The sequence below is a fragment of the Streptomyces sp. NPDC026515 genome, from assembly GCF_055567595.1.
Genome location: NZ_JBVHQD010000001.1, coordinates 574036 through 629390 on the forward strand (window position 1 = coordinate 574036; position 55355 = coordinate 629390).

The following is a 55355-nucleotide window of genomic DNA, read 5'->3' on the forward strand; positions in this document are numbered from 1 at the left end:
GCCCGGCCGGCCTCGCCGGAGACGTCGCGGATCGCGTCGGCGAGCTGGTTGCCGGCCCAGACCGTGACCATGATCAGCAGGGCGGGGACGGCCGGTGCCCACGGCTGGTAGTCGAGATAGCCGAGGTCGGAGGCGAGCAGACCGCCCCAGGTGGGCGCGGGCGGCTGTACGCCGATGCCGAGGAACGTCAGGCTCGACACGATGACGAAGCCGGTGCCGGTGGTCTGGGCGAGCGCGACCGCGATCGGCGGCAGCACCTTGACCCAGACGTGCCGCCGGACGATCCAGCCGGTCGAGGCACCGGAGACGATCGCCGCCTCCACGTACTGCGAGCGGGCCACGGACAGCGTCGCGGCCCGGCCCACCCGGTAGAAGAGCGGGGAGACCAGCACCCCCGTGACGAGCATCGCCTGGCTGATCCCGTTGCCGAGCAGCGCGATCACGGCGACCGCGAACAGCAGGAACGGCAGCGCGACCAGGGTGTCGGCCAGCCGCAGGGTCAGCCACTCGAAGGCCCGCCCGAGATACACCGACAGGATGCCGGGGACCGTGCCGACGACCAGGGCCACCAGGGCGACCTCCAGGGAGCCGAGCACGCTGACGCGGGAGCCGTCGAGGAGTCTGCTGAAGACGTCACGGCCCAGGTAGTCGGTGCCGAGCCAGTGGGCGCCCGAGGCCGGCGCGAGCGTGTCGGTGCTGGTGGCCAGTGGATCGTGCGGGGCGAGCAGCGGACCGAGGATCGCCAGGAGGGCGATCACGGCGAGGACGCCGAGGGCGATCCGGCCCGAGGTGAGGGAAAGGACGCGACGCACCATGGTCAGACCCCCCGCTGGGACGCGGGCGTCACACGGGCCAGCACCAGGTTGACGATCAGGTTGAAGAGGACGACGAGGACGATCGACACCACCAGCACCCCCTGCACGGCCGGTACGTCGCCGGCCTGCGCGGAGTCGTTGGCGAATCGGCCGAAGCCCTGGAGCCCGAAGATCCACTCCGTCACGACGGAGGCGCCGACCAGGGCCGGGAACTTCAGGCCGAGGGTGGCGAGCGCCGGCCCGATGCCGTTGCGCAGTACATGGGTGAGGAAGATGCGCCGTGGGCTCAGCCCGCGAACGACCGCGCCCGTCACGTAGTTCTCGCGGTAGGCCGCGACGAGACTGCCCCGGAGCTGGCGGGCCACGTCGGCGACGACGTCGAAGCTCAGCGCGATCGCCGGCAGCGTGAGGTGTGCGAGCCACGGCCCGAATCCCTGCGCCGCCGGTACGTATCCGGCGGAGGGGAACACATGGAGTCCGACCGCGAAGACCGCCACGAGCACGATCCCGACGACGAACGCCGGCATCACCGAGATCACCGTGACGAACCCGGTGATCGCCCGGTCCACCCAGGTGGTGCGCCGGAGCGCCGCGACCGTCCCGAGGACGGAACCGAGGAGTACGCCGATGACCAGGGCGAAGGTCGCGATGGAGAGGCTGACTCCGAGCCCCAGGCCGATGAGGGTGGAGATGTCGGCGCCGTTGGTCCAGCTGGTGCCGAGCTGTCCGTGCAGGACGCCGGTCAACCAGTCCCAGTACTGGACCAGGAAGGGCCGGTCCAGCCCCCACTGGGACTCGACCCGGTGGACGGCCTCGGGGGTCGCCTCCTCGCCCAGCTGGATCCGCGCCGGGCTGAGACCGCTCAGCGATCGGAGCGCGAACGTCACGAACGTCGCGACCACGAAGACGGGCACGATGATCGCGACCGTCCGGGCGAGGGTCGCCAGGACCCGGCCCAGCGTGTGCCGGGTCCTGGCCACGGCGACCCCGCGACGGCGGGCAGGCCCGGCCGGTACCGCGGTCGTCGTCGTTGTCATAGGGGTGCCCCCTTTCTGCTGGTGGAGCTGGTGGACGGGGGTCAGTTGCCGCCGGACACGGTCACGCCGGTCCAGTCGATGTGGGCCGGGTTCTTCGGCAGGCCGGAGATCGACTTGCTCTTGGCGATGAGGTTCGGCGCGGAGTAGGTGAAGATCAGCGCCTTGCTGTGCAGCCCGGCCCGGGTGGCCGCCTGGAGGACCTTGGAGTAGTCCGGCGAGTCCAGCGGCGTCCTGCGCACCTTGGCGACGGCGGCCTCGAAGCCGGCCGGCTCGTAGGGAGTGCTCAGGTTCAGCGGGCCGTTGGGGCCGAAGTGGGCGGTGAGCGTCTGCAGGGCGGAGTCCCGGCCGGTGGTCCCGTACAGCGAGAACGTCAGGTCCTTGGCGAAGAACGGGGTGGCCCAGTTCTTGTCGATCTTGATGGTGACGGTGATCCCGACCTTGGCCAGCTGCGACTGGACCAGCTCGGCCTGCGGGTCCTCGGCCGGGATGACCAGGTCGAGCTTGATGTCGCCGGCCCGGTAACCGGCCTCGGCGAGCAGCTTCTTGGACTTCGCCGGGTCGTAGGGGTAGTCGTTCGCCGACTTCGGGTCGTAGGCGACGTACCCCTTCGGGAACGGCTGGTCGGTCGCCGAGCCGTAGCCGAACGTCAGCTTGTCCACGAACTCCTGACGGTCGATCGCATAGCGGACGGCGTCCACGACCTTGTCGTTGTCGAACGGCGCCTTGTTGATGTTGAGGCTGATGTTGTTGGCGTTGAAGCCCGGCTGGGAGAAGACGTCCAGACCGGCCTTCTTGGCGGCGGCCGCCTGGCTCGGGGCGAGGTCGGCGAAGTTGTAGACGCCGGTGCGCAGACCGGATACGACCGTGGAGGCGTCGGGTGCCGAGGTCAGTTCGACGTGGTCGATGTGGATGTTCTCGGCGTCCCAGTAGTCGGGGTTCTTCCTCAGCACCGCCTTGGTGCCCGGGACCAGCTGGGTGACGATGAACGGGCCCGCGCCGACCGGGTTCCGGTCGAGTTCGGCCGGGTCCGCCGCCGCCTTGGGGCTGGCGATCTGCAGCACCCGCTCACCGAGCAACTGGGGTATCTGGTAGTCGACCTGGGTGAGGTGGAGCACCGCGTCCAGACCTTTGGCGTCGACCGACTTGATGGAGGTCAGATCGCCGAAGAGCGCCGAGTTCTTCTGCTTCTGCGCCCGCTCGACGGCCGCCTTGACGGCGGCACCGTTCACCGGCCGGCCGTCGCTGAACTTCAGGCCGGGCCGCAGGTGGAAGGTGATCTCATCACCCTTCTTGTTGTACTCCCAGCTCTTGGCGAGATCGGGCACGGCCTTGCCGGTCTCGTCGGTACGGGTCAACGAGGCGTAGGTGAGGGCGAGTTCGCGGAACTGAGCGCCACTGCCGCTGACCACCGGGTCCCAGTGGGCCGGGAAGTAGGAGGAGGTCCACTTCAGCGTGGCGCCGCTCCCCGCGGAGGCGGTGCCGGAACCGCATGCGGTGAGCGTGGGGGCGAGCAGGGCGACGAGGGCGCCGGTGACGGCTGCGGTGCGCGGGCCGGACCGGGCGGGACCGAGTCTTGGGCGGCGGGCGGTGTGGTGTGCGGGCATCTCGTTCTTCCTGTGGTCGGCCCGGTCTGGGTCGGGGCGGAGAGAGCAGGACGGAAGGCCGGCCGGACATCCGCGCGGACCGTCGACCGGGACCGGGCGGGCATGCCGGGGCGAGCGCCGGCACACGCTGGGGGCGTGCGGCGCTCAGGGCGAGGGGAGTGGGCTGCCTCGCGGGGGCGTGCCCGGAGGCGGTGAAGGAGACGACGGGGAACGCGGGCGCGAAAAACGGCGGTACGCGGTCGGGCCGGACAGCGGGCGGCCGGGCCGCGCCATGAAGGCGCGGGGGGTCAGGTGGCTGCGGGCCGGAGGCGGCGGACGGCCGGGGGCCGGGGGCGGCGGAGGGTCAGCGACAGAGTGCGCTGCAGGTGCGCCGCAGGTCCACGTAGCGGCACACCACACCGGGGTGCGTCGTGAGCATGCTGCACATCCTGGGGGCAGCCGCGACCGGCTGTCAATGGACACCAATTGGTGTCTCATGCGGCGGGACGGCCTCCGCCCGCAGTTCACAGGCTCGCCGAAATTCAGTCCGCGGTGCCTGGGCGTGCTGACGCCTCGTCAGGATGCAGCCACACCGGGCCGTTTCCGGTCTCCACCCGGACCGCCCGCGGCGGCGGCCACGCGCCTGCGGCCAGCAGCAGCCGCTCCGGTTCCGTCATGCTCCCGTAACGTTCCAGGGCGCCCGCCGCATCGAGCGGTGCCGGGATCGTCAGCGACCCGGGACAGAGCTCCTCGACGGCGGTCGCGTACTCCTCGAAGGGCCGCCAGCCGGGCACCACCCGGTGGCCTCCGGGTGCCCGCAGCAACAGGGTCGGCAGCGCGTACCGGTAGCCGCCGTCGGCGGTCTCCCTGGCCCCGCCGGGATGCGGCGAGCCGCCCGGCACCGAGCGCACCTCGGGGACCGGGCGGCGCGCCTCGGCACGGTCGGCGCGCACCCGCTCCAGGACCGCGTCGGACACGGCGTCGGCGGCCAGCCGTCCCATGTCCAGGCCCGGCGTCCCCTGGACCGCGGCCAGTGCCAGCGCGGCGGTGTCCGCCGGTTCACCGAGCACGAAGACGGTCTCCCGCAGCCGCCGCAGCGCCCGCCCGGCGACCTCGTCACCCTGGAGCTCGGCGGCCTTGGCGACCAGCGAGGCGGGCCAGGAGCTGGCCGGCATCCGGCTCAGTCGTGCCGCCCGGGGAGCCCCGGTGTGCGAGCTGATCCCCTCGACGTAGCGCGCGTACCAGGCGGTCTCCGCGGCCGGATCCGGCGGCGGGTCGTCGTCGTGGTCGAAGAGGATCGCGTACACCCGCCGCCAGCGGACCCGGCCGGCCAGCGCCGCCCGCAGCCCGCGGAAGACCGGTTCCGAACCCCAGGCCCACGGACAGAGCGGGTCGGTGTACTCCACCACCTCGGCGCAGGGCGGCAGTTCGGCCGCGCCCGTCACGCGGCGCTCGTCCGGGCCGGCCTTCCGGCCCGCTCGCCGGGCAGCAGCGACCTCAGGGTCACCCCGCCCAGGACCGCCGCGGCACCCGCCTCGACCTCACGCCACACGCCGGGCAGTCCGGCGGCGGGACCGGGGTAGTCGAGCCCGGCCAGTGACTCACCGCGCAACGTGATCAACTCGCCGTCGACGGCCCGTGTGACGTCCAGCAGAGTGATCTCGTCCGCGGGTCTGCCGAGCCAGTAACCGCCCTCGCAGCCACGCTGACTGCGCACCAGGCCCGCTCTGCGCAACTCGCCCACCACGGACTTCAGAAACCGGAACGGAATCTCCTGCGAGGAGGCGATCGCCTCACAGGTCAGCGGACGAGCCGGCTCGCGGGCGAGCTCCAGCAGCGCCCGCACGCCGTAGTCCGCCTTCGCGGAAATATGCATGCGCACATCATGCCCGAGGAGCCGGCGCGGGGAGTCGTCCCGGGCGGCTCGCCCGCTCTGTTGCGGGAACATTGCCGCAGGTGAACCGCAATGGACACCTCTTGACATCCTTTTCGGCCGGGCCCTAGCGTCCATGCCATGAGCGAGCCGCTGACGACCCCCGGTGAGGGCTTCCACCCGCACCTCCACCACCACCCGGACCACCCGGCGGCGCCGCTGAGCACCCGCCTGCACCACATCCGCGCCGGCTCCCTGGACGGCGACACCGCCCAGAGCGGCGGGATGCGCAGGTTCGCGGCCGTCAGCGGAAAGACGGTCGGTTCCGAGAAGCTGTGGATGGGCCAGACCCATGTGGCACCCGCCACCGCGTCGTCCGACCACCACCACGGCGAGTCCGAGACCGCGATCTATGTGGTCAGCGGACACCCGGAGTTCGTCTTCCTGGACGACTCGGGCCCGGAGCCGCAGGAGGTACGGCTGCGCACCTCGCCCGGCGACTACGTCTTCGTCCCGCCGTTCGTGCCGCACCGGGAGGAGAACCCGGACCCCGACGACGAGGCGGTGGTCGTCATCGCGCGCAGCACCCAGGAGGCGATCGTGGTCAACCTGCCCGGTCTGTACGCGCTCTAGTACTGCAATCACATTTGTGTGTGGCTGAGCTCGGGGTGGGTCTGGTTCAGGAGTGGGACGGGGTGCTGGCGGGGCTGCATGCCCGGTTCGCGTCGCGTTTCGTGAGGTCGGAGCCGCGGGGGCGGGCGCTTTCGTATATGCGCGGGCTGATCGCTCCGCTGGAGCGGAAGAACGGCTGGACGCTGGCGGAGCGGGCTGGTGACCGGCTGCCGATCGGGATGCAGCGCCTGCTGGGCGAGGCGGACTGGGACGCGGACAAGGTCCGTGACGACATAAGGGATTACGTTGTCGAGACGATCGGCGACAAGAATGCGGTCCTGATCGGTGACGACACCGGCTTCCTGAAGAAGGGCGTGCGCTCGGCCGGCGTCCAGCGGCAATATTCCGGAACGGCGGGACGTACGGAAAACTGCCAGGTCGGCACCTTCCTGGCCTACGCCTCAGCGAAGGGACGGGCCCTGGTCGACCGGGAACTGTACGTGCCCGTCTCATGGACGGACGACCGTGAACGGTGCCGGGACGCGGGGATCCCTGACGAGGTGCCCTTCGCGACGAACACGGAGCACTTCAAGGCCATGCTCAACCGTGCGATGGAGGCCGGCGTGCCGTTCGCGTGGGTCACCGCGGACGAGGCCTACGGGCAGTCGAAGTCCCTCAGGTGGTGGATGGAACAGCAGGCCATCAGCCACGTGATGTGCGTGAAGACCAGCGACACCGTCATCACCCGTGGCATGGGGGAACGCCGTGTCGACGAGCTGGTGGCCGGTCTCGCGCCACAGGCCTGGAAGCGTCTGTCCGCCGGGAAGGGATCCCACGGCGAGCGGATGTACCAGTGGGCCCGGATCCCCATCCGGATCTGGTGGGAGAACGGCCACGGCCACTGGGTCCTGGCCCGCCGCAGCCTCAAAGACCCGGCCGAGATCGCCTACTACGTCTGCTACGGCCCTCGCGGCACCCGCCTGAAAGACCTGGTCAAGGTGGCCGGCGCCCGCTGGGCCGTCGAAGAATGCTTCCAGACCGCCAAGGGCGACTGCGGCCTGGACCACTACCAAGTCCGCCTCTACCACGCCTGGTACCGGCACATCACCCTCGCCATGGCCGCCCTCGCCGCCCTGACCGCCGTCCGCGCCCACGAACTCTCAAAAGGGGAAACAGCGGTGGCCTGATACCGCTCTCCGTGGCAGAGATACGCCGCCTCATCGGTCACCTCCTCCACCCCGTCCACCTCACCATCCACCACCATCTGAACTGGTCACACTGGCGAAGACTCAGCCAGACACGCGCCCGCACCAGCCACTACAAACGCCGAGGCCAGACCCCATAACTGTGATTGCAGTACTAGTAGGGCGTGTTGCGAAAGTCCCGTCTGCCGTGCGACGCCGTGCACGCACTCTCGCCGCACCGGGCGAAGGCCCGAGTACACCCAGTACGAGGACTTGCGCCCGGCACGCCGGGAGCACGCACCTGACGCCGCACGGCCCGCCCTCCGGGCGAACGACGGGACTTTCGCAACACGCCCCAGGGTCAGCCGCGCGGACCGGCCTCCAGGAAGTGGTGGAGCGAGGCGGTCATGGCGGTGACGAAGGCGTCGCGCGTCCGGTCGTCTACCAGGTCGAGGGAGAGATAGGGGTTGAGGTCCTCCAGCTCGACGAGGAGAAGGTCGCCCCGCCGGGTCCGGCAGGCGTCCACCCGCTGGATGCCGTGGCCGAGCGTGTTCCAGTCGATGAAACGCCGGGCGAAGACGAGGTCGGCCGCGGAGGGTTCGTACGGTTCGAGGACCCAGCGGCGGCCGGGGTCGGGTGCGTACAGCGCGTACTGGAAGGCGTCGTCGACGTAGTAGAAGGAAACCTCGTAGCGGAAGTCGACGCGCGGCTGGACCAGGATGTCGCCGTAGGCGAGGCCCGCGAGCCGGTCCCGGTCCACGAAGGTCAGGCCTATGGAGTCCGCACCCGTCCTGGGCTTGACCGCGTACTGGTCGCTCTCGGGCAGCCGGTCCAGACGGTCCGCCCTGTCGACGGTCGGGATGACCGGGTGCCCGGCCTCGGTCAGGTCCAGCAGGTAGCCCTTGCCGGCCATGTCGGCCCGGCCGTGCAACGGGTTGTAGACCCGGGTGCCGCACGCCGTGGCCCGGTCGCGGAAGGCGTCGTACTCCTGCTGGTAGTGCAGTACCGGACCGCTGTTGCGCACCACGACCGCGTCGAAGCGGTCCATCAGGGCCGCGGCGTCCAGCGGATGGCACAGGGCGATGTCGAAGTCCGCGCGGAGCCGGGCGGTCAGGAACACGTCCTCGTCGCCGTACCGCCGCCCGCGCGCCGGGTAGGCGAGGTCGGTCACGTACAGCAGGCTCGGGCGGGCGGACATGGCGTATCTCCTCGGCAGGCGGTCACACACGCGGGCCAGCCGATGGTGACACGCCCCGTCGAGGCGCCCTGCGGCCCCCCGAACGCCCCCGGACACGGACGCCGGTCGGCCGTCGGCCCGCTTCGACCCCGCGAACCGCACTCCGCAAGCCGCGACGCGCGGACGCCGGCCCGGAGGCGGCCGCCCGGCCGGCAGAGGCACGGCAGGCCGCACCTGCGCTCGCCCGACGGCGTACGTCCTGGTGGGCGCTCGGCCGTTCCGTTGCGGCGGTCCGCGGTCCCGCGGCCCTCCGTGCACTCGGCGGTCCGTTCCGGAGCGTGCCTGGTGGCCGACCGGGGCGCGTGAGCGGCGGGCAGGAGCGGCGGTCCGGGTGCGATGCGGTGGGCGTGGCGCCGGTGGCCGCGCTCGCCCGTTCCGTTGCGGAGGGCTGGAGCGATGAGGCCGGTGAGGCCTCGGTGGGGCGGGCATCCACGCCGGGCCGTACCCGACGGCCGGCCCGGGCGCGAACCGCGGGTGGTGGGCGGCAGTCCGCAGGGGGCCGCCGGGTCCGGGGCGGCAGGCAGGGTGTTTCTGCCCGGCTGGTCCCGCATGAGGGTCGCCCGGTGGTGGCACGCATGGCCGGGAGGTCCTCCGCCCGCCGTACGGCTGGGCGGGGGCGGCGGTGCGCGGGCGTCCGCCCGGCGCCTTGCCCCGGAGGCGGGCGTCCGGGGCCGGGCCGCTGGAGCATGGGCCGGTCGGCGGGCCGTACCCGACCGGGCCCGGCGCCGGGCCCGAACCGTGAGCCGTGGGCGGTGGCGCGGCGCCCTACGGCCGGAGGCGGGCGCCCGGGCCCACCCGGGCGGTGACCTCGTCGGGGGCGAGGGTGGTGTGTTCCGCGGAGCACTGGACGACGACGTGGACCGGAGCCTCGCAGCCGGTGTGGCGCACGTCCAGCGGGGGACTCTCCCCAGGGCCGAGGGTGTATGTCTCGCCCCACTGGCTGAGTGCCAGGAGGACGGGCCACAGGTCCCAGCCCTTGCGGGTCAGCCGGTACTCGTTGCGGGCGCGGCTGCCCGGCTCCCGGTAGGGGACCGTCTTCAGGACGCCGGCCGCGATCAGCTTCCGGAGGCGGTCGCTGAGCACCGCCTCCGACAGGCCGATGTGCCGGTGGAAGTCGTCGAATCGGCGGACCCCGTTGACCGCGTCCCGCAGGATCAGCAGGGTCCATTTCTCACCGACCACGTCGAGCGTGCGCTGGACGGGGCAGTTCTCCGTGCTCGCCTCTAGCCACTCCATGACGCCATCGTAGAGGTCTGGCTTCGTCATTGACAGTCAGGGGAACGAGAAGCTAGCTTCGCTTGAAAAAGTCAGACGGAAGGGCTCAGTGCTGTGGGACGGACGCGTACGTATCAGTGGGACGATCCCGCGGTCCTGGCGGAAGCCGCCGGACGCATGACCGGTATCGACTTCCTGCGCGAACTGCAGGCGGGCGGGCTGCCGGGACCGCCGGTCAACCACACCGTCGACTTCGCCCTGGACGAGGTCGAGCCGGGGCGGGCGGTCTTCTCCCTGACCCCGGGTGAGGAGCACTACAACCCGATCGGCAGCGTGCACGGCGGCATCTTCGCCGTCCTGCTGGACTCGGCCGCGGGATGCGCCGTGCAGTCCACCCTCCCGCAGGGCATGGCGTACACCTCGCTCGACCTGACCGTGAAGTTCCTGCGCCGCATCACCGTGGAGACCGGCACTGTGCGCGCCATCGGCACGGTGATCAACAAGGGACGTCAAACCGCCCTCGCGCAGGCCCAGTTGGTCGACGGAACGGACCGGCTCCTCGCCCATGCCACCAGCAGCTGCATGCTCTTCCCGGTGCCGCCCCCGCGCTGAGCCGTCGGCGGGGCGGCGCGCCGGGCACGGACGTGCCCCGGAGTGACTCCGGGGCAGGGGTCCCGCTCCCCGGCCGCCGGTCCTCAGCGGCCGGGCGCCTCCTCGGGTCCGCTGCGCGGGCTCGGTGTCCACAGCAGGGCGCCGGAGGCCAGGCCGAGGGCGGCGAGGAGCCACCAGACCCGGTGGAAGGAGTCGACGGCGGTGGCCGCGGTGGTGGTGCCGAGGACGGCGACGAAGAGGCTGATGCCGAGGACCGCGCCGAGCTGGCGCAGGCTCGCGTTGATCGCCGAGCCGAGCGCGAACCGCCCCGGCGGCAGCGCCTGCACGGCGGCTCCGGACTGGACGGGCAGGGTGAGCCCGACGCCGAGTCCGGTGAGCAGTGCCGCGGGCAGCCAGTGGGTGGCCCAGTGCGGGGTGGCGCCCACGAAGGCCGCGGTGAGGGCGAGCCCGGCGGCCCAGGAGAGGGCGCCGAAGGACAGCACCCGGCGCGCCCCGTAGGTGTGGGAGAGACGGCTGGCGGTGCGGGCCACGGCGGTGACCACCAGCGGGCTCGGCGCGGTGGCGAGAGCGGCGCGCAGCACCGAGTAGTGCCACACCGTCTGCAGGAAGATGATGTTGCTGAGCAGCATGCCGTAGAAGGCGGCGGCGAACACCAGCGTCGACGCGTTGACCAGCCTGAACTGCCGGACCCGGAAGAGGGCGAAGTCCATCACGGGCTGCGCGGTGGAGCGGTCGCGCAGGACGAAGGCCGCGAGCAGCAGCGCGGCGAGCACGAAGGCGCCGACCACCCGCGGATCGGACCAGCCCCAGTTCGGTCCCTCGATGATGCCGAGGCTCAGCGCGGCGGGCGTCGCGGCGATCAGCAGGACACCGAGCGGGTCGGGCAGGCCGTGGGCGTGTGGGTCGCGAGCCTCGCGCAGCAGCCGCAGACCGAAGAAGGCGATCGCCGCGCAGATCGGCACGTTGACCAGGAAGATCCAGCGCCAGGAGGCGTACTGGGTCAGCAGCGCGCCCAGGGTGGGGCCGAGCGCGGCGGCCGCCGCGCCCATGGAGCCCCAGGTGCCTATCGCGACCGGCCGCCGGGCCACCGGGAACTCCGGGAGGATCAGGGACAGCGACGTCGGGGTGACCAGGGCGGCGAACGCCGCCTGCAGGGCCCGTCCCGCGATGAGTGTGCCGGCGCTGGGCGCCAGCCCGCACAGGGCGCTCGTCGCCGCGAAGCCGACGATGCCGATGAGGAAGACCCGCTTGCGCCCGTAACGGTCGGCGAGCCGGCCGGCCGGGATCAGGACGGCGGCGAAGACCAGGCTGTAGGCGTTGAGCACCCACGCCAGGTGGCCGGCCGTGGCGTGGAAACTCCGGCCGATGGTCTCGAAGGCGACATTGACGATCGTGGTGTCGAGGAACACCACGAACGCGCCGAGGCTGCTCAGTACCAGCACCCGGAGTGCGTGCCGGCGGGCGGCCGGGTCCTGGAGCGGCTCCTCCGTCGTCACCGGCCCGGCAACCGCGGTGGTGGAGGCGCCCTCGGGTACAGCCATGGTGTCCTCACAGGCGAGTTTGATTTTCCTACTTACCGAGGGGGACGTTATCCCGAGTGGGTCGTGAACCACAACCAACCGGGGGTAGCGTGGGCTCATGGACGTACAACCGCAGCAGGCCGGGGAGTCGCGGACGGACCGCACCGCAACCGTCGCCAAGCCGCTGACCTCAGTGATGGCGGGCGTACCGGCGGGCGTGCGCCCCTGCTCGATGGCCGCCGCCCTGCAGATCGTCGGTGAGCGGTGGTCGCTGCTCGCGCTGCGGGAGATGGCGTACGGCGTGCACCGCTTCGCGAAGATCGCCGGCTACACGGGCGCACCGCGCGACATCCTCGCCGACCGGCTGCGCAAGCTGGAGGCGGCGGGCGTGATCGAGCGACGGCAGTACAGCGAGCACCCGCCCCGCCACGAGTACCACCTGACGCAGGCGGGACGGGAGCTCTTCCCGGTCATGATCGGCCTGCTGCAATGGGGCGACAGATGGGCCGTGGACACCCCGGCCGTCGTCTTCCGGCACGAGTGCGGTCACCTCCTGCGGATGGAGTCCGGGTGCGGACACTGCGAGGGAGAGATCACCCCGGAGTCCCTCTCCTTGCTGGCGGCCGACCAGCACTCCTGATTTCGGCCCGGCGCGGGGGACCCGGATCAGCGGCGCAGCCCGCGCGCCTCCCGCCCGCGTAGCGCGCCCGGTTCCTCATCGATCCGCAAGAGCTGGTTGACCTCGGCGGTCCGGTCCGAGCGGGACAGCGCGCCGGTCTTGGTCCGGCCGCACGAGACCCGCGGGACCGCCCAGTCCGCCGTGGTCCTCGGGTACTGGTGGAACGTGCTGCCGCGCGAGGGCGCCGGCGGCCGTACCCCCCCGTTCCCGGTCGACGACATCCCGCGCGCGGTCACCGAGACCCTCCGGCCGGCGGCGAGCCACGCCCGCGCCCCGACACGGGAGCGGTCACCCGGCTGGAGGGGGCCCGGACCCGGACGGCCGGCACCGTCGTCACATCGAGCAGCCGGGGCACCCCCGGCAGCCGGAGCGAGGGGACCGCCCCCGTTCCGCCGCCGAGCGCCGGCCGCCTTCGACGGGCGCGGGGCCCGGGCGCCGCGCGAGGGAGCCGGGCCGGTCAACGCCCGACCACGGACGACTTGGGTCACGCAGTCGCGAGGGACACCTCGGTCGACTTGATCAGCGCCACGACCGGCGACCCGGCCCGCAGACCCAGGTCGGTGACCGCGTCCCTGGTGATGGCGGAGGTGAGCTCGCCTCCCTCGACGGTGACCTTGACCGTGGCCATCGCCCCGCCCACGGCGACATCGCGCACCGTGCCGGGCAGCCGGTTGCGGATGGACAGCCCCGTCACCGGGCCGGTGGCGAGGGCGACCTCGGTGGACTTCACCATGGCCCGGACGGCCGACCCCTCGGCGAGCGCCAGATCCTCGACCGCCTCCAGGGTGATGGCCGCGGTGAGGTCCTGGCCGCCGTCCAGGCGCAGTTTCACGGTCGCCATCACCTCGCCGGGGGTCACGGAGGTGACGGTGCCGGGGATCTGGTTGCGGATGCTCAGGCTCATGACTAGGCGCCTCACAGAGACCGGGAACGGGGCGGAGGTGACGTTCAATGTGTTTGACTGGCGAGCGCAGCCAAACCTAGCTTCCCTGCTATGGCTCATGACGAACCCACGCGGGCGGCCCGACTGCTGGACGCCCAGGCCAAGGCCGAGCGGCTCTTCACCGAGATCGAGAAGCGGGGGCTGGTGGCGCCGGGCGCAGGGGAGCGGGCGGTCAGCGACCGCGTCCGTGACCTGGCGAACGAACTCTTCGGAACGACCCGGCACTGGCACAAGAGGATCGTGCGCTCGGGCCCGAACACCCTCAAGCCGTACCGGGAGAACCCGCCGGACCGCCTGATCGGCGTGGACGACATCGTGTTCGCCGACTTCGGGCCGATCTTCGAGGAGTACGAGGCGGACTTCGGGCGGACCTTCGTACTCGGCGACGACCCGGTCAAGCGGCGGCTGCGCGACGACCTGCCGAAGGTCTTCGCCGCGGGCAAGCGGTTCTTCGAGGCCGACCCGGCCGTCACCGGGAATCAGCTGTACGCCGAGGTGGAGCGGCTGGCCGCCGAGGCCGGCTGGGAGCTGGGCGGCTGGCACGCCGGCCACCTGGTCGGCGAGTTCCCGCACGAGAAGATCGACGGCGCGGACACCGAGTCGTACATCGCACCCGCCAACGACACGCCGCTGCGCCGCACCGACAAGGCGGGCCGTACCTGCCACTGGATCCTGGAGATCCATCTCATCGATCCGCGGCGGGAGTTCGGCGGCTTCTACGAGGAGTTGCTCACGCTCTGAGCCGGCCCGGCACCCCGCTCTGCCGCCGGTGAACCCGCGCGGGCCCGCACGGTCACCGCGCCGCCGAGGGCTGCCCCGTGCCCTCGGGCGGCGCGTCGCCGAACCCGGCTAGGACGGTGCCTCCGTGGACCGGCCGGGCCACCGGGTGAAGCGGCTGAGCCCCCGTCGCGTGGGCTTGAGCGGCTTGTCCTCGGGGGCGAGCGGCTCCTGGCCCGAGGTCACGGCCGGTACCGTCGCCTGGGCCGGTACGGACCGGCCGCCCCGGCCGAGCCGGCTCCGGACGGCCTGGGCCATCGCCTGATGGGACGGTTCCAGCAGTACGCCGCCCGCGGACAGGTGTTCCCACATGTGCAGCAGCTCCTGCCCCCGGGTGGCCACCTGGCCGTCGTCGATCAGCCGCTGCCAGGCCGCGGTGGCGCGGGCCACCTCGGGTGCCGCCCGGTTCAGATCGGTGCGGCAGCGGATGCGTGCGACGGTCAGCGCGAGGACGGTGGAGAGCATGTAGTCGCCCCGCTGGTACGCGAGGTACGCCTCGATCGCCCGTGCCTCCAGCGAGAGTTCGTCCTCCGCGCCCCGGCGCAGCGTGAGGTGCTCGCGCAGCGCGCTGGCGAGGACGAACGCGGCGTGCAGTTCCTCGCGCTGCGCGTGCTGGATGATCCGCTCGACGCGGGCGAGCGGCGGGAACGACTCCTCCTCCGCGGCCGTACGCTCACGGCCGGGCGGCAGGTCCTCCTCGTCGGCGATGGTCCGACTGGAGCCGTCGGGGTACACACGCAGCCGTGCGACCTGCTGCACGGTCCGGTCGATGACGGTGGCCGCCACCGGTGCCCGCAAGGTGCGGGCGAACATGGCGATGGCGTCGAGTATCGCCTCGTTGGGGGGGCGCGTGCCGCCCATCTCCAGCAGATGGCCGTTGACCACCGTCGACCCGTCCTCGGCCACGTAGGCGTCGAGCCGGATCAGAGGCGGTGCGCTGAGCGCGGGCAGGTTTCCCTCGTCACGGGGGGTCAGCGAGTAGGTCATCCGTTCAGACTCCGGGTCGGACGACACCGACGATGGGCATGGAGGCGGCCGGCGCGATGGTGACCGTGCGTCCGGGACGCGGGGCGTGCACGATCCGCCCGCCTCCTATGTACATGCCCACGTGGGTGGCGTCGTAGTAGATGATCAGGTCCCCGGGCTGCACGGAGGCCAGACTGACCCGGGTCAGCCCCTGCCACTGTGCCTGCGAGGTCCGGGGTATGGGGTGTCCGGCCGCCGCCCAGGCCGTGGAGGTCAGTCCCGAGCAGTCGTACGACGAGGGGCCCACCGCGCCCCACACGTACGGCTTGCCGATCTGGGCCATCGCGAAGTCGACGGCCCTCGCGGCCGCGCCGCTCGCCTTCGGCCCACCGCTGCCCGAGCCGGGACCCGTGGAGGTGCCGCCGGAACCGGGGCCCGTCCACTTGGACTTGGCCGCCTGCGCCTCCTGGTTCTCCAACTGGGCGAGCTTGCGGGTCTGTTCCTTCTTGAGACCCGCCTCGATCTGCTCGGCCTCGGCGATCTTCTTCTCGATCTTCCTCTTCGCCTCGGCCTGCCGCGCCCGGCTGCTCTTCAGCTCCCGCAGCTTGTCGGCGGCGGCGTCGGTCTGCCGGTCCAGCTCCGCGCGGGCACGCTTCTGCGTCTCGGAGACGTTGACCAGGTTCCGCATCGCCTGGCGGGCCTGGGAGGCCTCGTCGAGGGCCTGGTCGGGGTGGTCGCCGAGCAGCAACTGGATGCCCGTGGCGTCGAGATTGCCCCCGCGGTACTGCGTCCGGGCGGCCACGCCCACGAGGGTGTGCAGATCCTCCAGCCGGCTCTCGGTGCGGGCCAGGTCCTTGTGCAGCGACGTGAGCCGCTTCTCCTGCTCGGTCGCCTTCACGTCGGCGGTGTTGTACGCCTCGGTGGCCACCTCCGCCTCGCGGTAGAGGCCGTTCAGCTCGTTGTGGATGTCCTCGATCGACTGGTCGCTCCGTGGATCGGGTGTGCCCGGGGCCGCGAAACTCGGGCCGGGTAACAGGGTGATCGCACAGACGAAGGCTGCTATGGCGGCACGGCTGCGCAGCTGTCTGCCGCCGGTCGACACGTTCATCGGCTCCATCTTCAGAGGTCGCGTGCAGGCGGCTCAGACGGGTGACTTGCCCATCGCGGTGGTCACCGCGGTCCTCGCGGAGGACCGTTCGAGCCTCGAACACAGTACCTCCCCTTGAACCGCTGCCCCTTGTATCCCCACACGTGTCGCACACGGCACACCGTGCCCGGGCGGGTGCCGGGCGCCCCGCGGCCGGTGCCGCTTCCCCAAGATCTCAACGAACCCGCGGGCAAAGGGTTTTCGTGGACCTTCCGCAGGCCGGCGGCGGGGCGGGCGGAGTGCGCCGTCGGCCGGGTCAGCCGACGGGGCGGCCCTGGATCGCGAGACAATGATCACTTTCCGACGCTACGGCGAGGTGGCCGACGCCCGGCATCGGGCGGCGACGCCGGAGTCCGGGCCGTCGAGCGGCCGGCGTGTGCTCCGGCCGGATCCCACGACGCGCGGTTCGCCACTGGAGCATCGCATCGGCGTCACCCTCTTGCGATCATCCTGGCACCCTTCGTAATCTCGGCCTCATTCGGGGGGAATGGTCCGACGTCCTCATGGCCGACAAGCAGTCACCCGGACTGCGCGCGGCAACGAGCCCAACTCCATACGCGGCCTGTACGTCGGCAGGGCCTCAGTTGATCACAGCGGATACCGCGGTGGTCGATCTGAGACCTGCCACGTTTCTTCCCGGCCCGCGTCCCAGCCCGACTACCGCTCACAAGACGGGAGTCGGGAAGTTGGAGCAGTCGATCCTCTTCGTGCTGGCGGTCTGCGGCGTCGCCTCCGCCGTCATATACGGCGTGAAGCAGCTGCTGGACCAGCTGCCGGATGTCATCGTTTCCTGGCGTCGAGCCGTCGCTGCGTGGCGCACACGCGACGACGACGCGCCCGGGTCCGCACCCACCCGTGGCAGTGACACCGACTGAGGGCCGCCGGTCACTGGTCCGTGGGGCAGTGCAGCGGGGCGGTGTCCGCGTTGTCCTTGGTGACCAGCCTGATCCACGCCTTGGCGATCTTGTCCACGTGCTCGTCGCGCAGCGGGGCGATCGTGTTCTGGACCGCCATCCGCCCCATGCCGGAGACCGAGTTGGAGACCGTGGCGGCGAACCGGCCGTCCTTGAGGGCGGCCAGGCCCTCGTCCGTGCCGTTGACGGTGACGGTCCTGACGTCCGTGGCCCCGGCCGCGTCGAACGCCTCGCGCGCGCCGAAGGCCGTCTCCTCGTTGGCGACGAACGCGTAGTCCAGGTCGGGATGGGTCTTGGTCATGATTGCGGCGGTATTCTTCGCCTTCGCCGCGTCGAACATGCCCGGCTGGGCGGCGACCACCTTCGCGTTGGCCGGCAGTGCCCTGGTGGAGCCGCCGACGAGCAGGCCGGAGGCGGCGCCGGGCGCCCCGGCGATCACGCCGATCCGTACCCGCCGCCCGGCCGCCGCGTCGGCGACCCACTCGGCATCCGGTTCGCCCACCTCCTTCAGGTTGGCGAAGTTGTGCCTGGCGGTCTTCGCCACGGCCCGTCGCAGACAGGTGTGGAACGGGGTGGAACCTCCGCTCGCGAACCCGATCACCAGGGGGCCGCCTTGCAGGCACGTGAACCTGTCGCGCTCACGGGGGAGTCGACGACCTACGGTGGTCCCGGCGGGTGGCGGGACCGGGCGAAGCTACCGCCACCCGAAACGAGACGGCCCGGCCGCGCGCGCACGCCAAGAGTGCGCACGCCGTAGTCGCCGCGCCCCGCAGTCCGGTGCGGGATCGGCGGCTCGTGCCGTGCCCGGGACCGACAGGGGCCCGGGCTCAGCCCAGCGCGTCCAGCAGCGTGGTGACGTACGCGTCCAGTCGCCGCTCCACGGCCCGCGTCGTCAGTTCCGCCCGGCCCGCCTGCCGCCACGGCCTCGCCACCGAGCAGACATCCGGCGCGAAGGCCAGAGCGTCCAGCAGCCGCCAGTACAACCGTTCGTCCGCGGCCGCGGCCAGCACGCCGCCGGCCTCCTCGTACGCCTCCGCGAACCGCAGACCCCACGACGGGCCGTGCAGCAGTGCGAGATTGGTGGAGCAGTGCGCCACATCGAGGTCCGCCGGCCCCCAGGAGGTCTGCACCCAGTCGACGACCCCGGTGATCCGGGGGCCTGCCGGGCTCGGGGCGGACACGTCGAACAGCACGTTGCCCGGGTGGAAGTCCCGGTGCAGGAACCGTCCGTCGTACGGCGGCGCGGGCCTGCGGATCACGTCGGCCGCCGCGGCCCACGCGGCCGCGTCGGCGCCGTCGGGAGGTGTGACGGCGTCGGCGCTCGTCCACGCCCCGTACGTCCGGGGACGCTCGGCAGGGCGCAGCGCGTGAACGGCGACGAGCTGACGGGCCAGCGGGCGCAGCCGCGTCTCCACGTCGTGGTCGTCGAGGACCGTCCGGCCCGGCAGATGTGTCATCAGGAGGGACGGGTACTCGCACCGCGCGGCGGTCGGATCGGACGCGACCGGCCTCGGTGCCGGCACGGAGGTGGCGGCGAGGAGGGCGAGGGCCCGGGCCTCCCGCTCCAGCAGGTCCTCGGCTTCTGCCACGAAGGACGGGTCGACGAAGGTCCGCAGGACCAGGCTGCGGGTCTCTCTGTCCTGGGTACCGATGGTCAGCCGCCGCATCTCGGCGGTGATGCCGCCGTGCAACGCCTCCGTCCTGAGGACCCGCTCACCGGGGTTCAGCTGCCGGTTCACCCAGGCCAGGGTCAACGGCCGGACGGCCCCCGTGTCATCCTGATCGGTCACCCTGCCACCTCATCACCGGAACGACGGTCCGCGCAAAGGCATCAGCCGTCTCGACCGGATGGGCCCGACGCCCGCAGGGCGCGGCGAACTCCGCGCTCCGGGAGGGGCTGCCGAACCCGCGCCCTCCCGACGGCACCTCTGAGCCTCCTCAAGTCGCTTGGCCCGCGCGGGCATGACCGCCAGGCTGTTCCCCATGACAGGAATCACGGGACTGAGCAAGAAGAACACGTTCGTGCTGGCCATCCGGGACGCGGACGTGATCGTCGCGGCCCTGCGGCAGGCGCTGGCGGAAGCACCGCCGGAGGAGCGTCCGGGCCTGGAACGGGCCGTCGCGCTCGTCGAGTCCACCGCCTGCGCCACCGAGAGCGGGCTGCGTGCCCGCTGGGTCCGTTCCCGGCTGGCGGCCGTCGGCTTCACCGGCGACATCACCTCCGTCGCCGCGGTGAAGGCACTGCGGCAGGCGGAGCCGAAGCTGAGCCTGCTCGCGGCGGTGCAACTCCAGAGGGACGCGGTGGCACAGCCGGAGTGACCCGAAGGCGCGTCGGCGACATTGACAGGGACTCGCCAAGCCGGTTCACTGCCTCGCAGACAGGTACGGACCAGTGCTCGAACCCGGCCCGGCTCGATTAGAGCCCGCGGCCTCCGCCACCCACGCGCCGACCGTCGTCCCCATCGTGGAATCGAGGTGAGTCCCGGTGTCCTCACGCAGCTCAGACATCGTTGTCACATCACGCCTTCTCGGCCTCCTGCCGGCAGTCGCGCTCGCGTTCGCCACCCTGCTGCCGGCCGCGGCACCCGCGTCCGCCGCCACCGAGGTCTGCGTCCTCGCCTGCGACACACTGGACCCCTCGCAGGCCCGGCAGGAGAGTTTCCCGGTGCCGGAGAAGAACCTCAACGGCCGCCGCCTGCAACTGCACGTGTCCGACGCCGACGACATGGCGTGGGCCAGCATCGACGACGGCGTGAGCGGCGACTCGGTGTGGCTGGACCGCTCCTGGGACGGCGGCGCCACCTGGGAGGGACTGCTCGGCAAGGCGAGTGTTCCGGGCACCTGGACCGGTACCAGGACGCTGATGTACAACATCACCGACCCGCGCAACCACCGCCGGGGACTGGTCCGGGCCTGCGGTGACGCGGCAGGCGTCGGCTGCACGAACTGGGTCCGTCCCACCGTCTGCGACACCCTCTGCGACGGCACCGGCGCCGGCCAGGCAGCCGGAGACGACCAGCCGGTGCCGTACACCACCCTCTACGGCCGCACCATCCGCCTGCACGTCGACCAGAAGAACTCCATGGCCTGGGCGAGCATCGGCGCCGGTGGCGCCGGTGACGAGATCTGGCTCGACCGCTCCTGGGACGGCGGCTCGTCCTGGCCGGACGGCTCGTCCCTCGGCCGTACCAGCACCCCGTCCGGAGCCACCGGCACCCGGACCGCGATGTACGCCACCCGGGACCCGCGCGGCCTGCTCTACGGCGGCGCGGTCCGCGCCTGCGGCCGGGAGGCGAGCCACAACGAGGGCAGCTGCACCGCCTGGGTCAGGCCCGCACCGACCAGGGCGCGCGCGGCGGCGGACACTCTGATGACCTCGTACGACCCCTACAACGGCTGGTGGCCCAGCAGCTGGTGGAACTCGGCCGCCACCCTCACCTCCCTCATCGACTTCGCGAAGACCTCCGGCACGCACGACTACGACTGGGTCATCGCGCGCACCTTCGACCGGAACAAGGGGGTCTTCGCCGCCGGAGTGCGCAGTTCGGACGCGATCGAGGGCGACTTCATCAGCCGTTCCATCGACGACTCGGGCTGGTGGGCGATCGCCTGGATCGACGCGTACGACTACACCCACGACTCCCGCTATCTCGACGAGGCCGTCACCATCGCCGGCTACGTCCAGCAGTACTGGGACAACGGCACCTGCGGCGGCGGCGTGTGGTGGGACCGCGAACGGACCTACAAGAACGCCGTGACGAACGGGCAGTACCTGTGGCTGACCACCGCACTGCACCAGCGCATCCCGGGCGACACCGTCTGGCTCCAGCGGGCGAAGACGTCCGCCGCCTGGTACAGGTCGAGCGGAATGATCAACTCTTCGGGTCTGGTGAACGACGGGCTGACCTCGGCGTGCACCAACAACGGCTCCACCGTGTGGAGTTACAACCAGGGGCTGGCCATCGGCGGCTTCACCGAACTGTGGAAGTCGACCGGGGACGGCTCGCTGCTGACCACCGCGCGGACCCTCGCCGACGCGGCGATCGGCAACGCGGCGCTGACCGTCGGCGGCGTGCTCACCGAGTCCTGCGACGTCGGTTCGGCGGCCTGCGACGACAACCAGAAGCAGTTCAAGGGCATCTTCATGCGGAACCTCGCCGACCTGGCGGCCGTCACCGGATCGGGCACGTACCGGAGTTACGCGCAGAAACAGGCGGACACCCTGTGGGCGCAGGACCGGACCTCCCTCAACGCCCTCGGCGAGCGCTGGGCCGGCACCAGCCCCAACCAGACCGACTGGCGGACCCAGGCCAGCGCCCTCGGAGCGCTCACCGCCGCCGCGGGGTGACGCGGGAACAGGTGGGTTCGGGCGGGCGACTCGGCGGAAGACGCCCCGGCGCCCGGTCCCGCCCGGCCGCCGCGCACCGGGGGGTCGGCTGAACCGCCGGAGCGGTGGTGCGTATGAAATGCCGGAGGGAGACCGGAGGGACCGTTCACTGCGGTAGTGCGCCATGGCACCCCGCAGTTGCTCGGTCGTCTCCTGGCTGTGGGCGCTGAGGGCATCCACTCCGTGTGCGGCGCGGTAGTGCTCGAGGGGCGCGGAGTGGCTTGATGTCCACCCCGTCGTGCCGCTTCCCGCGTCCCTGAGTTCACGTTCGGCGGCGAGCAGGCCGTCGGATCCCTTCATGGTCCGTTCGTATTCCGGGCCGAAGCGCTCGCCGAGACGGCGGCCTCGCGCCATGAGCGCGTCACTACAGCGGCAATGGCCGGCACCAACATGGGTGAGGCTCCTTGCGGAGAGGTGAGAGGCCTCGCCCGAGCTCCCTATTGTCCGATACTTGCCACTTCCCACTTCTGTGCCGAATGGTGCGTCGGGAGACACCGCGACGTGGGCGACGACACCCGACGGCGTCAGGGCACGCGCACGGCGAGTACGACGACGTCGTCCCCGGGACGCGGGTCTGCCAGCCGCTTGCTGATCCGGTGGACCAGCTGGGGCAGCGGCTCGTCCCCGTGGCGGGCCAGCAGGGCGACAAGTTGCGCGATGGCGGTGTCGATGTCGTGGCCCGGGCGCTCGATGAGGCCGTCGGTGTAGAGCAGCAGGGTCGAGTTCGGGGGGAGTGTGATCCGGTGCTCGGTGCGGTGGGACGGTTCGAAGTCCTGGTGCAGGAGGATGTCGTGCTGGGCGAGGAGGGCGACGCGGGCGTCAGGGGTACGTAGGAGCGGTGGGGGGTGTCCGGCGTTGGACCAGGTCAGGTTCCAGCCCGGGCCGTCGTGGACGGGGTCCAGGCGCGCGTGGACCAGTGTGCCGCCGGCCTCGATGGGCAGGACGGCACATGCCGCCTCCAGGGCGGTGACAGCGGTTGCGGGGCTGTAGGGGGGATGGTCGAGGGTGGCCTGTCTCAGCATGCTGCGGACCTGGCCCATGACGGTCGCGGCGTGCATGTCGTGGCCGGTGATGTCGCCTACCGTGATCATGAGAGGAGCCGGTCCGCCGGAGGGGGCGGATTGCAGGTGGTAGGCGTCGTACCAGTCTCCGCCGATCATGTTGTCGTTCGCGGACGGTTGATACAGCGCACTGAGCTCGACGTGGTCGGCCAGGTGGAGATCGGTCAGCATGGCTTCCTGCAGCTGCCGGGCGACCGAGATCCGCTCGTCCAGGTAGAGAGCACGCTCCGCCGCCTGCGCGATGTAGCCGGCCGCGGCGGTGAGCGTGGCCCGCTCGGTGATGCTCACCTGGTGTGGTTTGGTCCAGCAGATGGTGAGGATTCCGAGCAGGGCGCGGCTGCCCCAGAGTGGCAGGCACAGCACCGTGCTGAAGCCCATGCGGTCGAAGGCGGCGACCGCCTCGGGGCTGTGCTCGGCGACGAGCGCCTGGCGGTCGGGTACGAACACCGTCCGGCGTTCACGGAAGGCCAGGGCGCTCGGGAAGGCGGCGTCAGCGGCGAGGAGGGGGACTTCCCGCTCCAACGCGTACACGATGTCCGGGTGGGGGATCCGGCGCAGCCCTTGCTCGTCGGCGACCAGCAGTCCCACGTACGCGGGCTTGCCGACGCCGCTGAACAGATCCCGCAGCCGCCGGCGGACGTCCTCGAGGCCGGAGGTCTGAGCCAGCTCTTCCGAGGCTCTCAGGAGCAGCTCGGCGTGGTCGAGGCCGGCCTGGGCCTCGTGCTCCAGGCGCTCCGCGTCGCGCCGGGCCTGTTCTGCGGTGGCCCGTGCGGTCTCCAGTACTTTTTGCGTGGACCGGCGCTGAGCCGACAGGATCCGCAGGCGCAGTTCGGCGGAGCAGGCGGCTGCGAGGTCGGCCAGGTCTCGCTGTTCGGTGTCGCTCCAAGCGCGGGGCTCGTGGACGTGGGCGCACAGGGATCCAAGGACAAGGCCGTCGGCGTCGGTGAGGGGCATTCCGGCGTACGCGGCCACCCCGAGGGCCGCGATCGCCGGGTCGGTGCGCAGCCGGTCGTCGGCACGGGCATCGGGCACGATCAGCGGCTGCCCGGACGCCACCACGTGCCGGGACAGCGAAAGCGACAGTGGTAGCGCGCGGCTGCTTGCCCAGGGGTCGGGCAGACCGGCCATCCCGGGCAGGATCACCCTGTCCCGCTCCATCAGCGACACGAGGGCCACGGGCACGCGGAGCAGTCGTGTCACCAGCCGGGCGAACCGGTCCATGCCGGTATCGGGGGCGGTCGAAAGACCGGCTCGTCGCACCGCCTGCTGCCGTGCGGCGTCCGGCCCCGTGTCCGTTGCGGGCTTCCGGATCTGCTCCGCCATGTGCCCCTCCGGTACCGCCGCCCGAGGCGGTTCTCAACCGCATCGTAGAACAGCGAGAGGCGTGCCGACCGGCGCGGCCGGAACCGCTGCTTCGGCGCTGGGCGGCCAGGCACGGGGTGGAATGCGCCGACGGAGGCCGGGTCACACTTTTCCACGGAGACTCCTCCGGCCCGGGGGAGAAGCGAGGGCATTCGAGTGCGCGCGCCGGGGTGGACGCCGCGGTCGCTGCGCACGGCGCCCCCGGGCTCCTGCTGGGCCTCCAGGACGTCCACGCTCCACCCGGCATCCGCCAGCGGATTGGCCGCGACCAGCCCGTTGGGGCCGGCGCCGGTCACCACCGCGTCAGGCATGGCCGGCCCCGGCGTGAGCCTCCTCGGCGGGACCCTCTTCCACGAACCTGGCCTGAGCTGGAGGAAGATCCTCGCCGTGCCCAGCGGCTTGAACGAGGCCCCAAGCTCCAGCTCGCTCCCGGATTCCTGGTGGCGGACCGTCGTGATCCCCTGGGCCGACCAGGGACCCAGCCGCACGGTGTAGCGGAGCCGGGAACCGACGGCGGGCCAGGTCCGGTCGAGCGGCACGGACCCGGTGGGCGCCACCACCCACTCCCCGTAGCACGCGGGATCGGCCAGCACCGCCTACGACGTGCGGAGGACGCCGGATCAACTGATGGTGGGCGGCTACGGAGGAGCCCCCTCTGCCGCGGCACCGGTAGCGCCTGCCTGTGATCGCACCGGCACACAGCGCTCGCACGAGGCCGGAACGCTCGGGAACGTCGGACGCTTTCGTCCGCCGAGCGGTGTCACTCACCGCCATGGTTGACGTCTCCGATCTCTTCAGCGCCTTCTCCCCGCGTCCCCGGTCCTCGCCCGGCTGGATCTCGCGGCGGAGGGACTGCGGTGGAACCACGCCCCGCGCGTGCCGGCCCACCCGCTCAGGGACCCGGTTCGCCTCACAGATCGCCATGGGACAGGTACCCGATGAGCCGTTCGCCCTGCCGGGACAGATGACCACGGCAGATCCCAGCCGCTCGCCCGCCGGCACCGAATCGGCGTGGGCCTGCACCCACGTCCCGCAGCACATCACCTCCGACGCCGGCCCCGACCGCGTCACCGGGCGCTGGGACGTCCGCGAGCAGCAGGCCGTGGCGGACCGGGTCGAGGCCCAGGTGGAGCGGTTCGCGCCCGGCTTCCGCACCCGGATCCTCGGCCGCCGGATCCTGGCCCCCACCACTCTCCAGGCGCTGGACGAGAACCTCCACAACGGCGCCATCGACAACGGCACCACCGCGCCGCACCAGCAGGCCGTCTCCGTCCCGTCCCCGGCACCGGCCGGCCCGAGACCCCCGTCAAGGGCCTCTACCGCGCCTCCGCGGCCGCCCATCCCGGCGGCGCAGTCCACGGAGCTCCCGGAGCGAACGCCGCCCGAGCAGCGCTCCGTCGCCCGGGAGCCGATCCTCAACTGCCGCCTTTCAGCCGAGAGTCGAGGGGCCGCCCCGCACCTGTCAGCTGCCGCGGTCCTTGTCGCCGCCGGTTGAAGGCAGGTGAGTGCGGCCGTCCGGTGAGGTTCCGCTCTCCGCGTGCAGTTGCTGGTGTTTCCGCACAGACTGGAGAGGCGGAGTGATGAGCGTGGCCGTGGGCTGCTGCTCCATTCGATTCCTCCGCCTGCGAGGCGCGAGGCCCTTGCGAGGGCGTCCCGCGCCTGCCGGAGCGTTCGCCCGGCAGCCCTTCGAAAGGGAAATCTGATGGCTGATGTACCCAAGATCGCTCTCGCCGCCGCCGTTCTCGGTGGGTACGTGCTAGGCCGGACGAAGAAGGGGCGGCTCGCGTTCGGAGCGGCGACATACCTCGCCGGCCGCCGGTTCGGGCTGGAACCACAACAGCTGCTGACGGAGGGAGTCAAGAGGCTACGCGAGCTTCCCCAGTTCGCCGACCTCAACGAACAGCTCCGCGGCGAGGCGCTGGACGCGGGGCGCAAGGCGCTGAGCGCGGTCGCCGACCGCAAGCTCGCCGACCTGGCCGACTCTCTCCACCAGCGCACCGACCGCATAGGCGGCAGGGGCAAGGAGGAGCCGCAGGACGAAGACGAAGAGCCGGAGGACGAGTACGAGGAGGAAGAGGAGGAGCCGGAGGAGGAAGAGGAAGAAGCCGAAGACGCGTACGAAGAGGACGAGGAAGAAGAACCTGAGGAGGAACTGGAGGAAGAAGGGGAGGAGGAAGAAGAGGAGGAGCCGGAAGAAGAGGAGGAGCCGGAAGAAGAGGAGGAGCCGCGAAAGCCCGCGCGACGCCCTGCGGCCCGGAAGCAGGACACGGATCACAAGGGGAGCGCTCGGCACGATCGCGGCCGTGAGCGTCGCGCCGGGAAGCCCGCCGCTCGCGAGGCACCCGCCAAGAAGGCGAGTCCGGCGAGGAAGGCGAGTCCGGCGAAGAAGGCGACTCCGGCGAAGAAGGCGACTCCGGCGAAGAAGGCGGCGCCTTCGAAGAAGGCACCAGGGGCGAGGAAGTCCACGGTCCCGCCCAAGAAGGCCGCGGCGAGGAAGACGACGGCAAAGAAGACGACGGCAAAGAAGACGACCGCGAAGAAGACGTCTCCCGGGCGTCGGAGGTAGAACCATGGCCGATCATGCGCGCGACTCCGGAAGCGAGCAGAGCTCGGGACTTGACCAACTGCGCGACGCGGTCAAGAGCTTCGTGGGCGCTCAGGTGGAGAACCTGGCTGACAAGGCCGGCGACAAACTGGGTGACATCACCAGCGGCCTCACGGGCGTGGTGGAGAACGGCGGGGTGCTCCCCAAGGCTGGTATGCGGATGCTCCAAGGTGATTCACCGCTGAAGGCTCTGATCGGTGAGAAGGCGAAGAGCGTCAAGGACAACTTGTTCGGCAAGGTCAAAGAGACGTTCGGTGGCGGCGGTGGCAAGGGCCGTGGGTCTGGCACGACGAAGGTCATGAACATCATTGAAGTGCTGGATGTAGGCATACCGATACGCGACGCCTACGACCACTGGACCCAGTACGAGAAGTTCAGCGGATTCACCAAGGGCGTCCGCAGCGCCTCCAAGGGCAAGGAGGCCGACAGCGATTGGAAGGTGAAGGTCGGGCCCTCCACCCGCGGATGGAAGGCCACAACCCAGGAACAAATTCCGGATGAACGCATCGTGTGGACCTCGGAAGGAGCCAAGGGCACCACACGCGGCTGTGTCAGTTTCCATGAACTGACTCCCACGCTGACACGCATCGTCCTGGTCGTCGAGTACTACCCTTCGGGTTTCTTCGAGAAGACCGGCAACATCTGGCGCGCTCAGGGACGGCGCCTGCGGCTGGATTTCAAGCACTTCCAGCGCTACGTCACCCTGACCAACGAGGAGCCGGAAGGCTGGCGTGGCGAAATCCGCGATGGTGAAGTGGTCCGCACCCACGAAGAGGCCATCGAGGAAGAAGAGGCCGCCGAGGAAGAAGGGGCCGAGGACGAAGAAGGGGCCGAGGACGACAGCGACGAGGAATACCCCGAGGAAGAGGACGAGGAGGAGGAATACGAGGCCGACGAAGACGAAGAGCCGGAGGACGAGTACGAGGAGGAAGAGGAGGAGGACGAAGAAGAGGAGGAGTGATCCCCGCTCCACGTGGGCTTCAGGGACGGGGACCGTCCATCGGCGAGGCCGGTCAAGGAGTCCCGAGCTTCGGGGTCTGGTCTCATCCGCGCCGCTTCAGCGCGCACGCCACGCGTGGGAGTTCCTCGCGAAGGAACCGGCCGACCAGAGCACCGCCGAAGACGACAGTACCCACACCGACCAGCCAGGACTGGATGACAAGGACGGTTCCGACGGGACCGTAGGTGATGACGCTGGACGCGATCAGCGGCGAGTAGACGAGCCGGGAGAAGACCCTGAGACCGAGCAGCCCGACTGTGGTGGCAACCGCGCCGGGCAGCAGGTCACGCCGGCGAACCCGCCCGCCGAGCAGTATGCGCTGCGACCACCAGAAGAACAGGACGGCGCTCACTGACGCGGTGAACGTGCCGGCCAAGGACTTGGTTCGAAGCGTGGTGGTGGCGGAGGCGAAGAGGTAGCCGACGAGTACACCGAGCCACACCACGTGGCGCCACCTGGCCCACCAGCGGGCATGGGGCAGATCCCAGACTTTTTCGTAGCCGGACTGTACGGCGGCCCCGAAGGTCAGGCCGAAGGCGGCGAGGACGGCGATTCCGAAGGCGGTCGTGGTCCGCAGGGCCTGAGTGGGGCTGGTGAACAACTGCTCCACATGTCTCCTGGCGTTCGTCGACACGCCGAGTCCTTCCCCCAGCCACTGCGCGAATCCCCGTCCGTGCTCCGGGTCGGCCGAGGAGACAATGGTCAGCAGCGGCACCAGCGTGAGAAATCCCAGGGCGGCGAAACCCAGCGAGCGCTGCCCCAGCTGCAGATCGCTGCCGCGCCGCCAGCCGCGTCCGACCGGTGAATGGCCGAACACGCGGCCCAGCCGCTCGAAGAGAGAGGAACGGCCTGCGGCAGTCGGCGACTTCTTCGGCATACCTGTCGACTACCACAGTCGGGATCAGCGCACCGCGAGGGCGCGACGCACAGCTTCCCGAACGGCTCAGGAGAACGCCGTCAGCCCAGGCCACCGCCGCGTCCGGAATCGCCCACGAACGACGCGGCGTCAGTTTCGTTCCTTCTTGGGGAACACGTACTCGTCGAGGACCAGGCCGACAGCGACGGCCGCCGGGATGGCGACGAGGGCGCCGATGATGCCCAGGAGCGCGCCGCCGACCAGTACCGCGAGGACGGTGACCAACGGGTGGACGTCGACGGCGAACTTCATCGCCCTCGGCACGATGAGGTAGTCCTCGGCAACGCGGAAGACGACGTAGAAGACCGCGGTCGCGATCGCGATGGGAAAGGACACGGACAGGGCGACGAGGCTGACGACGATGCCGGCGAGAGTGGAGCCGACGATCGGGATCAGGTCCATGAGGGCGGTGAAGACGCCCAGGGCGGCGGCGTACGGGACGCCGGTCGCCGCGCACCAGCCGAAGGTGGCCAGCCCGGCGATCCCCGAGGTGGCGAGGTTGCCGAGCATGAACTTGCCTATCCGGTTCATGATCTCTTCGGCCACGCCCTCGACGCGCTCGCGGCGGCTGGCCGCCACGAAGCGGTAGCAGAATTCCTTGATGGCCGGCAGCGCGGCCATGCAGTACAGGGTCACGGTGATCACGATGGCCGTGGATGCGACCGTGCTCAGGACCTTCTGGCCCGCGCCGAGGATCCCTCCCGCGAGGCCGGACGCCCCGCCTCCCGTACCGACCTGTTCCTTGCCCTTCTCGACCAGGTGGAAGCGGTCCTCCAGGTGGCCGATCGTGGACTGGTGGTCGTGGAGTTGCTCCAGCCAGCCGGGTACCGCGTTCACCAGCGCGGTGATCTCCTTGGTCACGGGCGGAATGACCAGGGCCAGGAAGCCGCCGAGTACGACGACGAACCCCGTCAGGACGATCGCGACGGCCCAGCCGCGGCGCAGCCCACGGCGTGTGAACCACGCGACGACCGGTTCCAGGCTGATCGCGATGAACAGGGCCAGCATCAGCAGGGTCAGCATCGAACTGACCCGCGTGACCGTCTGCACCGCGAGCCACGCCAGGCTCGCCCCCAGCCCCAGACCGAAACCCACCGTCACCCAGGACCGGGTACGCGCGCCGCGTGACTCCGAGTTCGACGGTTCCCGCGGCGCTCCCCCCTGTTCGCGCAGGGCCGTGCTCAGGCGGGACCCGTTCGGGCCCGTCCCGTCCGGCGGACCGTGCTCCTCCCGAGCCGACTCGGGCGCGGACTGTGCAGACATCGCGATGCCTCTCCTCGACTGCCTCGTGGGGCGTGGCGGTCGCCGCGGTATTCCCTGACCGCCACTCACCCCCCTGTGTCATCGCCCACGCGCAGGTCGTCCGAGCGAAGGGTGCGGCACCGCCTTCGGGTACCCGGGCAGTCCACTTGTACGGCGTACGCGCCGCCTCGCCTGTCCGGCGGACGCGTCGAGGGCGCAACGGGGTGCGCAGTACGGTGCGGCCGTCGCGCCGGGCGGTGAGCAGGTTCCACGTGCTCGGTGTGGAAGTGGACGGCGGCGGGGTCCGCACCGACCCGTCGCGGCCCGGGTGCGACGCGCCGTGAGCCGGGCGACGAGGTGGTCTCCGCCGCCGCGAAGTGACCGACCAGTGCCCCGCGCAGCGCGCGGTGGAGTCCGGACAGGGAACAGGGACATGAGGTTGACGCTGGTCGGGATCTCCGCGCCGGCCGTGTCGACGTAACGCCCGTAGGCGCTGTCCAGTTCGAGGTCGGCCGTCAGGTCTTCGGGGGTGTGGCCGAGGTGGAGCTCGCCTGGCCGGAGGACGTGGCCGTCGTGGCCGATCGTGAACTCGGTGGTGGGGTTGGGCTGGTGGGCATCGAGCACGTCGGAGGTGTGCGTGGGTGAGCGGGGCGAGGCAGAGTCGGGCGTTGTAGCTGTTGGGAGTTGACCTGGTCGGGAGCGAACGGCGGGATCCCCCATCGGCCGTCCTGGGTGGCGGCGGTGATCTCGGGGCCGGTGAGGATCACAGGCGGGAGGCTGCGTGCCGTCGGCCGTGTCCGGATCTGTCGGGCCGTGGGCTCAAGGCGGTTCACCCACCCGATGAGCTGTTCCTCACCCACCCGATGAGCTGTTCCTCACCGAATTCCTCGCCGCCGGCATCGCGCTCCTCTGTCAGCCCGTCGGTGAAGCGCCCAGGATGATCACGATCTCTCCCTCGGGGAGTGGTGTCGGCGCGCCCGCGAACTGCGGTGGGCCGCAAGGGCGTCGGCGGGAACGGCCGCTCTCTCCTCCTTACTCCACGCGGTGTGGCCCGTGGCGGCTGACCTGCAGGCGGACCTCGGCGGCCATGTCACTGACGCCGGTGGACCGACGCGCGGTGCTGAGCGGGCCTTCGCACAGGGCACCGAGAGTGGCGCCGGGCGCGCCCTCGGGGGTGAGGGTGAGCTTGATGTGGGTGCGGGGGCGGCCCTGTCGGCCGGTGATGAGTACGGCCGCATGGCCTACCCCTGGGAGGGCACCGGCTTCGTTCGCGATCGCTTCGCTGAGTGCGTGGTCGCGCAGTTCGACACCCTCCTGCGCGGCGGGGCGGCCGACGGTCAGGGAGCCGGGGCGGCGTCGGCCCAGCTGGGTGAGCAGCCACCACAGGGCGAGCAGGGCGGTGAGGACGAGGGCGGCGATGACCGCGGGCCACCACCACCAGCCCTGGCCGCTCCAGCGAGCCCGGTCGGCGGAGCCGAGCAGGACGTCGGCCGGACGGGTCAGGGGCCAGCCGGCGGGCGGGGCCAGATCGTGCCGCTGGTAGAGGTCCAGTCCGGCGAAGAGGATGAGCAGTCCGCCGCCGAGGAGGGCCAGTCCGGCGACGGCCAGCAGCGTGCGGTTGAGTGCGGATCGCGGTGTCATGGCGGGCTCCGGTGCTACGGGTCCTGTGTCAGTGGGAGCGTCGCCGCACCCGTACGGCGATGCGGGGAGGACGTGCGAGGGCCAGCCGGTCGCGTTCCTCGTCGAGGACGGCCGTGAGGTCGTCCCTCACCTGTCGCGGGTCGCGGAAGCGGACGTCCACGCGAGCTCTGATGCGGTGGCGGCCCACCAGGACGTGCGCCGCGCCGACTCCGGGGACCCGCATGGCGGCGTCACGCAGCAGGACGGCGGCTCCGTCGCGGTCCACGAAGGCCCGCACTCGCGGGCATCCGGCGGGTGAGCGCAGGGGCAGCCAACGGCGCCGGCCGGGGGTGAGGGCCAGGACGATCAGCCAGACGCCTACGGCGGCGGCCACGGCGGCCCCCGTCAGCATCCACACGTCGTCCACCGGACGGGTTGCCAGTTCGTCGGCCAGGTGCCGTCGCCAGGCCGCGGCCGGACGCCCCGCCCGTACGGCGACGACGTCGACGAGCGTGGCGACCGCGGCCACGAGGATCACCGCGGCGACCAGCGCCGCCGTGATGCGGCGCGCCGACCACCCGCGATGGGTTCGGTGCCCTTCCTCGCGCTCAGTGGCTGTGAGCTCCGAGGTGGACACGTCGCGTTCGGGAGGGTCGGGCTCCTTCGTCAGCGGCACTGCGGCACGGTGCGCGGACGACACGGAGCCGCGGCCCGGAGGACGTGGATCGGATGTCATCGCGATCGCCCCTCCTGCACGGCGTGCCCGGCGGCCCGGGCCGCCCGGCCGCTCACCGGACCCGCCCCCGACTGGAGTCGACGGCGGTCACCAGCCGCCGGACGGTGAGGAGGACCTCTCCCACCCGCAGCCCCGTCAGCTGGGCGACCCGTTCGGCGACGTCCCGCTGGATCCGCTCGCAGACACGGGGGATGTCGGTGGGGTAGGGCAGGTCCATGGTCAGATGCAGGCGCACCGATCCGCTGCGGACGGCGGCGGTGGCGTGGGGCGGCGCAGGTCCGCCCCGATCGGGCGGTACGGCGGCGCGCCGCGACTGCGCCGCGCGTGCGGCCTGCGCGGCGATACGGGCGACCACCCTGTCCGGGATGACGGTGGCGCCCCGCTCGGCCGGGGGCGGCAGCCCGGCGGCCGGCGTCTGCGGGCCCGACCCCTCGCTGGGGGAACCGGGCCGGGTCTTCACCGCTGCCTCCGTGTCCGGAGGTCGAGGTCGCCCTGTACGACGAGGCCGACGAGCAGCCCCGCCGTACCCAGGACCAGCACCAGCAGGAACGCCCAGAAGCCGCCGAAGTAACCGGCGAAGCCCAGGGCCATACCGGCTGCGAGGCCGGTCGTTGCTGTGTTCATCTTGCCCTCACCCGTCTCGCGAGCGTTCCTTGTGCCGTGGTCATCCGCTCATGCCCGGGGACGTGGCGGTGGTCCCGGCGGCGGTCACCTCACGCGGCCCTCGTTCGGTTCGGTCGGCTCCTCCTCGTCGTCGGGCAGGTGGACGTCGTCGACGGCGATGTTCACTTCGACGACCTCCAGGCCCGTCATCCGCTCCACGGCGCTGATGACGTTGGTGCGCACGCCGCCCGCGACGTCGACGATGGAAACGCCGTACTCGACGACGACGTCCAGGTCCACCGCGGCCTGTCGCTCACCGACCTCGACCTTGACGCCGCGGGTGACCGCCGCTCCGCCTCCGGCAGCGCCGGGGACGCGTTCCCGCATGGCGCCGAAGGCGCGCGCCATCCCCGCTCCCAGGTTGTAGATGCCCGGTACCTCGCGGGCGGCCATGCCGGCGATCTTGGCCACCACGCCGTCCGCGATGGTGGTCCTGCCCCGTGTCTCGGCCGGAGCCCCGGCCCCGGCGCGGCCCTTGAGCGCGCTCACGCCTGTCTCGGGCCGGCTGTCCCTGCCGACGCTGGTGATGTTGTCCGTCATGGCGGTCGCCTCGATCGGTCTCTCGGACACCGGTGCGGCGCCCTCCGATGGATTGGACATAGCGGGCGCCACAATCCTCACACCGCGGCGGATGTGATGTGCGTCACGTGCGGCCTGTCGGGTACTCGGCAGGTCCGAACCGTGTGTGGGGGCGCCATGATCGAAAACGCTGTTCTCCCGACGTCGGGGCGCGACCCGTCGGCAGGCGACCTGCCGGACCGACTGCTGGCCGTGCGGGCGGCCGAGGGGGACGACAACTCCTTCGCCGTGCTCGTCCAGCGGCACAGCCAGTCCCTGCTGACCATGGCCCGCTGCATGCTGGGCAACCCGCAGGACGCCGAAGAGGCCGTCCAGGACGCCTTCGTCAGCGCTTGGCGTCACCTGCCGGAATACCGGCACGGCGCGGAGTTTCACACCTGGCTGTACCGGATCACCGTCAACCGCTGCCAGACCATGCGACGTCGCCGGCCGCCGCCCGTCCCCCTGGACACCGTGGCCGAACCGGCGGCGGGCGATGCGTGGAGCCAGCCCGCCCGGGCCGCCGAGCAGGACGCGGCCACGGCCGCACTGTCCTGCGCACTTGCCGAACTGGACGCCGGACAGCGGGTCTGCTGGATCCTGCGGGAGGTGCAGGGCCTGCCCTACAAGGAGATAGCCGACGTGACGCGCACCGGCGAGCAGACGGTACGCGGCAGACTTTTCAGGGCGCGCAGATCCCTGCAGGAGGCGATGGGCCCATGGCGCTGAACGACCCGCCCCCGGGGCCTCCCGGACCCGACGGGTCCCGCGACGCTCCGGTCGCCGCCGACGTGCCCCCGTTGGCCGGGGATGAGGTGCTGTCCTGCGGCCGTCTGCTGAGCCGGGTCTGGGAACAGGCACGGGACGCGCCGTCGGCCGCGGACTCGCACGCGGTGTCCTGTCCGCACTGCCGAGAGGCCGTCGACGCACTGGCCACGGTGGACGCGGCTGCCCGGGCGCTGCTCGACAAGGACCCCCCGGGCCTGCGCGCACTCGTCGACCGGGTCATGGACGTCGTCAGGGCAGAGGCCCGGTTCGGGCGAATGCTGCCCCTGGCCGACCCCGACCGGGACCTGCGGATCGCCGAGAGCGCCGCGGCGAAGATCCTGAGGCAGGCCGCGGACACGGTCTCCGGCTGCAGGGCCGCTGCCTGCCGGCTCATACCCGAGGACAACGGCACCGACGTGCGGGTGACCATGACCTTGGCCGCCGCCCTCGACCGCCCTCTGCCCGACCGGGTCCACCAGGTACGCCGAACGGTCCTTCACTCGGCCGGACAGGACCTGGGGCTCACAGTGACAGCCGTCGACATCACCGTGGCCGACGTACTGGAACCGGGGCCGACCCGGGGCCCCCGCCTCCCGACGGACGGTGGCGCATGATGACCGCCACCGGCCCCACCGCGCTCCTCGGCGTAGCGGCCGAGGCGGCCCTCGCGGTGCCTGGCGTGGCCGCCCTGCAACCCCGCCTCGCCTGGCGCCTCGCGGCAGCCGCCGCGCCCACCCGGGCGGACACCACGCCGCCCGAGGCCGGCATACGCGCCGACCGGGCGCCGGACGGTTCGGGCTGGCACATCGAGGTGCGCTGCGTCCTGGCAGAGGGACGGCGGGCGCTGGACATCGCCCGAGACGTCCACGACCGGGTGACAGCCGCCCTCATCACCCACCTCGCCGCCCACCGCCTGGCGGACCCGGTCACGGTCGCGGTCACGGTGACCGAGATTGCCGCCAGGCACGACGCGGCATGAGCGGCGGCGCGGGCACAGGCACCGCGAACCGTCGTGGCCGGGGCGGTGCTGTCGGCCGCGGGATGCGGCTGGGTGGAAGGTGACCGTTCCGAAGTCCGCCTCGGGGCCCGCGTGCTGGCCTGCGCTGACCCGTCTTTCCGGGCCTTTCGCGTTCGTGCCCGGTCACGCAGTCGATTCTCCCCGGGGAATGGGCCGGAGCGGGCTCGGCAGGGCGTGCTGGAGAAGCTGCTCCGGTGGGTCGATGATCACAGCCAGTTGCTGCCGAGGGTTGAGACGGCCACCCTCGGCATCCGCTGCCGGTCATTTGCCGCTGCCGCTGCCGCTCATTCCGCGGGCTGCCGTGATCTCGGGATGACGCCGGCTCCCGGCAGGCAGCGCTCGCGGCCTGTCCTCGCCGTGCCGGAGCATCCGTCGGGGGACAGGCGACACAACCGGCCGCGCCAGTGCCTACGGGCGGAGCGACGCAGAGAGGGGGACTACGGACGCGAGCGGCCCGTCCGGATATGCACGGTGCCCTCTGCTCGCAAGCACGCGACGAGTCCGATTGCGGCTCACAGGGACTCGCGACACCATCGAGAGCAGGTGAGTGGATGATGCAAATCGGGCTGCCGCCGTGCGGGCTCGCCCTGCCCTCGCCCAGCAGGTAGGCGGTCTCCGGTCGCCCGGGCGCACACCTACCGCGCCCCGGCGCGCCCCGAAATCGCTGACGGACTCACATCCGTGCTGCTGTCGAACGGTTCCACGTGCGACGGGCCCCCGCTGCCGAATCAGCGATCAGAGCGAGAGGAAGTCCGAGATGAAGGCGTTCCAAGCAGTGACGCAGGCGGTCGCCGCGGAGGGGTTCGACCATCTGTTCGCAGTCATGGGCGACGCGAACCAGGACCTCATCGTCGACCTCGGCGATCGTCACGGCTTGACGTTCGTCCACGCCCATCACGAGGGAAGCGCGGTGGGCATGGCGGATGGTTTCGCGCGGTTCAGCGACAGACCAGGTCTGGCGACGGTCACCCAGGGGCCCGGCTACACCAACGCGACCACTTCACTGGTGGCCGCCCGGCTCCACCGGTCCCCTGTGCTGCTGCTCGCCGGTCACGCCTCCCTCCACGATCCGTACAACCCGCAGGGCATGGTGGATCAGCAGGCGCTCGCGAAACTCACCACCGAGGCGACAGTCCGGCTGGAGTCGCCCCGCACTGTCGACTACTGCCTCGGCGAGACCTTCCGCCAGATCAAAGTCAACCAAGGGCCGTTCATCCTGAACCTTCCCCAGGACATGCAGCAGGCGGACATGCCCGACGCCGACTGGGAATACACACCCATGTACAAGAGAGACGCCCTTCAGCCGCCGGACGGTCAGGACATCGCGGAGGCCGTCCGGATCCTCGCGGCCGCCGAACGGCCGGCCATCCTCTGCGGACTGGGCGCGGTCAACTCGAAAGCCCAGGAGGAGGTTCGCGGACTGGCCGACCACCTCGGGGCGCCCGTCGCCGTCTCCCTGTACGCCGCGGGGTTCTGCGCGGACCACCCCTTGTATCTGGGAGTCAGCGGCGGGCTGGGATCCGACCTGGCGGTGCAGTCCCTCGCCGACAGCGACGTTCTGGTAGTGGTCGGCGCGAGCCTGAACGAGTGGACCACCCACTTCGGCAAGCTCTTGGAGAACGGCAAGAAGATCATTCAGATCGACACCCGCCCCGATGCCTTCGGGTGGTTCGCCCGTGTCGCGGTCGGTATCACCGCCGACGCGAAAACGGCCGTGTCGGCCCTGACGGACAGCCTCGGTTCGGTGATGCAGGCCCGTCCGGCCGACGCGGCCCTGCGCCAACGGATTCAGGACAGCAAGCCCGAGGCCGTCAACTACACGGACGGCGACTCGTCGGATCCCCGCCGGGCCGCCGAGTACCTCGAAAACGCGCTGCCGAAGGACGACCGCATCCTGGTGCTGGACGGCGGCCACGCCGCCATGGTCTGCGTGAAGACCCTGACCGTTCCGCGCGCAGAGAACTGGGGTCTAGGCTGGGACTTCGGTGCCGTCGGCCAGGGACTGGCCATCGCCATCGGAGCTTGTTTCGCGCGTCCCGGCGAGCGCGTCACGCATGCCACCGGAGACGCGTCGTTCATGATGAACCTCGCCGACTTCCACACGGCCGTCCGTCACCAACTTCCCCTCACCGTGGTCGTCTTCAACGACAACGCGGTGGGCCAGGAGAAGCACGACCTCTTCCACAAGAAGCTGAACACGTCCTACGCCGACACACCGGAGCCCGACTTCGCGAAGCTGGCCGTCGGCTTCGGTGCCAGGGGCTTCACCGTAAGCAGCCCGGATGACTTCGGTGAGATCGACAAGGCCTTGGCCGTGCAGGACGGTCCCGTGGTGATCGACGTGAGGATCAACGGGGACGTCGAACTACCGGTCAGCTGGGAGATCGCCATGCACCTCAGCTGACCATGCCCTCGCCGCCCGTGTCTGCATCACCAACGGGATCGAGTCCCCGCCCTGAACGCTTTCGAGATCACCTTCGACGGCCGGCCGCCTGTCGGCGGCCCGTCAGTAACCTCAACTACCGTGGTTGGAGCACTCGTTTGACAGTCCCGCCCGGGGAGGCCGGCACCCGCTCTCGCGGTCAGTGGCGGTGGCCGCCGCCGCGGTGGTATCCACGACGCCTCGTCGATGAGCCGGCCGTGGTCGTTGCGCAGGGTCGCGGTATCCCGGTCGTTGTGGCACTCGGGAGCGGCCGGCTCGCCATCTGAACCGCGTGACCGACGAATGGTTGGCGAGTAGCAAGGCACCCTGTCCCGGCCATGACGTGACCGTGGCCGTGACGCGGTGGTGTCACCTGCGACGCAGGTCGCTGACGGTTTCCCCGAACTCGCGTTTCAGGGCCCTGCCGAGGTGCTTCGGGTCATGCACTCCCCACCGTGCCGCGATCGCGGCCGTGGAGGCGTCCGAGGAGGCGGGGTCGAGGAGGTCCCGGCGGATGCGCAGCAGGCGTTCGTGCCGGACCCACGCGGCGAAGGTCAGGTCACTGCCTTTGAAAAGTACGTGCAGGTACCGGACGGAGATGCCGTGCTGGCGCGCGACCTGCTCGGCGGTGAGCCGGAAGTCGCCGAGGTGGGCAAGCGCGTAGGCGCGGATACGGTCGACGAGGTCGCTGGCGACGGGAACGGGCTCCGGGGCAGTGTCGGCGAAAGCGGCGAGGAGGAGCGCAGCGAGCGCGTCCGCCACATGCGTGCGTGCCACATCCCGACGGGGGAAGTCCTCGCTGACTGCGGACAGCGCGTGGCCGAGGAGCCCGCCGATCCCGCCCGCTCCCGGCAGGGGGAGCGCGGTGCGTCGGCCGATGGAGTTCGCGTATCTGCCGAGACTCGCCCGGGGGACGCAGAGCACGGTCATGTCACTGAGACCGGCACCGATGAGCCGGTAAGGCCGGGTGCCGTCACAGGCGAACAGTTCACCGGGTTTCACTGTCGTGGTCCGGTCAGCCTGGACCGCCGTAAGGGAACCGTGATGATGCAGATTGAAGTGCATCCACTCCACGTCGCTGGAGGTGATGCTGCGGTTGTCTCGCGTCACCACTGCGGCAGTGGCCTTGACGCGAGCGACGACCATGGGTCCTACGTCTGTGTGGTCGACCGTGGCTTCGAACCCCTTCGGGTCAGGATGTGTCACCCGCAGCGGAGCGAACAAGGCCGAGGCCACAGCCTCGAACGACTCGGTTCCTCTTAAGCGGGAACTCTTGCAGTCCGTCATGCCGCCGCCCCTCCCCCTGGTCGCACAGGCACCGTACAGCCGGATCGTGCACTGTGCGCGAACTGGGGAATCCCTGTGCGCCTGTTGGTGCTCTTCGGGCGCGGCCTCCGCCTACGGTCGTCGAGTACCGGAGCACATCCGGGCCACGTCGCGGCATGAGCAGCCGTACACGACAGTTCGACTTCGCCTCGGGAGCATGCCTTTGAAGCGCACCGACGCCCCACGCCGGACGGTGGGACCGACTGGACGCAGCACGCGACGCGCGACCACTGTGGTGGGCACGACAGCGCTGCTTGCCTCGCTCGCCCTGACCGGTTGCACGGCGGACACCGACGCGGCCCACCGCGCCACGCCGGCCGTGAAGGCCGCGGCCACCGTGGCCGGGGGGCAGCTCACGTACGCCCAGGACCTGCGGATTTCCGACGCCGAGCAGCACTTGATCACGAACTGTATGAGGAAGCAGGGTTTCCGCTTCTGGGAGGGGAAGTCGCTGAGCCTGGAGGAGAGCCGGCCGGTCGGCTACGTCCAGGACGACGTCGACTGGGCCCGCAGCCACGGCTACGGCAGCCGGATCATGGCGAAGGAGGACCGCGCCCGCGTGGACAACCCCAATATCGCCTATCGCAAGTCCCTTTCCCGTTCGCGCCAGATGGCATACGACATCGCGATGGACGGCGGCCGGGACGCCGTAGAACTGAAGTCGCGGACGCCGGCCGGCGGCACGGTCACCAAGCATTCCGGCGGCTGCTCCGGCCGGGCGGAGAGGGCGCTGTACGGCGATCCCGCGGCATGGTTCCGCTCCGACACCACCGTCAGCAACCTGCGGCCCCTTTACGTGGGCAAGCTGCTGCGCGACAAGGAGCTCAAGAGCGCGGTCGCCGCCTGGTCTCGCTGTATGAGCAAGGCGGGCCACCCGTTTCCTGACCCCGACGCTGCACGGCAATCCACTCGCAAGCACAGCGCGGAGCAGACCCCGGCCGAGGAGGCCAGGACCTTCGCAAACGAGACCCGGATCGCGGTCGCCGACGCCACCTGCGCCCGCTCCGTCTCCCTCCGCTCGATCGGCGAGCGGCGCGAGGCCCACTACATCAGCGGACTGGCGGAGAAGTACGGTTCCGCCCTCGATGCCCACCGGCGGATGCAGCGGGACGCCCTCGTGCGCGCCGAGCGCATAGTCCCCGCCCGCACCTGATCCAGATCGCGCCGCAGAACCGCGACGGCCTCGCGGATCGTCGCCCCACCCGCCCCAGCCCGCTCGCCGGGCATGAGCAGAACAGGAATTCGTCATGCGCAAACTGACCGTCTCCCTCGCCACCCTGGGCCTCGCGGCCCTCGGCCTCGCCGTCCCGGCCACCGCTCACGCAGGCTCCGGCTGCGACGCCCAGTGGAACTACCTCGGCCGCGACGGCCGCGTCCGCGCCTGGGACGGCTATGACTGCGGCGGGTTGTACCTCGGTGACGACGCTGGCAGCGACCCCAACTGGGGCGACTCGTACGGCGAGTTCAAGGGTGCCGACGCGAACCGGGCTTCGTCCGTCATGAACAACGGTCACGTCGGCGGCAAGGACGTCGTCGCCTTCTACTACTACAAGGAGTACGACGACACCGCCTATGGCTGCCTCAAGCCGGGCGAGTTGTACGTGGACGACCTCAGCCGCAACTGGTTCACCAACAGCGTGACGATGGACAACGCGATTGAGTCGCACACCTGGGTGGCCGCGAGCGCCTGCGCCCCAGGCTCCTTCATAAGCTAAGGGGGCGTTTCGTTCCGCTGTCCGGTCCCTGAATCCCCAGATTCATTGAGGTTCTGCGTGCCATGAGTTTGATCATTGCGAGGTGGACCATGGCTTCGGAGCGTTGTGGTTTGGCCTCGTAGTCGTCGGCCAGGCGGCGGTGGTCCATCAGCCGGCCCAGCGTTCCCACGACGACGATCATCTCGGGGCGCTTGCCGCCGTCGCGGCCGTAGAGGACGTCCAGCACGTACAGCGAGTCGCGCGGGGTGCCGGCCACTACCCTCACGACAAACCGCGTCCCGTCCACCGGGGCGACCAGGCCGCCGCCCCACGCCTGCGCGAGCGGAACCTGCGGTGATGCTGCCGGGGAGCACGTGATCGTGTTCATGCGCTTCCCGGCCCCGATCCGACGTGTCGTCTACACCACGAACATGATCGAATCCCTCAACTCCCGCTTCCGCCAGGCCACCCGACGACGCGGGCACTTCCCCGACGACGACGCGGCCTTGAAGGTGCTCTACCTGGTCATCCGCAACCCGATCAAGAACCGCCCCAACGTCACCGGACGGACACCCGCCTGGAAACAGGCCATCAACAGCCTCGCCAGCTACTACGGCGACCGCGTCACCGACCGCTAATCACGAACAACCACACCAGGCCACCCACAAACGATCAGACACTCCCTCGCCCAACGCGGACTACGCCACCGGCGCCTCGGCGGCGATCGATGTCGGAAGTCGGACCGGTTTCTAGGGAATCAAGGGCCCGGCCCCGACGCAGGCGCTGCTGGTAAAGGTAGCAAGACCAACTCCTCACCCGGAGAGCTGAGGAAGGGAGCGGTCGTGATCAGGCCTTTGCCTCGTCAACGGATTCCAGCAGCTTGTTTGAAGGCTGCTGTCCGTTCCTTCTCAGCGGAAGTTCTACTGTGGCCGTGAAGTGTGCGCCGCAGTGCCTTGGCGATGTCGGGTGCGGGGCGTACCGCGTAGCCGAGTGCGGTGGCACTAATGACTGTCGCTTCGCGAAGCACGGGAGCGATCTCGTCCACGAGGTTGCGGGGAGCGCTGTCTGGTGCGTTGGTGAGCAATGCCGCGATGAGCGGCCCAACACGTTCGATCGTTCCTTGGCCCTTGGACAGGGCGGTAAGGACGATCTTCCACAAGGGACCGGGATCGGGGCATGCTGCGGCAATGCAGACAGCGTCCGCTTCGTCCCATTCGCGGGCCGCGATGGCATCGTCGAGGTAGTCGGAGATGGCCTGGGACGCCTGCGGACTCGTCGAGATAAGCGTGAGCAGCTCCGGCAACTGGCTGCTGCCTGCCTCAGTCAGCGCTGTGATGAGAATGTCTGTTGAGGTTCGGGCTGCTCTGTCGGCGAGGTCGGGACAGCGGCCATTCGCGGCCGCGAGCACAGCGGCTTGACGTTCCGGGGTGATCGCGTCACAGAGTGCTGCTGCGTGCTGCCAGGGCGAGGCATCATCTGTTTCCAGAAGATGCTGGGCGAGCAGGTCGGGGAGTCCGCTGGCGTGAGCGATTTCAGGACGGTGTGCTCCAGCCAGGACGAGGGAACGCTCGTGGTGAGGGATCGCTGCCCAATGCTGGGCGATCCACGTGAGCCATTGCGCGTTGACGGTTTGGTCAGCCACGTAGTGGGCCGCGAAGCCTGCGTTCTGTTGCGGCTGCGTGCCCATCCGGCTGTAGAGGTGCTGCAGTACTTGGTCGAGCCGGGCCGTTCTCGTGGCGGGGACACCGAGCAGAACGTGGAGGCTGACGAAGTGCTCCGCGCCGAGGGCCACGTGGTGCTGGGCGAGACGAGGGATGAATTCGTCGATTAGTGCAATTCCCGCTTCCCTGCCCGCATCGGTGGTCATGACCGCAGTAAGGTGCCGACGCGCGAATGCACTGCGGGCATCCTCAGCAGTGAGGTTGGCCGTCAGGGCAGCCCGGCAGGTGCGAGCGGCGTCTTGGGCTGCGGGGTTGTTGGTCGTGACCCGCATGAATGCCAGGACAGCTTCTGCGAGGGCGTCGGCCACGGCGATATCGGCATTCACCGCTTCGTCAAGGTTGCCGGCTATGGCCACAGCGCAGGTTGCCGCATCCTGCTGCTGCATGTCAGGAAGAATGCCTGCTGCCGCCGCGGCGAGCTCGTGACATGTGTGCGCGGTTTGACCGAGTGCCTCGGCAACGACGGCGCATACCTGACGGCCGTCGGGAACTGTGCGGTCGCCGAGGACTCGTAGCCACAGATGAAGAAGTTCCATGGTCCTTTCGGAGCTCTTGGCGTCTTCGTCGTCCGTGACGAAAGCAGCCGCACGAGCGAGGAGTTCCGTGGCAAGAGTGGCGCCGATCGCCGCGTCCGATGCAGTAGCACGGCCCCATTCGTCGTCGGGAACCGTACGCCTGAGCAGAAGGTCCACCGCATGCGTGCGCACTGCATCGTCGTCGGCGGACAGCCATGCCAGGACACCGCGCATCACTGGCCGACGCCAGCGGTGGTGCTCGGCTGCCGCGTCGACTGCACGGCGCACCTCTGCTGTTGACGCGCTGTCCGTTGCGCGGGCGGCCATCGCCAGCAGAGCGTGATAGGCGTCCGGTGGCCACAAAGCACGCTGTTCATCGGATGATTCACCGTGCTCCACGAGCCACGCCTTCAGCTCCTGGGGCCCGCCGGTGCGGGCAAGGGTGCGGAAGTAGTTTTCCAGGGAAGGTCGCAGATGCTGACCATGCTCGTTGGCGGGGAGGGGGATCAGCGCTTGTGCCCAGAGGAAGGCCGGCTGCTCGGCAGCAGGCGTCCCTCGGGGCCCTGCAGGTGGAGCAGCGCTGAGACTGGCGTAGAGGGTCGGCAGGTGAGCCGAGGGCATCAGGTTGAGGATCGCGACGAGGTGGTGGGCCGTAGCCGCACCCTGGCTCTCGGAGCGCCGGCTGGCGATTCGGTCGGTCAGCTTGAGCAGAGCGCGGCCAGCAGGGTCGTCGCCGGAGCCGAGGTGCTCCGCGAGATCAGGCGTGCGGGCGAGTGCTTGCACGGTCGCTGCCATCGTGTTGTCGAGGTCCTGGCCTCGGCGCGCTGATTCAAGGGCGTGATGCGCAGCAAGCAGTACTCGTGCACGCATGTCGGTGGCCTTGAGCCGGTCCTGGAAGGCGTCGGCATCGCGTTGGAGGAGTTCTTGTTGGACGGCTGCCGCTTGGTCACTGCCCAGGGCTCGGCTGGCCGGAGTGGATCCCAAAGTAAGGAGGGGCATCAAGTGCGCGGGGCGTCCGGTCCGTGCGCGGAAGGCCGTGGCGCGGAGATAGTTCAATCCGGGATGGGCATCCGTATCGAGGCGGGGCAATGCACCCACATCGGCGTCAGATCCGTCGTCCGAGTTTTCATCTTCGGCTAGGGCCATATAGCGATCGACAAACGGATCGCGCAGTGCGCTGGGTGCGCCAAGAAGGGCGTCGTCAAGCAGCGCGAGCAAATCGTTCTCGGCGCGGATGTCGTCGTACAGAGCCCGGTAGTCGTGACGAAGTACTGTCAGCCGGGCCAAGGTGATGGGGTGGCCAGTGACTTCGCCGCGAGCGATCCACGCCGACGTGCCGTTGGCCTGCTCGCGCCGGATGGCGAGCCCGTAGTCGGCCAGGAACGCATTGAGCAGGCGAATCGCGTGCCGGGGATCACGGACGTCTGGGTGGATCAGCGTTTCGAGTAGGTCACGCACCGCCGAGATGCCTCCCAGGCGGCCCACCAGCGGATGCGGCTCGGGCTCAGTAAGGAGATGTTCGATGTACTGCCGGAGATCGGCGTCATGGTGGGCGGGGAGAACGAGCCGGACAGTGAACAGCTTGTTCAAGTATTCCTGCGCTGCCTCTTCTGTCGCCTTGCGCGCGGCGACCCCGGTCGGCAGATTCTGGCCGAGGTGAGCTTGCTGAACAGGCCGACGGGCCAGCCCCGGACGTACACCGACAATCGCCTCTCGCACGATGTCCTCGTCGCACGAGAGCAGGAACACAGGCGGGTGCTTGTGATGGGTGCCGGTGAGCAGGAGGCTGCGGATAGTGGTGATGGCCTCCAGCACTTCACCTGCGGCCAGGCGGTCAATGTCGTCGACGGCGATGACCAGCCGACGGTCGATGGCTTCGATCAGCCCAGAAAACACCTGTTCTAGGTCGTCCGTGGATTCCGGGCGCGGTGTTGTGAGGGTGATCTCGTTCTTCCTCAGCGCAGATAGTGCGCCGTCCTTAGCCGTGCCGAGGACATACGCCACTACGGCACTGCCCGACAGAGCTGTTGTCAGAGGCCCGGCGCCCGGAGCCGCGAACCAGGTCCAAGCCGACACGTCGGCCCCGAGGCCGCACAGATGGCCGATCACCACGACCAGCATGCCGAGCAGCCAGATCGCCATCAGCGACACAAAAATCCATGCGAGCGCTATGCCGCCGGCTGCAAGACGGCTGTACCAGCGCGTGCTCCCCGGCTTCGCGGACCTCGCGTTCGGACGCGGCGCTGTGCGTTGCCGCCCACCGTCCAAACAGGCACGCTCGGACACCCATTGGCCGGCGGTGATGAGACTCTGCCGTCGGGCTTCGTCAAGCAGCCCGTACAGCAGCCCCCTTGCGCGTGCTGAACCGCTGTGCCGCTCGGCGCTCAGGTGCAGGATCGCCCACGTGTCGTCTCCACGCAGTTCATCTGCGAGGAGGCGCACGACAGAGGACTTGCCACTGCCGAACGGCCCAAGCAGGCCGACGGCGAGCGGATGAGTGGAGCCGCGGACAATATCGAGAAGTTCGCGACTCACGGACCGATGATCAAAACGATCTTGATCGGGTGTGGCAATTGCTTTGTCTTCGATGATCCACGGTCGCTGTCGTGCCATGTCCTACCGCTCCAGTCCGAACCGGCTCCATACGGGTGAGCGGATGATATGGGGCACCACTGACAACCGGAGCCCGATTCGACGTCACACGGACCACCAGCGCGCCGCACATGTCGAGTTCCTTTGAGATACGGGCCAGATTCGGCTGCGGCGAAGCCTCCAGCCGACCAGCACGCTGACAGCGAAGGGGGGACTTTCGATAACGCACTGTGAACAGAGAGTCCTGCGTGGCAAGCAGCACAACGCGGTCTCTCGACCCTGCCATGAGCCGCCCCGCTGGGGAGAACCCGGGGAGTACCAACGACCCTGGGGAGCACGCGGGGAGAATCGGCTGAACAACACAGCATGAACCCGAAAGGCCGTGGAAGACCCATCGACGCAGTTCAGGGGCAGCGACGATCACATCTCCGCAGGTCAGCGCCACCAGGTAGACAACTTCAAGAAGATCTCGAGCTGGGCCGCGATTCTGTTCGCTCCGACACTCGTCGGAACCATTTACGGCATGAACTTCTCCCACATGCCCGAGCTGCACTGGGGGTTCGGATACCCCTTCGCGATCGGCCTGATGGGGGTCGTATGCGCCAGTCTGTACGTGATTTTCAAGCGACGGGACTGGCTCTAGCCCCTCGCGCTACGCTCAAGTCCCTGTTCGCACTTTGCTCAAGCATCTGCCGCAGATCGGCTCAGGATCGGCTGTGGGGAGCCCCTGGGGAGAAGTGATGCAGATGATCTCCTCGCCCTCCCGAAGCCACGCCTCTGACCTGGCCTTTCAAGCGCCTGTCGACACTGGGGAGAATCGAACGCCGCTACCCGCCTTCCATCAGGCACAACGAAGCCGCTGTGTGTGGCCGTTCCCCGGTTTCCGCCGCGCCGACCTCCCCTGTGGCACGTGGCGGAGAGTCGCCGAACGAGTGGCGGGTCCGACTCAAGAGCGCGTGGAGCGGTCGCTGCACATGGCGTGGTCGCGGATGTCCTCGTACGACATGAACATTCTGAGCCGGTACGCGTCTCGTCGCGGCGCCGGCACGGATGAGTGACTCGCTGAGCGATCCGTCGCCGCCGACCTTGTACCTGCTCTAGGAGTAGTCCAGGGTGAAACGCACGTGAGTACGCCCAGCTTGACTGCAGGGGTGGTCGCCTGCCCTCTGCGCGATGCCCGCCGAGCCTGGCGCAAGAAGAGGCCCATGCACTCGCCGAACTGCTGGACTTCGACCCGACCACGACCCAGTCGGTCAGCCACTGGGTCCACCACGGGTCGGGCCACAGCACCGGAAAGGAACTACTGGCCGCCACCGTCCGCCACAACCGCTCCCATCAACGGCAGTTCCTGCTGGAAGGCGGCGGACCGGCCATGACTCCGACCGCCCTTGAGGAACTGAGGACGGTACCCAGGCCGTAGCCCGCCTCCAACTCGGCCGCTCGGCCGTCCTGATCTGCTATGGCAACAGCGCCGCCGAGAGGGGATCAGGGCGTCGGCTCGCCTCATTGGCGGCACCGGAGCTGCGCCACCGCCCAAGTGCCGGCCGGCTCCCCTCGACGCGCCGACCTACCTACCTGTGGCGCGGCAAGGTGGTCTGGCGCCGAGTTCAGGTGGCCGCGGCCCCCAGTTTGACGGACTGCTGCCGCTCCGCCGTCGTCGACCCGGTGCCGGGGTCGTCTCCCAGGACGTTGAAGGTGGCGAGGTACTCGACGGTGCCGCCCACGGAGCCGATGTCCAGGTAGATGGGAAGGGTTTGCTTGCCGACCTTAGCCGTCAACCGAAAACCGAGAGAGGTCTGGGCGCTCAGATAGGCGCCGTACTGAGCCACCCCGACATGCTGCTTGCCGCCACTGCCAGACCCGTCGAAACTCTTGCACTGCTGAGCCGCGCCGGCCAGATCGGCCATGATCTTGCTGGCACCGTCGCCGGCGTACGAGGCCAGTCGCACCCGCACCATGACTCCGGAACGATCCTCCGCCACCGCGCTCCGCTCCACGGAGGCCACCGGCTTGACGGCGCCGGTCTCGCTCAGTGCGTCGGCGACGGGCTGACATCCGGACTCGTCTGCCACCATCCGCGTCCCGCCGACGGGCCCCGCGGCCGACTTCGGAACGGTCACCTTCCAACCCGCCGCATCACCATCGGCAATCACAGCACTTTCCAACTGTGCACGCGTCATCGCGATCGGCTTTCCGCCCGCTGACGCAGCGGTCGTGTTACTCGCCTTCGCAGTTGGCTTCTCAGGTCTGTCGGAGCCATGTCCTCCGCAACCCGCAGCCAACAGCACGGAGCCGACGACCAACCCGACCCGGGCCACTCCTACTAGTCTGTTCATCTTCACTTTCACCCGTTGGGCACACGTCCGGACTTGCTGAATTCGCTTCTGGCATTGCCATGCATTCACCTACGGCATGGTTACCTCCACCACGGTGACTTCCACGGCGCCATCCGTAGGGGCGGGGGGCAGGTCAACGACGGTCTCGGTGAAGAGGTGATAGGCCCTCGGATCTATCACATCCGCCAGCGCTGTCGGCCCTCCGTAGACCCCGCGCAGCAGCCATCCCGGCCCGTCGCACCCGACGATTCGCGTCGGCTGAAGCATCTGCTGCCCGTCCTTCACGACAGGCGCCTGGGCTCGGATCTCGGTGCCGAGGCTGCTCTCGGCTTCCTCCGCGGTGCCACCCTGGTTCAGGACCTCTTGGATGACCTTCGGGCGTACATTCTCCCAAACTGGGCCCGATGGAGCCCTGAACGCCTGGAGAGTAAAAGCATGGTCTCCGAGAGAGACGATCACCCCGACGGTACGCTCGCCGGCGTTCAAGGGGTGGATCCGCGCGCCCTCCAGACGCGGCACCTTCAGCACTCCGCAGTCGAGGCGTTCCACCTCGGGCGACGTCGGTGATTCGGCTGCGTCCCACGGTCCGGATTCACCGTTCCTGACACCAGGAAGGGTTAGATCTCCCGACTCGATCAGCTCTGCCCAGAAATTTTCGGACTCGGTCAGCAGGAAGTCCAAGGTGATCGATGAGGTGTCGGGGTCACAAGCGTACTCCACCAGCTGTGTCAGCGCCTTGTCCCAGATCCTCGCCATGTCCTCGGCACTCATCTCTACGAGCCGGAGCTCTCCGGAGGCGATATGGCGCAGCGCGATGTCGCCCGACTCTGCGATGCGCTCAGCCAATCCCGGGTCGTCGACGGTAGCCAGGCAGAAGGCCGTGAAAAGAAGTGTGCCTGGAGTCAGCCGGTCCCAGACGCCGAACTCCGCCGCGTTGAGGCTTTCGGCGGACAGGACGCCGTCCCTGCCATACTGCTCGACGATTTCTCTGGCCTTCGTCCTGATCTGGCTCATGAGCCACCCCCTGCCGCCCTGCGTGCCCTACGCGCCAGGTCTCTCCTGAACGCGTCGTAGGCGACAGTAGCGGTTACTGCCATGGCACTGACGGGATCTCCGGCCTGCACTCCGCCTCCGACGTGATCGGCGATGGACTGCACGGCGCTGGAGGCTTCCTCGACCGCGCCGGTCTTGAACTCCGCGCGTTCCGCGCCTTCCTCAGCCAGAGCCTCGTCCTCTGCCGCGGTCTCTTGGGCGACAGCAGGGGTGTGGCGTTGCGGCCGAACTCCTCCGAGGTACGGCGGCTCCACTGCGGGATGCCGCCGGCGGCACGTTCGGCGTCGCCGGTTGTGCTGACCTGTGGCTGCGTGAGTACCCGATGATTCGGGATGCTCGTTCGCCGCTACTCCTGAGGGCCCGTCAGGCTGGTCTAGCACGTTTCTTGGTCCGCTCGCCCGTCCGAACTCCATACCCCTCTCCCCACCGCCAAGTCTGACATCGCTCAAGGACGGAAGGGGCGGGTATGACCATGCGTGCTGCGATGTGGGTCATCGATTGTTCGGGGCCACGTAGCGACTGTCACGGGACGTTTGTCCCTGCCCGGCCCACGCTGATGTCTCCATCGGCCCCGCGACTTCTAACGCGGGCGCCGCTTAGGCGGTACCGGTCCGGGGATGACGTCAAGGTTCATGTGCTCCTTGAACAGGTGGACCAGATTGGCGCCGTCGAGGAGTTCGAGCCTCCCGTGCTCGTTGGCGAACGCCTCGCTCGCCCGGCCGAACCAGGAGGTCGTCACCAGGATGCCCTTGGCCGCACGCTTGTGTTCCACGACGCCTGCGAGAGCGGAGACGGTCTCGAACGGGACCACGTTCCTGGTGCGTTTGGCCTGGATGATGCACAGTCCCTTCATGACCGGATCCGTGTTCATCGCGACTGCGTCCACACCTTCGTCCTTCGATGGCTGGGTGTTCACGCTGTCCAGGCCGATGGCTTCGAACAACTGCCGGATGAGGTGCTCGAATTCCGTGGGTGTCAGGTCCATCAGGACAGGTCGGCTGTCCAGACCGGCCACGACATCAAGGCTGTCCATGATCCGGAACTTGGACAGGTCGAACGTGACCAGCGGGCGCACTGGCTCCAGTTCGTACGGGTTGGGTGAGATCAGCGACCGCAGTCGTTTCAGGCAGGCCCGCGGGTCCACCTGTGTCAGGACCAACTCACTGAATTCAGCCCGATCGGCCTGGAGAGTGATCAAGCACGGGTGGACGTTCCGCCCCGTGGCGCGGTCGATAGTGGCAACGCGTCCGTTCAGGGCGATGGACTGGACCACTTTTTCCGTGTCGGACGCGAAGAGTTCGTGGACGGTACGCAAGGCCGTCTGAGCCAGGACCGACGCGTACAGTTCCTTGCGTTCTCTGTCCGGCCTCGGTACGGGAGTGATCTCGTCGCGGGTCTTCACGTATCGGTATGCACGGGCTGCGGGGACCACGTCTTCCAAGGGCAGGTCGATCTCAATCAGCAAGTCGCCGGTGTCTGCTTGGAACGAGACCTGGTGGGTCTTCGGGAAACCGTGTGGATAGACGGAGGCGGCCAGGATTTGGTCGACGAACCATTCGACGGCTTCGACATCCCTGTCCCGGTAGGCGCTGCGACGCTCCTCCAGTGCTGCATTCCACGTTTCGACTCGGGCAGCCTTTTTCCGGTTTCCCTCCTCATGCTGTGCCCGTGCCTCCTCTAACTTCGCCACGCGCTTCTTCTCGTCACGTGCGTGGTCACGCAGAGCCCTGTCGAACCTCTCGCGTGCTGCCTCGACGTCCGCGTCGTACCCTCGCCGTCCGAATCCCAGAGCACCCGGCAGCCCCCGCGGAGGCTCTGGCTCGTACTCCTCCCAACGGGGCAGAGGAGCAGCCTTGGTACGCCCCTTGGGTGGCAGGAACGGCGACGGAACGAACTCCTGCTTCAACCGTTCGAACGTCAGCGGGCGCCCACCCACAACGGACGTGCGCAGCAGGTGGGAAAGCTGTTCGGCGTCATGCTCAGTCACGCTCGTCCGGTCTGCGGCCTCCTGGGCGCGGGCCGCCTCGTAGGCCAATTTCTCCGCGCGGGCCTTCTTCCTGGCCTCCGCCTCGGCGGCCTTCTGAACCTTCTCTCGTTCTCTGGCCTGCCGTGCGAGTTCCCGTGCGTAAGGATCGTTCCCGCCCGCCACAGCCTTCCCCCAGTTCAGCGCATGATCGCCAGTTCGGAACGTTCCGCAGTATCCCGCAACAGGCCGATGGCGTCAGCAGGTACTTGTGGAAGGTGCTCCCTGCCATGCACTGCCCGGCCACTTCGCGGCCGAACCGGCTGGGGCGCTTGCGCATGGAGCCGGGGACTCTCCGATATCCACTTGGGCCGTCGGTGTCCGGCCTGCACGATGTTTCCGTGAATCAGCAGAGTGATCCTCATATCGTGATGATGACCTTGGACCGCGAGACCTCCTCGGTCGTTCTCACGCGCTCAGACGGCAAGGAAGCTAGGGCGCCCCTGACAGACCCGCCGTTCGCCCCTACGAGCCTGCTGGTCCGGCTGCACTATTCACCTCTGGGTGGCCTGCTCGCCGTGACCCGTGAAGGCGACGAGGTCGCTTTCGAGGTGCCCGCTCGGGGCCGAACCGAGCCTCTCAACGACCGACTTGTTGTGTATCTGGACCAGAACATGTGGCGCCCCGTCAGCGAGGCTCTGCAAGGCGGTGACACGGTGAGCGGAGAAGATCGCGCGTCCGCTGAGCAGTTGGCGGAATGGGTTCGGAACAGGCGGATCATCATGCCGGCCTCGGCGGGTCACCATTACGAAACGACCAAGTGGTCCGTGGCGGACAAGCGATACAGCCTCGGCCTGACCATTCTCCAGCTGAGCAGGGGCTGGCAGATGCGGGACCCCCTGCAGGTGCGTGCAGACGAGATCCTTGAGATGTTCCGTGGCTGGAAGGGCAGGGCTGACAGCACCCGAGCGTCTTCCGTGTTCACGCTGGCTCCGAACGCACTCCACTCGCCGAGGCGCGGTGTAACGCCAAGCACGCCACCGTCGGACCTTTCAGCCGCCGACGCCTTCCGCTGGATGTCCCTGACGTCTGCAAGCACCTACATCGACGTCATGCTCGATGCCGAGCATGTTGAGCCTGGGCCGGAGACCGGTTGGGCGGCATCGAATCAGCGGTACAGCGACTGGTTGGACACCCAGGGCTGGGATTCGCAGCAGAAGCGTCGATCCATTGACGCCTTTCTGTTCAGCGATTTCCAACATGAAATCGCTGAAGGAGCATACGCGGCGGGCCTGACTACTGAGGAGGTCCAGCAGTGGGGGCAGAAGCAGCCTGTGCAGGGTTTCGCTGTGCTGCCCGCGGCAGGGCTCTACCGGGAGATGTTTCACAACCGGCACCTCAACAGGGGCACGCAATGGAGGCGAAACGACCTCACGGACATGATCTACCTGTCCTGCGCGGCAGGGTACGCAGATTTCGTCGTTTGCGAGCGACACATGCGTGAGCCGCTTGAGCGGGGTATCAGGCGGCTTGGTCTGCGCGCGAAGGCGTTTCGTCGACTGAGTGAGGCGGTCTTGGCCATCGGCGATGCTCTGGAGCAGCGGGTGCTTCCAGTGGACGTGTCCGCTGATCAAAAGCCAGCTCCTTCGGCCGGCGATTGACGAGCACGATGCATGCTCCTCGGCACAGGCGATCGCGGCGGCGTGTGTCGCCAAGCGTGGGCCGCGCCCTACCCCTCCTGCAGGATTCGCGGGACAGGCGCTGGGTGATCCAGTGCCGGAATACGCTTCGCGACGCTGCAGACCGTGCGTGCACCTGCGCACCTGCCATTCTTGGCGTCAGCCGAGGCGCCCGATTTGGATGGCCAGGGCACCCAGCGCCTCCTTTTCGGGCGGGTAGATGGCGCGGATGTTGGAGAGTTGCTCGTCGCGGGCGGCGTTGGGGTTGACGTTGGTGGGGCCTTCGCCGTCGAGGAGGGACTCGAAGTCGGGGTATTCGGTGACTCGCTCGACCCTGACCTCGCAGGTCTCGTCGGTGCCTTTGATGCGGAAGCGGATGGTGTCGCCGGCGGCGAGGTCGGCGAGGCGGGGGTATTTGACCCGTACTTCGATGGTCTTGGTGCCTGCAGCGACCAGTTCGAAGTATTGGCGGTAGAGGTTGAGTTCGTGGTGGCGCGGGGTGGTGCTGTTCATGGGGAGGAGAGGCTCCTGGGTGCTGGTGCGGTGATCAGGCGGCCGATCTCGGCCGCGGAGTACGAACGGAAGAAGTGCTTGGGGTCGGACAGCAGTGTCTCCGTCATGGCCACCAGTAAGTCGGCGTATTTGGTGACGGAGCCGGGCCATTGCCGGGTGTCGAGCATCCAATCGGTGGCGCCCTCGGGCAAGGGGGCGCGACCCTCGCGGATGAGGGACTTGGACAGCTTTGCCCCGGTGTCGGTGACGACCTGCGGGCAGAACAGGCGGGCGGGGAGCTGAGCGCGGTTGAGGCCGACGGCCTGGAGGGCTTCGTCGACGAGGAGGGAGCCGAAGACCCAGTCACCGCCCTTGACCATGACGTGCAGGGTTCCGTCGGCGGGTGTGTTGGTGAGGGTGAGTTCCTTGACGAGGTTGCGGTAGAGGGTGGCCAGGTCGAGGTAGCCGCCTGTGGTGGGCGTGATGGTGGCTCGGTAGGGGCCGTGGTGGAGGCACACGGCGGTGATGTCGGCTGCTTCGCGGTCCGTGAGCTGGATGCGGGTGCGTTCGGCGTGCTTCTCGGCCCAGCCACAGCCCGCGTGCGGGCAGGGGATCCGGAGGTGTGGGGTGCCGGTGGAGGGGGCGAGCCACCAGCGGGCCGCGTCGAGGCGGGGCAGGAACCGCAGCCAGGTGCGGCGGAAGTGCTCGCCGGCTTGCTGCTGGGCGTAGGTCTCGATGCGGTGGGGGATGCCGAGGCGTCGGGACAGGGCCGTGAAAAGGGGTTGGTAGAGGGAGCCGATGAGATCGGTCAGGGCCTTGTCGCCGAGTGCCTGGGTGTAGGTGCGTTGGTAGCGGTGGCCGCTCGCCGGGTCTGTGGCCAGTTCGTACGGGGCGTTGTCGAGGGCGTTGAAGAGAACTTCGGTCGTGATGCCGAAGCGGTCGCGCAGTCGGGCTGCCATGGCGAAGGCGAGGGATTGCACGAGGGAGGTGCCTATGTGTGGGGCACCGTTGATCTGGGTGCCGACGACCAGCACGATTCGCTCGGGTGGAGTGGCCAGGATACGTGGGGTCAGGACGTCCTCGGTGCGGAGGAGCGCGTTGGCGAGGACGGTGTTCGGTGAGACGAGGTGGGCTGTCACGGATGTCCCCTTGAGGTCGGGGTGCTGGTGGTTGAACTGCCCGGAGCGGGGATCAGGGAGCCGATGCGACTGCGACACCGATCACGAATCCACAGGAGGCGGAGATCGCGATGACGAGCAGTGGTCCCGCGAAACGGCTCAGCCAGGCGATCATTGGTCGCCTCGCAGGTGCCGCCAGGTGCGCCAGGGCCGCGTGATGATCTCGCGGTAGGTGTGATGCGAGGGATGCTGCCCGCAGTGCTCCAGCACCCAGTTCTGGGGCTCGATGAAGTCTTCGCTGGCCGGTGACGTGTCGCCGTCCACGGCGCACTGCATGGCGTAGGTGGTCGGTTCGGCGTCGGGCTCTCGGTCGGGTTGGAGTGTCCAGGTCTCGTACCGCAGGACCGCTCGTGCGCTCATCGTCCCCACCGCCCGTTGGCCACGGCGACCTTGGCGCTGAGTTCTTCCGCCTGGGTGGGCGGGCGCAGTTCCTGGGGAGGCACGTCCCATTCCCTGCCGCCCTGCGGCGGGCGGAGTTGGACGTAGGGGCCGGTGCGACCCATGACCGTGCCGACCTGGTCGTTGCGCTTGTCGACCATCAAGGTCCCCCTCTCATACTGCGGGGACTCGGTCATGGTCATCACCTCGGGTGGGGCGGGTGCCGCGCAGTGCGGAGACCGTCGGGTGGGGAGCGAAGCCGGTCGGCAGGGGAGTACGGGGTTCGCCAAGGGCGCGCAGGAGCTGTCGGTCTCCGGAGAAGCGGGTGCGGGCGTGCAGCCAGCGGTGGTTGTCCAGGAGGTAGCCCTGGCCCGCCCCGAGTGTCAGGTGGTGTCGGGTGTCGGCGATGGCCGTGCGGAGAGCGGGCAGGTACGGCTGGACGATCGGGCTCCAGCGGGCCAGGCCGTCCTGGCGCAGCCGTATGGAGATCCGGCCGTCCGGCTGGACGGTGAAGACCTGGGTGGCATGGCCGGCCCCGGCTCCGAAGTAGGCGGTCCGCGGCTGGGAGAGCGCGACCGCGGCTTCGCGTGACGTCGTCATGAGTCGCGTGTGCACCTCGCGTCCGTCGGTGAGCAGCGTCTCGCCGCCCGTCGTAGAGGGGCGCAGGCATACGAGGAGGATCAGGCGAGGAGGTGCGGGTGTGCCGGATCGTTCGGTGTGGGGCTCCAGGCCGCCGCTGCCCAGGCCGGCGAAACCGGCTCGGTGGGCGTGGCTGCCCGTGTTGTGGATCAGGGTCAGGCCGTCCGGGGCGCTGTGGGGGTGCGGGGTGATCGTCATCAGCCGGGAGGCGAAGGCCAGGACCGTCTGCCGGGTGGTGAGGCCGTCGAGGGTGACGAGGCCGGTCTCGCGAAGCTGTGCGGCGATCACGTCTTGGGCGTGCGGGGTGCGGAGGTTGA

General features: G+C 69.6%; 51 protein-coding genes and 4 pseudogenes (2 of these 55 only partly in view). 20 read left to right on the forward strand and 35 right to left on the reverse strand.

Annotation, left to right across the window (positions count from 1 at the left end):
* From ACZ4O3_RS02435 to ACZ4O3_RS02455, 5 genes are all read right to left on the reverse strand, one after another.
* Window positions 1-815: the 5' portion of an ABC transporter permease gene (locus ACZ4O3_RS02435; protein ID WP_467720873.1), read on the reverse strand. It extends 94 nt beyond the left edge of the window; the window shows 815 of its 909 coding nt (coding positions 1-815); the start codon lies at window positions 813-815; the stop codon falls past the left edge of the window.
* Between the two features lie 2 nt (window positions 816-817).
* Window positions 818-1852 carry an ABC transporter permease gene (locus tag ACZ4O3_RS02440; protein ID WP_467720874.1) on the reverse strand — a complete coding sequence of 345 codons (1035 nt, stop codon included), beginning with the start codon at window positions 1850-1852 and terminating at the stop codon, window positions 818-820.
* 41 nt (window positions 1853-1893) lie between these two features.
* Window positions 1894-3456, reverse strand: coding sequence for an ABC transporter substrate-binding protein (locus tag ACZ4O3_RS02445; protein ID WP_362731181.1), 1563 nt, complete (start codon window positions 3454-3456; stop codon window positions 1894-1896).
* A 521-nt stretch (window positions 3457-3977) separates the two neighbouring features.
* Window positions 3978-4880, reverse strand: a complete 903-nt coding sequence (locus ACZ4O3_RS02450) for a DsbA family oxidoreductase (RefSeq protein ID WP_467720875.1) — start codon at window positions 4878-4880, stop codon at window positions 3978-3980.
* Entirely contained in the window at window positions 4877-5311 is a 435-nt protein-coding gene (locus tag ACZ4O3_RS02455; protein WP_467720876.1) for an RrF2 family transcriptional regulator, read from the reverse strand. Before ACZ4O3_RS02455 ends, ACZ4O3_RS02450 begins: the two co-directional genes overlap by 4 nt.
* 138 nt (window positions 5312-5449) lie before the next feature.
* Here ACZ4O3_RS02455 and ACZ4O3_RS02460 point away from each other — a divergent pair, with 138 nt between their 5' ends.
* Both ACZ4O3_RS02460 and ACZ4O3_RS02465 read left to right on the forward strand, forming a co-directional pair.
* The gene (locus tag ACZ4O3_RS02460) at window positions 5450-5941 is read left to right on the forward strand and encodes a cupin domain-containing protein (protein ID WP_467720877.1); all 492 of its coding nucleotides are present in this window, start codon (window positions 5450-5452) and stop codon (window positions 5939-5941) included.
* A 41-nt stretch (window positions 5942-5982) separates the two neighbouring features.
* Entirely contained in the window at window positions 5983-7107 is a 1125-nt protein-coding gene (locus ACZ4O3_RS02465) for an IS701 family transposase (RefSeq protein WP_467721005.1), read from the forward strand.
* Window positions 7108-7465: 358 nt separating this feature from the next.
* Here ACZ4O3_RS02465 and ACZ4O3_RS02470 read toward each other — a convergent pair whose 3' ends face one another.
* Together ACZ4O3_RS02470 and ACZ4O3_RS02475 are read right to left on the reverse strand one after the other, a co-directional pair.
* The gene (locus tag ACZ4O3_RS02470) at window positions 7466-8302 is read right to left on the reverse strand and encodes an ATP-grasp domain-containing protein (RefSeq protein ID WP_467720878.1); all 837 of its coding nucleotides are present in this window, start codon (window positions 8300-8302) and stop codon (window positions 7466-7468) included.
* Between the two features lie 804 nt (window positions 8303-9106).
* Window positions 9107-9577, reverse strand: coding sequence for a winged helix-turn-helix transcriptional regulator (locus ACZ4O3_RS02475; protein WP_467720879.1), 471 nt, complete (start codon window positions 9575-9577; stop codon window positions 9107-9109).
* A gap of 93 nt (window positions 9578-9670) precedes the next feature.
* On the opposite strand from ACZ4O3_RS02475, the gene ACZ4O3_RS02480 reads away from it, so the two are divergent.
* Complete coding sequence (locus tag ACZ4O3_RS02480; RefSeq protein ID WP_362733178.1) at window positions 9671-10168, forward strand: PaaI family thioesterase; 498 nt, start codon at window positions 9671-9673, stop codon at window positions 10166-10168.
* 83 nt (window positions 10169-10251) lie between these two features.
* On the opposite strand, the gene ACZ4O3_RS02485 is transcribed toward ACZ4O3_RS02480, so the two are convergent.
* On the reverse strand, window positions 10252-11709 hold the full coding sequence (locus ACZ4O3_RS02485) for an MFS transporter (RefSeq protein WP_467720880.1): 1458 nt from the start codon (window positions 11707-11709) through the stop codon (window positions 10252-10254).
* A gap of 97 nt (window positions 11710-11806) precedes the next feature.
* Here ACZ4O3_RS02485 and ACZ4O3_RS02490 point away from each other — a divergent pair, with 97 nt between their 5' ends.
* Window positions 11807-12328: a winged helix-turn-helix transcriptional regulator gene (locus tag ACZ4O3_RS02490; protein WP_467720881.1), complete on the forward strand. Its 522-nt coding sequence runs from the start codon at window positions 11807-11809 to the stop codon at window positions 12326-12328.
* Between the two features lie 26 nt (window positions 12329-12354).
* On the opposite strand, the gene ACZ4O3_RS02495 is transcribed toward ACZ4O3_RS02490, so the two are convergent.
* Window positions 12355-12588 carry a hypothetical protein gene (locus tag ACZ4O3_RS02495; protein ID WP_467720882.1) on the reverse strand — a complete coding sequence of 78 codons (234 nt, stop codon included), beginning with the start codon at window positions 12586-12588 and terminating at the stop codon, window positions 12355-12357.
* A 263-nt stretch (window positions 12589-12851) separates the two neighbouring features.
* Window positions 12852-13271, reverse strand: coding sequence for a TOBE domain-containing protein (locus ACZ4O3_RS02500; RefSeq protein ID WP_362732894.1), 420 nt, complete (start codon window positions 13269-13271; stop codon window positions 12852-12854).
* 90 nt (window positions 13272-13361) lie between these two features.
* Between ACZ4O3_RS02500 and ACZ4O3_RS02505 the strand changes: the two genes are divergently transcribed.
* The gene (locus ACZ4O3_RS02505) at window positions 13362-14051 is read left to right on the forward strand and encodes a M24 family metallopeptidase (protein WP_362732896.1); all 690 of its coding nucleotides are present in this window, start codon (window positions 13362-13364) and stop codon (window positions 14049-14051) included.
* Window positions 14052-14159: 108 nt separating this feature from the next.
* Here the strand turns inward: ACZ4O3_RS02505 and ACZ4O3_RS02510 are convergent, their stop codons facing one another.
* The gene (locus ACZ4O3_RS02510) at window positions 14160-15074 is read right to left on the reverse strand and encodes a hypothetical protein (protein WP_467720883.1); all 915 of its coding nucleotides are present in this window, start codon (window positions 15072-15074) and stop codon (window positions 14160-14162) included.
* A 4-nt stretch (window positions 15075-15078) separates the two neighbouring features.
* Entirely contained in the window at window positions 15079-16161 is a 1083-nt protein-coding gene (locus tag ACZ4O3_RS02515) for a C40 family peptidase (protein ID WP_467720884.1), read from the reverse strand.
* A gap of 725 nt (window positions 16162-16886) precedes the next feature.
* Between ACZ4O3_RS02515 and ACZ4O3_RS02520 the strand changes: the two genes are divergently transcribed.
* On the forward strand, window positions 16887-17075 hold the full coding sequence (locus ACZ4O3_RS02520; protein ID WP_467720885.1) for a hypothetical protein: 189 nt from the start codon (window positions 16887-16889) through the stop codon (window positions 17073-17075).
* Between the two features lie 10 nt (window positions 17076-17085).
* Here the strand turns inward: ACZ4O3_RS02520 and ACZ4O3_RS02525 are convergent, their stop codons facing one another.
* Window positions 17086-17715 (reverse strand): substrate-binding domain-containing protein, encoded by a 630-nt coding sequence (locus ACZ4O3_RS02525; protein ID WP_467720886.1) that lies wholly within the window; start codon window positions 17713-17715, stop codon window positions 17086-17088.
* A gap of 226 nt (window positions 17716-17941) precedes the next feature.
* Complete coding sequence (locus tag ACZ4O3_RS02530; protein WP_467720887.1) at window positions 17942-18904, reverse strand: phosphotransferase family protein; 963 nt, start codon at window positions 18902-18904, stop codon at window positions 17942-17944.
* 193 nt (window positions 18905-19097) lie between these two features.
* On the opposite strand from ACZ4O3_RS02530, the gene ACZ4O3_RS02535 reads away from it, so the two are divergent.
* Together ACZ4O3_RS02535 and ACZ4O3_RS02540 are read left to right on the forward strand one after the other, a co-directional pair.
* Window positions 19098-19433, forward strand: coding sequence for a hypothetical protein (locus ACZ4O3_RS02535; RefSeq protein ID WP_362729883.1), 336 nt, complete (start codon window positions 19098-19100; stop codon window positions 19431-19433).
* A gap of 406 nt (window positions 19434-19839) precedes the next feature.
* Window positions 19840-21462 (forward strand): glycoside hydrolase family 76 protein, encoded by a 1623-nt coding sequence (locus ACZ4O3_RS02540; RefSeq protein WP_467721006.1) that lies wholly within the window; start codon window positions 19840-19842, stop codon window positions 21460-21462.
* Window positions 21463-22025: 563 nt separating this feature from the next.
* On the opposite strand, the gene ACZ4O3_RS02545 is transcribed toward ACZ4O3_RS02540, so the two are convergent.
* Together ACZ4O3_RS02545 and ACZ4O3_RS02550 are read right to left on the reverse strand one after the other, a co-directional pair.
* Window positions 22026-23885: a GAF domain-containing SpoIIE family protein phosphatase gene (locus ACZ4O3_RS02545; RefSeq protein ID WP_467720888.1), complete on the reverse strand. Its 1860-nt coding sequence runs from the start codon at window positions 23883-23885 to the stop codon at window positions 22026-22028.
* A 206-nt stretch (window positions 23886-24091) separates the two neighbouring features.
* A pseudogene (locus ACZ4O3_RS02550) lies at window positions 24092-24235 on the reverse strand (NAD(P)-binding protein); the annotation flags it as partial.
* A gap of 587 nt (window positions 24236-24822) precedes the next feature.
* Here ACZ4O3_RS02550 and ACZ4O3_RS02555 point away from each other — a divergent pair.
* The 3 genes and pseudogenes from ACZ4O3_RS02555 to ACZ4O3_RS02565 all read left to right on the forward strand — a co-directional run.
* Window positions 24823-25325: pseudogene (locus ACZ4O3_RS02555) on the forward strand (phytoene desaturase family protein); the annotation flags it as partial.
* Window positions 25326-25626: 301 nt separating this feature from the next.
* Window positions 25627-26490: a histone protein gene (locus ACZ4O3_RS02560; RefSeq protein WP_467720889.1), complete on the forward strand. Its 864-nt coding sequence runs from the start codon at window positions 25627-25629 to the stop codon at window positions 26488-26490.
* 4 nt (window positions 26491-26494) lie between these two features.
* Window positions 26495-27490: an SRPBCC family protein gene (locus ACZ4O3_RS02565; RefSeq protein WP_467720890.1), complete on the forward strand. Its 996-nt coding sequence runs from the start codon at window positions 26495-26497 to the stop codon at window positions 27488-27490.
* Window positions 27491-27572: 82 nt separating this feature from the next.
* On the opposite strand, the gene ACZ4O3_RS02570 is transcribed toward ACZ4O3_RS02565, so the two are convergent.
* The 8 genes and pseudogenes from ACZ4O3_RS02570 to ACZ4O3_RS02605 form a co-directional block, all read right to left on the reverse strand.
* Window positions 27573-28406 carry a YhjD/YihY/BrkB family envelope integrity protein gene (locus tag ACZ4O3_RS02570; protein ID WP_362714202.1) on the reverse strand — a complete coding sequence of 278 codons (834 nt, stop codon included), beginning with the start codon at window positions 28404-28406 and terminating at the stop codon, window positions 27573-27575.
* Between the two features lie 129 nt (window positions 28407-28535).
* On the reverse strand, window positions 28536-29708 hold the full coding sequence (locus tag ACZ4O3_RS02575; protein ID WP_467720891.1) for an AI-2E family transporter: 1173 nt from the start codon (window positions 29706-29708) through the stop codon (window positions 28536-28538).
* Between the two features lie 245 nt (window positions 29709-29953).
* Window positions 29954-30209: pseudogene (locus ACZ4O3_RS02580) on the reverse strand (iron-containing redox enzyme family protein); the annotation flags it as partial.
* Between the two features lie 510 nt (window positions 30210-30719).
* Complete coding sequence (locus tag ACZ4O3_RS02585) at window positions 30720-31328, reverse strand: alkaline shock response membrane anchor protein AmaP (protein ID WP_467720892.1); 609 nt, start codon at window positions 31326-31328, stop codon at window positions 30720-30722.
* 28 nt (window positions 31329-31356) lie between these two features.
* On the reverse strand, window positions 31357-31983 hold the full coding sequence (locus ACZ4O3_RS02590; RefSeq protein WP_362714208.1) for a DUF6286 domain-containing protein: 627 nt from the start codon (window positions 31981-31983) through the stop codon (window positions 31357-31359).
* A 112-nt stretch (window positions 31984-32095) separates the two neighbouring features.
* Entirely contained in the window at window positions 32096-32503 is a 408-nt protein-coding gene (locus ACZ4O3_RS02595) for an Asp23/Gls24 family envelope stress response protein (protein WP_362714210.1), read from the reverse strand.
* Window positions 32500-32667 (reverse strand): hypothetical protein, encoded by a 168-nt coding sequence (locus ACZ4O3_RS02600; protein ID WP_362714212.1) that lies wholly within the window; start codon window positions 32665-32667, stop codon window positions 32500-32502. Before ACZ4O3_RS02600 ends, ACZ4O3_RS02595 begins: the two co-directional genes overlap by 4 nt.
* Window positions 32668-32751: 84 nt before the next feature.
* Window positions 32752-33246 (reverse strand): Asp23/Gls24 family envelope stress response protein, encoded by a 495-nt coding sequence (locus tag ACZ4O3_RS02605; protein WP_362714228.1) that lies wholly within the window; start codon window positions 33244-33246, stop codon window positions 32752-32754.
* A gap of 156 nt (window positions 33247-33402) precedes the next feature.
* Here ACZ4O3_RS02605 and ACZ4O3_RS02610 point away from each other — a divergent pair, with 156 nt between their 5' ends.
* From ACZ4O3_RS02610 to ACZ4O3_RS02625, 4 genes are all read left to right on the forward strand, one after another.
* A complete protein-coding gene (locus ACZ4O3_RS02610) occupies window positions 33403-33993 on the forward strand; it encodes an RNA polymerase sigma factor (protein ID WP_467720893.1) in 591 nt (196 codons plus the stop codon).
* Window positions 33984-34646: an Asp23/Gls24 family envelope stress response protein gene (locus ACZ4O3_RS02615; RefSeq protein WP_362714216.1), complete on the forward strand. Its 663-nt coding sequence runs from the start codon at window positions 33984-33986 to the stop codon at window positions 34644-34646. The genes ACZ4O3_RS02610 and ACZ4O3_RS02615 overlap by 10 nt, the downstream gene beginning before the upstream one ends.
* Window positions 34643-35011, forward strand: coding sequence for a hypothetical protein (locus tag ACZ4O3_RS02620; RefSeq protein WP_467720894.1), 369 nt, complete (start codon window positions 34643-34645; stop codon window positions 35009-35011). The genes ACZ4O3_RS02615 and ACZ4O3_RS02620 overlap by 4 nt, the downstream gene beginning before the upstream one ends.
* 796 nt (window positions 35012-35807) lie before the next feature.
* The gene (locus tag ACZ4O3_RS02625) at window positions 35808-37454 is read left to right on the forward strand and encodes a thiamine pyrophosphate-binding protein (RefSeq protein WP_467720895.1); all 1647 of its coding nucleotides are present in this window, start codon (window positions 35808-35810) and stop codon (window positions 37452-37454) included.
* 387 nt (window positions 37455-37841) lie between these two features.
* Here ACZ4O3_RS02625 and ACZ4O3_RS02630 read toward each other — a convergent pair whose 3' ends face one another.
* Window positions 37842-38759 carry an AraC-like ligand-binding domain-containing protein gene (locus ACZ4O3_RS02630; protein ID WP_467720896.1) on the reverse strand — a complete coding sequence of 306 codons (918 nt, stop codon included), beginning with the start codon at window positions 38757-38759 and terminating at the stop codon, window positions 37842-37844.
* A gap of 274 nt (window positions 38760-39033) precedes the next feature.
* Between ACZ4O3_RS02630 and ACZ4O3_RS02635 the strand changes: the two genes are divergently transcribed.
* Together ACZ4O3_RS02635 and ACZ4O3_RS02640 are read left to right on the forward strand one after the other, a co-directional pair.
* On the forward strand, window positions 39034-39951 hold the full coding sequence (locus ACZ4O3_RS02635) for a hypothetical protein (RefSeq protein WP_467720897.1): 918 nt from the start codon (window positions 39034-39036) through the stop codon (window positions 39949-39951).
* Between the two features lie 94 nt (window positions 39952-40045).
* Window positions 40046-40513: a hypothetical protein gene (locus ACZ4O3_RS02640; RefSeq protein ID WP_467720898.1), complete on the forward strand. Its 468-nt coding sequence runs from the start codon at window positions 40046-40048 to the stop codon at window positions 40511-40513.
* Here ACZ4O3_RS02640 and ACZ4O3_RS02645 read toward each other — a convergent pair.
* A complete protein-coding gene (locus ACZ4O3_RS02645; RefSeq protein ID WP_467721015.1) occupies window positions 40503-40880 on the reverse strand; it encodes a hypothetical protein in 378 nt (125 codons plus the stop codon). The two genes, ACZ4O3_RS02640 and ACZ4O3_RS02645, sit on opposite strands and share 11 nt — an antisense overlap.
* On the opposite strand from ACZ4O3_RS02645, the pseudogene ACZ4O3_RS02650 reads away from it, so the two are divergent.
* A pseudogene (locus tag ACZ4O3_RS02650) lies at window positions 40861-41130 on the forward strand (transposase); the annotation flags it as partial. The gene ACZ4O3_RS02645 and the pseudogene ACZ4O3_RS02650 sit on opposite strands and share 20 nt — an antisense overlap.
* Window positions 41131-41354: 224 nt before the next feature.
* On the opposite strand, the gene ACZ4O3_RS02655 reads toward ACZ4O3_RS02650, so the two are convergent.
* Window positions 41355-45341 (reverse strand): P-loop NTPase fold protein, encoded by a 3987-nt coding sequence (locus tag ACZ4O3_RS02655; protein ID WP_467720899.1) that lies wholly within the window; start codon window positions 45339-45341, stop codon window positions 41355-41357.
* 361 nt (window positions 45342-45702) lie between these two features.
* Between ACZ4O3_RS02655 and ACZ4O3_RS02660 the strand changes: the two genes are divergently transcribed.
* Window positions 45703-45963 carry a CorA family divalent cation transporter gene (locus ACZ4O3_RS02660; RefSeq protein ID WP_467720900.1) on the forward strand — a complete coding sequence of 87 codons (261 nt, stop codon included), beginning with the start codon at window positions 45703-45705 and terminating at the stop codon, window positions 45961-45963.
* Window positions 45964-46927: 964 nt separating this feature from the next.
* On the opposite strand, the gene ACZ4O3_RS02665 is transcribed toward ACZ4O3_RS02660, so the two are convergent.
* The 3 genes from ACZ4O3_RS02665 to ACZ4O3_RS02675 all read right to left on the reverse strand — a co-directional run bounded on the left by ACZ4O3_RS02665 (window position 46928) and on the right by ACZ4O3_RS02675 (window position 50858).
* Window positions 46928-47500 carry a hypothetical protein gene (locus ACZ4O3_RS02665; protein WP_467720901.1) on the reverse strand — a complete coding sequence of 191 codons (573 nt, stop codon included), beginning with the start codon at window positions 47498-47500 and terminating at the stop codon, window positions 46928-46930.
* Between the two features lie 225 nt (window positions 47501-47725).
* Entirely contained in the window at window positions 47726-48670 is a 945-nt protein-coding gene (locus ACZ4O3_RS02670) for a DUF3710 domain-containing protein (RefSeq protein ID WP_467720902.1), read from the reverse strand.
* 619 nt (window positions 48671-49289) lie between these two features.
* Complete coding sequence (locus tag ACZ4O3_RS02675) at window positions 49290-50858, reverse strand: restriction endonuclease (protein WP_467720903.1); 1569 nt, start codon at window positions 50856-50858, stop codon at window positions 49290-49292.
* 215 nt (window positions 50859-51073) lie between these two features.
* On the opposite strand from ACZ4O3_RS02675, the gene ACZ4O3_RS02680 reads away from it, so the two are divergent.
* Window positions 51074-52333: a hypothetical protein gene (locus tag ACZ4O3_RS02680; RefSeq protein ID WP_467720904.1), complete on the forward strand. Its 1260-nt coding sequence runs from the start codon at window positions 51074-51076 to the stop codon at window positions 52331-52333.
* A 177-nt stretch (window positions 52334-52510) separates the two neighbouring features.
* Here ACZ4O3_RS02680 and ACZ4O3_RS02685 read toward each other — a convergent pair whose 3' ends face one another.
* The 5 genes from ACZ4O3_RS02685 to ACZ4O3_RS02705 all read right to left on the reverse strand — a co-directional run.
* Window positions 52511-52864, reverse strand: coding sequence for an ASCH domain-containing protein (locus ACZ4O3_RS02685; RefSeq protein ID WP_467720905.1), 354 nt, complete (start codon window positions 52862-52864; stop codon window positions 52511-52513).
* Window positions 52861-53982, reverse strand: a complete 1122-nt coding sequence (locus ACZ4O3_RS02690) for a hypothetical protein (RefSeq protein ID WP_467720906.1) — start codon at window positions 53980-53982, stop codon at window positions 52861-52863. Before ACZ4O3_RS02690 ends, ACZ4O3_RS02685 begins: the two co-directional genes overlap by 4 nt.
* 150 nt (window positions 53983-54132) lie before the next feature.
* A complete protein-coding gene (locus ACZ4O3_RS02695; protein WP_467720907.1) occupies window positions 54133-54390 on the reverse strand; it encodes a DUF7848 domain-containing protein in 258 nt (85 codons plus the stop codon).
* Window positions 54378-54602: a hypothetical protein gene (locus tag ACZ4O3_RS02700; RefSeq protein WP_355618151.1), complete on the reverse strand. Its 225-nt coding sequence runs from the start codon at window positions 54600-54602 to the stop codon at window positions 54378-54380. Before ACZ4O3_RS02700 ends, ACZ4O3_RS02695 begins: the two co-directional genes overlap by 13 nt.
* On the reverse strand, window positions 54574-55355 hold the 3' portion of the coding sequence (locus tag ACZ4O3_RS02705) for a TauD/TfdA family dioxygenase (RefSeq protein WP_467720908.1). Its footprint extends 49 nt past the window's final position; 782 of the gene's 831 nt are visible here — the last part of the coding sequence; its start codon lies off the right edge, out of view; it ends in the stop codon at window positions 54574-54576. Before ACZ4O3_RS02705 ends, ACZ4O3_RS02700 begins: the two co-directional genes overlap by 29 nt.

Bases quoted from the DNA above. Each gene is read 5' to 3' on its own strand.
- ACZ4O3_RS02655 (WP_467720899.1), bottom strand. From the start codon at position 45,341: ATGGCACGACAGCGACCGTGGATCATCGAAGACAAAGCAATTGCCACA.
- ACZ4O3_RS02455 (WP_467720876.1), bottom strand. From the start codon at position 5,311: ATGCATATTTCCGCGAAGGCGGACTACGGCGTGCGGGCGCTGCTGGAG.
- ACZ4O3_RS02560 (WP_467720889.1), top strand. From the start codon at position 25,627: ATGGCTGATGTACCCAAGATCGCTCTCGCCGCCGCCGTTCTCGGTGGG.
- ACZ4O3_RS02575 (WP_467720891.1), bottom strand. From the start codon at position 29,708: ATGTCTGCACAGTCCGCGCCCGAGTCGGCTCGGGAGGAGCACGGTCCG.
- ACZ4O3_RS02570 (WP_362714202.1), bottom strand. From the start codon at position 28,406: ATGCCGAAGAAGTCGCCGACTGCCGCAGGCCGTTCCTCTCTCTTCGAG.
- ACZ4O3_RS02495 (WP_467720882.1), bottom strand. From the start codon at position 12,588: ATGTCGTCGACCGGGAACGGGGGGGTACGGCCGCCGGCGCCCTCGCGC.
- ACZ4O3_RS02475 (WP_467720879.1), bottom strand. From the start codon at position 9,577: ATGGAGTGGCTAGAGGCGAGCACGGAGAACTGCCCCGTCCAGCGCACG.
- ACZ4O3_RS02665 (WP_467720901.1), bottom strand. From the start codon at position 47,500: ATGACGCGTGCACAGTTGGAAAGTGCTGTGATTGCCGATGGTGATGCG.
- ACZ4O3_RS02610 (WP_467720893.1), top strand. From the start codon at position 33,403: ATGATCGAAAACGCTGTTCTCCCGACGTCGGGGCGCGACCCGTCGGCA.
- ACZ4O3_RS02445 (WP_362731181.1), bottom strand. From the start codon at position 3,456: ATGCCCGCACACCACACCGCCCGCCGCCCAAGACTCGGTCCCGCCCGG.
- ACZ4O3_RS02545 (WP_467720888.1), bottom strand. From the start codon at position 23,885: ATGGCGGAGCAGATCCGGAAGCCCGCAACGGACACGGGGCCGGACGCC.
- ACZ4O3_RS02630 (WP_467720896.1), bottom strand. From the start codon at position 38,759: ATGACGGACTGCAAGAGTTCCCGCTTAAGAGGAACCGAGTCGTTCGAG.
- ACZ4O3_RS02700 (WP_355618151.1), bottom strand. From the start codon at position 54,602: ATGACCATGACCGAGTCCCCGCAGTATGAGAGGGGGACCTTGATGGTC.
- ACZ4O3_RS02440 (WP_467720874.1), bottom strand. From the start codon at position 1,852: ATGACAACGACGACGACCGCGGTACCGGCCGGGCCTGCCCGCCGTCGC.
- ACZ4O3_RS02510 (WP_467720883.1), bottom strand. From the start codon at position 15,074: ATGACCTACTCGCTGACCCCCCGTGACGAGGGAAACCTGCCCGCGCTC.
- ACZ4O3_RS02605 (WP_362714228.1), bottom strand. From the start codon at position 33,246: ATGACGGACAACATCACCAGCGTCGGCAGGGACAGCCGGCCCGAGACA.
- ACZ4O3_RS02540 (WP_467721006.1), top strand. From the start codon at position 19,840: ATGGCGTGGGCCAGCATCGACGACGGCGTGAGCGGCGACTCGGTGTGG.
- ACZ4O3_RS02490 (WP_467720881.1), top strand. From the start codon at position 11,807: ATGGACGTACAACCGCAGCAGGCCGGGGAGTCGCGGACGGACCGCACC.
- ACZ4O3_RS02615 (WP_362714216.1), top strand. From the start codon at position 33,984: ATGGCGCTGAACGACCCGCCCCCGGGGCCTCCCGGACCCGACGGGTCC.
- ACZ4O3_RS02535 (WP_362729883.1), top strand. From the start codon at position 19,098: ATGACAGGAATCACGGGACTGAGCAAGAAGAACACGTTCGTGCTGGCC.
- ACZ4O3_RS02620 (WP_467720894.1), top strand. From the start codon at position 34,643: ATGATGACCGCCACCGGCCCCACCGCGCTCCTCGGCGTAGCGGCCGAG.
- ACZ4O3_RS02460 (WP_467720877.1), top strand. From the start codon at position 5,450: ATGAGCGAGCCGCTGACGACCCCCGGTGAGGGCTTCCACCCGCACCTC.
- ACZ4O3_RS02645 (WP_467721015.1), bottom strand. From the start codon at position 40,880: ATGAACACGATCACGTGCTCCCCGGCAGCATCACCGCAGGTTCCGCTC.
- ACZ4O3_RS02485 (WP_467720880.1), bottom strand. From the start codon at position 11,709: ATGGCTGTACCCGAGGGCGCCTCCACCACCGCGGTTGCCGGGCCGGTG.
- ACZ4O3_RS02585 (WP_467720892.1), bottom strand. From the start codon at position 31,328: ATGACACCGCGATCCGCACTCAACCGCACGCTGCTGGCCGTCGCCGGA.
- ACZ4O3_RS02500 (WP_362732894.1), bottom strand. From the start codon at position 13,271: ATGAGCCTGAGCATCCGCAACCAGATCCCCGGCACCGTCACCTCCGTG.
- ACZ4O3_RS02515 (WP_467720884.1), bottom strand. From the start codon at position 16,161: ATGAACGTGTCGACCGGCGGCAGACAGCTGCGCAGCCGTGCCGCCATA.
- ACZ4O3_RS02505 (WP_362732896.1), top strand. From the start codon at position 13,362: ATGGCTCATGACGAACCCACGCGGGCGGCCCGACTGCTGGACGCCCAG.
- ACZ4O3_RS02600 (WP_362714212.1), bottom strand. From the start codon at position 32,667: ATGAACACAGCAACGACCGGCCTCGCAGCCGGTATGGCCCTGGGCTTC.
- ACZ4O3_RS02685 (WP_467720905.1), bottom strand. From the start codon at position 52,864: ATGAACAGCACCACCCCGCGCCACCACGAACTCAACCTCTACCGCCAA.
- ACZ4O3_RS02470 (WP_467720878.1), bottom strand. From the start codon at position 8,302: ATGTCCGCCCGCCCGAGCCTGCTGTACGTGACCGACCTCGCCTACCCG.
- ACZ4O3_RS02640 (WP_467720898.1), top strand. From the start codon at position 40,046: ATGCGCAAACTGACCGTCTCCCTCGCCACCCTGGGCCTCGCGGCCCTC.
- ACZ4O3_RS02565 (WP_467720890.1), top strand. From the start codon at position 26,495: ATGGCCGATCATGCGCGCGACTCCGGAAGCGAGCAGAGCTCGGGACTT.
- ACZ4O3_RS02670 (WP_467720902.1), bottom strand. From the start codon at position 48,670: ATGAGCCAGATCAGGACGAAGGCCAGAGAAATCGTCGAGCAGTATGGC.
- ACZ4O3_RS02625 (WP_467720895.1), top strand. From the start codon at position 35,808: ATGAAGGCGTTCCAAGCAGTGACGCAGGCGGTCGCCGCGGAGGGGTTC.